General features: G+C 42.6%; 53 protein-coding genes, 1 tRNA gene and 1 pseudogene (1 of these 55 running past the window's edge). 27 read left to right on the forward strand and 28 right to left on the reverse strand.

Features of this window, described 5'->3' with window-relative positions; translation table 11 throughout:
• A pseudogene (locus tag AACZ11_RS04250) lies at window positions 1-258 on the forward strand (DUF1697 domain-containing protein); the annotation flags it as partial.
• Here AACZ11_RS04250 and AACZ11_RS04255 read toward each other — a convergent pair.
• Window positions 255-1,844: a T9SS type A sorting domain-containing protein gene (locus tag AACZ11_RS04255; RefSeq protein ID WP_290628257.1), complete on the reverse strand. Its 1,590-nt coding sequence runs from the start codon at window positions 1,842-1,844 to the stop codon at window positions 255-257. The pseudogene AACZ11_RS04250 and the gene AACZ11_RS04255 sit on opposite strands and share 4 nt — an antisense overlap.
• 298 nt (window positions 1,845-2,142) lie before the next feature.
• Between AACZ11_RS04255 and AACZ11_RS04260 the strand changes: the two genes are divergently transcribed.
• A complete protein-coding gene (locus AACZ11_RS04260; RefSeq protein ID WP_290628255.1) occupies window positions 2,143-3,219 on the forward strand; it encodes a diphosphomevalonate decarboxylase in 1,077 nt (358 codons plus the stop codon).
• Window position 3,220: 1 nt separating this feature from the next.
• On the opposite strand, the gene AACZ11_RS04265 is transcribed toward AACZ11_RS04260, so the two are convergent.
• Window positions 3,221-4,600, reverse strand: coding sequence for a T9SS type A sorting domain-containing protein (locus tag AACZ11_RS04265; RefSeq protein WP_290628253.1), 1,380 nt, complete (start codon window positions 4,598-4,600; stop codon window positions 3,221-3,223).
• Window positions 4,601-4,761: 161 nt separating this feature from the next.
• Between AACZ11_RS04265 and AACZ11_RS04270 the strand changes: the two genes are divergently transcribed.
• The 10 genes from AACZ11_RS04270 to AACZ11_RS04315 all read left to right on the forward strand — a co-directional run bounded on the left by AACZ11_RS04270 (window position 4,762) and on the right by AACZ11_RS04315 (window position 14,530).
• The gene (locus AACZ11_RS04270; RefSeq protein WP_290628251.1) at window positions 4,762-5,700 is read left to right on the forward strand and encodes a mevalonate kinase; all 939 of its coding nucleotides are present in this window, start codon (window positions 4,762-4,764) and stop codon (window positions 5,698-5,700) included.
• 32 nt (window positions 5,701-5,732) lie between these two features.
• Entirely contained in the window at window positions 5,733-6,638 is a 906-nt protein-coding gene (locus AACZ11_RS04275; RefSeq protein WP_290628249.1) for a geranylgeranylglycerol-phosphate geranylgeranyltransferase, read from the forward strand.
• Between the two features lies 1 nt (window position 6,639).
• Window positions 6,640-7,611 carry a carbon-nitrogen hydrolase family protein gene (locus tag AACZ11_RS04280; protein WP_290628247.1) on the forward strand — a complete coding sequence of 324 codons (972 nt, stop codon included), beginning with the start codon at window positions 6,640-6,642 and terminating at the stop codon, window positions 7,609-7,611.
• A 105-nt stretch (window positions 7,612-7,716) separates the two neighbouring features.
• Entirely contained in the window at window positions 7,717-8,580 is an 864-nt protein-coding gene (locus AACZ11_RS04285; protein WP_290628245.1) for a S4 domain-containing protein, read from the forward strand.
• Between the two features lie 340 nt (window positions 8,581-8,920).
• Window positions 8,921-10,318: an arginine decarboxylase gene (locus tag AACZ11_RS04290; protein ID WP_290628243.1), complete on the forward strand. Its 1,398-nt coding sequence runs from the start codon at window positions 8,921-8,923 to the stop codon at window positions 10,316-10,318.
• Window positions 10,308-11,243 carry an agmatinase gene (gene speB, locus AACZ11_RS04295; protein WP_290628241.1) on the forward strand — a complete coding sequence of 312 codons (936 nt, stop codon included), beginning with the start codon at window positions 10,308-10,310 and terminating at the stop codon, window positions 11,241-11,243. The genes AACZ11_RS04290 and speB overlap by 11 nt, the downstream gene beginning before the upstream one ends.
• A complete protein-coding gene (locus AACZ11_RS04300; RefSeq protein WP_290628239.1) occupies window positions 11,233-12,210 on the forward strand; it encodes a deoxyhypusine synthase family protein in 978 nt (325 codons plus the stop codon). The genes speB and AACZ11_RS04300 overlap by 11 nt, the downstream gene beginning before the upstream one ends.
• Window positions 12,211-12,212: 2 nt before the next feature.
• Window positions 12,213-13,751 carry a bifunctional GNAT family N-acetyltransferase/carbon-nitrogen hydrolase family protein gene (locus AACZ11_RS04305; RefSeq protein WP_290628237.1) on the forward strand — a complete coding sequence of 513 codons (1,539 nt, stop codon included), beginning with the start codon at window positions 12,213-12,215 and terminating at the stop codon, window positions 13,749-13,751.
• A 27-nt stretch (window positions 13,752-13,778) separates the two neighbouring features.
• Complete coding sequence (locus AACZ11_RS04310; RefSeq protein ID WP_290628235.1) at window positions 13,779-14,078, forward strand: hypothetical protein; 300 nt, start codon at window positions 13,779-13,781, stop codon at window positions 14,076-14,078.
• 38 nt (window positions 14,079-14,116) lie between these two features.
• The gene (locus tag AACZ11_RS04315; protein ID WP_290628233.1) at window positions 14,117-14,530 is read left to right on the forward strand and encodes a VOC family protein; all 414 of its coding nucleotides are present in this window, start codon (window positions 14,117-14,119) and stop codon (window positions 14,528-14,530) included.
• Here AACZ11_RS04315 and AACZ11_RS04320 read toward each other — a convergent pair.
• Both AACZ11_RS04320 and AACZ11_RS04325 read right to left on the reverse strand, forming a co-directional pair.
• On the reverse strand, window positions 14,527-15,906 hold the full coding sequence (locus AACZ11_RS04320; RefSeq protein WP_290628231.1) for a mannosyltransferase: 1,380 nt from the start codon (window positions 15,904-15,906) through the stop codon (window positions 14,527-14,529). The genes AACZ11_RS04315 and AACZ11_RS04320 overlap by 4 nt on opposite strands.
• A 3-nt stretch (window positions 15,907-15,909) precedes the next feature.
• Window positions 15,910-17,025 (reverse strand): hypothetical protein, encoded by a 1,116-nt coding sequence (locus AACZ11_RS04325; RefSeq protein ID WP_290628229.1) that lies wholly within the window; start codon window positions 17,023-17,025, stop codon window positions 15,910-15,912.
• A 32-nt stretch (window positions 17,026-17,057) separates the two neighbouring features.
• Between AACZ11_RS04325 and AACZ11_RS04330 the strand changes: the two genes are divergently transcribed.
• Window positions 17,058-18,287 (forward strand): M20/M25/M40 family metallo-hydrolase, encoded by a 1,230-nt coding sequence (locus AACZ11_RS04330; RefSeq protein ID WP_290628227.1) that lies wholly within the window; start codon window positions 17,058-17,060, stop codon window positions 18,285-18,287.
• Here AACZ11_RS04330 and AACZ11_RS04335 read toward each other — a convergent pair.
• Window positions 18,284-19,777 carry a cellulose synthase family protein gene (locus AACZ11_RS04335; RefSeq protein WP_290628226.1) on the reverse strand — a complete coding sequence of 498 codons (1,494 nt, stop codon included), beginning with the start codon at window positions 19,775-19,777 and terminating at the stop codon, window positions 18,284-18,286. The two genes, AACZ11_RS04330 and AACZ11_RS04335, sit on opposite strands and share 4 nt — an antisense overlap.
• On the reverse strand, window positions 19,774-20,469 hold the full coding sequence (locus AACZ11_RS04340) for a glycosyltransferase family 2 protein (protein WP_290628224.1): 696 nt from the start codon (window positions 20,467-20,469) through the stop codon (window positions 19,774-19,776). Before AACZ11_RS04340 ends, AACZ11_RS04335 begins: the two co-directional genes overlap by 4 nt.
• Window positions 20,470-20,569: 100 nt before the next feature.
• Between AACZ11_RS04340 and AACZ11_RS04345 the strand changes: the two genes are divergently transcribed.
• Window positions 20,570-21,538, forward strand: a complete 969-nt coding sequence (locus AACZ11_RS04345; protein ID WP_290628223.1) for a hypothetical protein — start codon at window positions 20,570-20,572, stop codon at window positions 21,536-21,538.
• On the opposite strand, the gene AACZ11_RS04350 is transcribed toward AACZ11_RS04345, so the two are convergent.
• Both AACZ11_RS04350 and AACZ11_RS04355 read right to left on the reverse strand, forming a co-directional pair.
• A complete protein-coding gene (locus AACZ11_RS04350) occupies window positions 21,535-23,124 on the reverse strand; it encodes a 4Fe-4S dicluster domain-containing protein (protein WP_290628221.1) in 1,590 nt (529 codons plus the stop codon). The genes AACZ11_RS04345 and AACZ11_RS04350 overlap by 4 nt on opposite strands.
• Before the next feature lie 3 nt (window positions 23,125-23,127).
• Window positions 23,128-24,432 carry an FAD-dependent oxidoreductase gene (locus AACZ11_RS04355; protein ID WP_290628219.1) on the reverse strand — a complete coding sequence of 435 codons (1,305 nt, stop codon included), beginning with the start codon at window positions 24,430-24,432 and terminating at the stop codon, window positions 23,128-23,130.
• A gap of 159 nt (window positions 24,433-24,591) precedes the next feature.
• Here AACZ11_RS04355 and AACZ11_RS04360 point away from each other — a divergent pair, with 159 nt between their 5' ends.
• Window positions 24,592-25,305, forward strand: a complete 714-nt coding sequence (locus AACZ11_RS04360; RefSeq protein WP_290628217.1) for a DUF547 domain-containing protein — start codon at window positions 24,592-24,594, stop codon at window positions 25,303-25,305.
• Between the two features lie 96 nt (window positions 25,306-25,401).
• Complete coding sequence (locus AACZ11_RS04365) at window positions 25,402-26,421, forward strand: glycoside hydrolase (RefSeq protein ID WP_290628215.1); 1,020 nt, start codon at window positions 25,402-25,404, stop codon at window positions 26,419-26,421.
• Here the strand turns inward: AACZ11_RS04365 and AACZ11_RS04370 are convergent.
• From AACZ11_RS04370 to AACZ11_RS04430, 13 genes are all read right to left on the reverse strand, one after another.
• Window positions 26,418-26,858 (reverse strand): hemerythrin domain-containing protein, encoded by a 441-nt coding sequence (locus AACZ11_RS04370; protein WP_290628213.1) that lies wholly within the window; start codon window positions 26,856-26,858, stop codon window positions 26,418-26,420. The two genes, AACZ11_RS04365 and AACZ11_RS04370, sit on opposite strands and share 4 nt — an antisense overlap.
• Before the next feature lie 70 nt (window positions 26,859-26,928).
• Window positions 26,929-27,690 carry a TIGR04283 family arsenosugar biosynthesis glycosyltransferase gene (locus tag AACZ11_RS04375; RefSeq protein WP_290628211.1) on the reverse strand — a complete coding sequence of 254 codons (762 nt, stop codon included), beginning with the start codon at window positions 27,688-27,690 and terminating at the stop codon, window positions 26,929-26,931.
• 60 nt (window positions 27,691-27,750) lie between these two features.
• The gene (locus AACZ11_RS04380; protein WP_290628209.1) at window positions 27,751-28,551 is read right to left on the reverse strand and encodes a DUF547 domain-containing protein; all 801 of its coding nucleotides are present in this window, start codon (window positions 28,549-28,551) and stop codon (window positions 27,751-27,753) included.
• Between the two features lie 36 nt (window positions 28,552-28,587).
• Window positions 28,588-29,472, reverse strand: coding sequence for a sterol desaturase family protein (locus AACZ11_RS04385; RefSeq protein ID WP_290628207.1), 885 nt, complete (start codon window positions 29,470-29,472; stop codon window positions 28,588-28,590).
• 39 nt (window positions 29,473-29,511) lie between these two features.
• Complete coding sequence (locus AACZ11_RS04390; protein WP_290628205.1) at window positions 29,512-30,624, reverse strand: inorganic phosphate transporter; 1,113 nt, start codon at window positions 30,622-30,624, stop codon at window positions 29,512-29,514.
• A 76-nt stretch (window positions 30,625-30,700) separates the two neighbouring features.
• A complete protein-coding gene (gene arsM, locus AACZ11_RS04395; RefSeq protein ID WP_290628203.1) occupies window positions 30,701-31,669 on the reverse strand; it encodes an arsenosugar biosynthesis arsenite methyltransferase ArsM in 969 nt (322 codons plus the stop codon).
• 13 nt (window positions 31,670-31,682) lie between these two features.
• Window positions 31,683-32,495 (reverse strand): purine-nucleoside phosphorylase, encoded by an 813-nt coding sequence (locus tag AACZ11_RS04400; protein ID WP_290628201.1) that lies wholly within the window; start codon window positions 32,493-32,495, stop codon window positions 31,683-31,685.
• A 1-nt stretch (window position 32,496) separates the two neighbouring features.
• Window positions 32,497-33,180, reverse strand: coding sequence for a TIGR04282 family arsenosugar biosynthesis glycosyltransferase (locus AACZ11_RS04405; RefSeq protein WP_290628199.1), 684 nt, complete (start codon window positions 33,178-33,180; stop codon window positions 32,497-32,499).
• Between the two features lies 1 nt (window position 33,181).
• The gene (locus AACZ11_RS04410) at window positions 33,182-33,679 is read right to left on the reverse strand and encodes a rhodanese-like domain-containing protein (protein WP_290628197.1); all 498 of its coding nucleotides are present in this window, start codon (window positions 33,677-33,679) and stop codon (window positions 33,182-33,184) included.
• A gap of 25 nt (window positions 33,680-33,704) precedes the next feature.
• Window positions 33,705-34,772 carry an arsenosugar biosynthesis radical SAM (seleno)protein ArsS gene (gene arsS, locus AACZ11_RS04415; protein ID WP_290628195.1) on the reverse strand — a complete coding sequence of 356 codons (1,068 nt, stop codon included), beginning with the start codon at window positions 34,770-34,772 and terminating at the stop codon, window positions 33,705-33,707.
• Between the two features lie 8 nt (window positions 34,773-34,780).
• Window positions 34,781-35,119, reverse strand: coding sequence for an arsenosugar biosynthesis-associated peroxidase-like protein (locus tag AACZ11_RS04420; protein ID WP_034260818.1), 339 nt, complete (start codon window positions 35,117-35,119; stop codon window positions 34,781-34,783).
• 109 nt (window positions 35,120-35,228) lie between these two features.
• Window positions 35,229-35,987 carry a DUF481 domain-containing protein gene (locus tag AACZ11_RS04425; RefSeq protein WP_290628192.1) on the reverse strand — a complete coding sequence of 253 codons (759 nt, stop codon included), beginning with the start codon at window positions 35,985-35,987 and terminating at the stop codon, window positions 35,229-35,231.
• Window positions 35,988-36,206: 219 nt separating this feature from the next.
• Window positions 36,207-36,279: transfer RNA gene (locus tag AACZ11_RS04430), tRNA-Phe, on the reverse strand.
• A 142-nt stretch (window positions 36,280-36,421) separates the two neighbouring features.
• On the opposite strand from AACZ11_RS04430, the gene AACZ11_RS04435 reads away from it, so the two are divergent.
• The 7 genes from AACZ11_RS04435 (at window position 36,422) to AACZ11_RS04465 (ending at window position 44,100) form a co-directional block, all read left to right on the forward strand.
• Window positions 36,422-37,150, forward strand: a complete 729-nt coding sequence (locus AACZ11_RS04435; RefSeq protein WP_290628190.1) for a type III pantothenate kinase — start codon at window positions 36,422-36,424, stop codon at window positions 37,148-37,150.
• Complete coding sequence (locus AACZ11_RS04440; RefSeq protein WP_339831596.1) at window positions 37,150-38,391, forward strand: hypothetical protein; 1,242 nt, start codon at window positions 37,150-37,152, stop codon at window positions 38,389-38,391. The genes AACZ11_RS04435 and AACZ11_RS04440 overlap by 1 nt, the downstream gene beginning before the upstream one ends.
• A gap of 19 nt (window positions 38,392-38,410) precedes the next feature.
• The gene (locus AACZ11_RS04445) at window positions 38,411-39,772 is read left to right on the forward strand and encodes a hypothetical protein (RefSeq protein ID WP_290626312.1); all 1,362 of its coding nucleotides are present in this window, start codon (window positions 38,411-38,413) and stop codon (window positions 39,770-39,772) included.
• 2 nt (window positions 39,773-39,774) lie between these two features.
• Entirely contained in the window at window positions 39,775-40,347 is a 573-nt protein-coding gene (gene lptC / locus AACZ11_RS04450) for an LPS export ABC transporter periplasmic protein LptC (RefSeq protein ID WP_290626317.1), read from the forward strand.
• Window positions 40,337-40,537, forward strand: a complete 201-nt coding sequence (locus AACZ11_RS04455) for a hypothetical protein (RefSeq protein ID WP_290626318.1) — start codon at window positions 40,337-40,339, stop codon at window positions 40,535-40,537. Before lptC ends, AACZ11_RS04455 begins: the two co-directional genes overlap by 11 nt.
• Entirely contained in the window at window positions 40,537-41,787 is a 1,251-nt protein-coding gene (locus tag AACZ11_RS04460) for a hemolysin family protein (RefSeq protein ID WP_290626320.1), read from the forward strand. The genes AACZ11_RS04455 and AACZ11_RS04460 overlap by 1 nt, the downstream gene beginning before the upstream one ends.
• Window positions 41,788-41,982: 195 nt before the next feature.
• The gene (locus AACZ11_RS04465; protein ID WP_290626322.1) at window positions 41,983-44,100 is read left to right on the forward strand and encodes a peptidylprolyl isomerase; all 2,118 of its coding nucleotides are present in this window, start codon (window positions 41,983-41,985) and stop codon (window positions 44,098-44,100) included.
• Between the two features lie 51 nt (window positions 44,101-44,151).
• On the opposite strand, the gene AACZ11_RS04470 is transcribed toward AACZ11_RS04465, so the two are convergent.
• Complete coding sequence (locus AACZ11_RS04470) at window positions 44,152-45,057, reverse strand: GYDIA family GHMP kinase (protein WP_290626324.1); 906 nt, start codon at window positions 45,055-45,057, stop codon at window positions 44,152-44,154.
• Between the two features lie 3 nt (window positions 45,058-45,060).
• Window positions 45,061-46,374: a hydroxymethylglutaryl-CoA reductase, degradative gene (locus AACZ11_RS04475; protein WP_290626326.1), complete on the reverse strand. Its 1,314-nt coding sequence runs from the start codon at window positions 46,372-46,374 to the stop codon at window positions 45,061-45,063.
• 174 nt (window positions 46,375-46,548) lie between these two features.
• Here AACZ11_RS04475 and AACZ11_RS04480 point away from each other — a divergent pair, with 174 nt between their 5' ends.
• The 3 genes from AACZ11_RS04480 (at window position 46,549) to AACZ11_RS04490 (ending at window position 50,973) form a co-directional block, all read left to right on the forward strand.
• Entirely contained in the window at window positions 46,549-48,732 is a 2,184-nt protein-coding gene (locus AACZ11_RS04480) for a S9 family peptidase (protein WP_290626364.1), read from the forward strand.
• Between the two features lie 33 nt (window positions 48,733-48,765).
• Window positions 48,766-50,355 (forward strand): peptide MFS transporter, encoded by a 1,590-nt coding sequence (locus AACZ11_RS04485; RefSeq protein ID WP_290626328.1) that lies wholly within the window; start codon window positions 48,766-48,768, stop codon window positions 50,353-50,355.
• An 84-nt stretch (window positions 50,356-50,439) separates the two neighbouring features.
• A complete protein-coding gene (locus AACZ11_RS04490) occupies window positions 50,440-50,973 on the forward strand; it encodes a thioredoxin fold domain-containing protein (protein WP_290626330.1) in 534 nt (177 codons plus the stop codon).
• A gap of 25 nt (window positions 50,974-50,998) precedes the next feature.
• On the opposite strand, the gene AACZ11_RS04495 is transcribed toward AACZ11_RS04490, so the two are convergent.
• Genes AACZ11_RS04495 through surE form a run of 5 tightly spaced genes read right to left on the reverse strand, consistent with a single transcriptional unit; the run spans window position 50,999 to window position 55,910 of the window.
• Window positions 50,999-53,026: a ComEC/Rec2 family competence protein gene (locus AACZ11_RS04495; RefSeq protein ID WP_290626332.1), complete on the reverse strand. Its 2,028-nt coding sequence runs from the start codon at window positions 53,024-53,026 to the stop codon at window positions 50,999-51,001.
• A gap of 59 nt (window positions 53,027-53,085) precedes the next feature.
• Entirely contained in the window at window positions 53,086-53,670 is a 585-nt protein-coding gene (locus tag AACZ11_RS04500) for a C40 family peptidase (protein WP_290626338.1), read from the reverse strand.
• Window positions 53,671-53,715: 45 nt separating this feature from the next.
• A complete protein-coding gene (lpxB, locus tag AACZ11_RS04505; RefSeq protein ID WP_290626341.1) occupies window positions 53,716-54,834 on the reverse strand; it encodes a lipid-A-disaccharide synthase in 1,119 nt (372 codons plus the stop codon).
• A complete protein-coding gene (locus AACZ11_RS04510; RefSeq protein ID WP_290626343.1) occupies window positions 54,835-55,134 on the reverse strand; it encodes a hypothetical protein in 300 nt (99 codons plus the stop codon).
• The gene (gene surE / locus AACZ11_RS04515) at window positions 55,131-55,910 is read right to left on the reverse strand and encodes a 5'/3'-nucleotidase SurE (RefSeq protein ID WP_290626345.1); all 780 of its coding nucleotides are present in this window, start codon (window positions 55,908-55,910) and stop codon (window positions 55,131-55,133) included. Before surE ends, AACZ11_RS04510 begins: the two co-directional genes overlap by 4 nt.
• A 149-nt stretch (window positions 55,911-56,059) precedes the next feature.
• On the opposite strand from surE, the gene AACZ11_RS04520 reads away from it, so the two are divergent.
• On the forward strand, window positions 56,060-57,671 hold the 5' portion of the coding sequence (locus AACZ11_RS04520; RefSeq protein ID WP_290626347.1) for a carboxy terminal-processing peptidase. It continues 557 nt past the right edge of the window; only the first 1,612 of its 2,169 coding nucleotides appear in the window; its start codon is at window positions 56,060-56,062; the stop codon falls past the right edge of the window.

Consider the following 57,671-nt stretch of genomic DNA (forward strand, 5'->3'; position numbering starts at 1 on the left):
TTTTCCGAAGCTGAAAAGGATAATAGCTACTTTATTTTGTTGGATCGCAAACCGCTACTAGAAAATATTGAAAACACACAAGCAATTCAATTTCCCGATGAAACATTTGTCATTACGAGTGCTTGCGTATACTATGTTGCCGAAAACGGTTACAGGAATGCCGCATGCGATTCTAATTTTTTTGAACGTAAATTAAAAGTTATTGCCACTGCCCGAAACTATCGGACAATGGCAAAACTCTTATCCTTGGTTAGTTAGTATTTCAGGATTTTTAAGGTTTCAGATTGACCTTTAGAGGTGCTCACAGACACGAAATAAAGGCCGCTACTTTCGGGTAGCGTAACAGCTACTTGTTGTACATTCTTTAAATGTAAGGTGTCAATTAGTTGTCCCAAGCTGTTTGAGATGGTAACATTCACTTCAGAATAAAAGGAGTCCAGTGCTAAAGTGGTCACACCCGATGTTGGATTTGGAAATACGGCAACGGTAAAACTGTTTCCGGTTTCAGAAATGCCAAGAATGTTTGGGGAAGTCTTAAATACCCAATAATCATCCAAGCCTTCACTATTATCTGCTTTATCCCCCGAAGTGTTGGAGTCTGATGAGCAGGCCATAACAAAGTCACCGCTTGCCAGTTCCACTAAGTAGGGGCCGGACTCATCATTGCTTCCCCCTATGGAATTTTGTGAGGTCAAAGCACCGAGGCCGGTCATCTTCACCAACCAGAAATCATAGCCTCCATTGGAGGCTTCGGTCTTGTCGCCGGAAATATTGCTGTTGCTCCAACCCGCTACCATAATGTTTCCGTCTTGAAGTTCTTTAACATCCCGCGGATAGTCGATTCCGCTCCCTCCAATGGTATTTTGCCATAAGATCGTACCTGTGCTGTTGATCTTCAGGATCCAATAGTCGAAATCACCCTGTGAATCTTCCGTTTTATCACCGGAGATATTCGATTTTGAATAGCCCGCTAAAATATATCCGCCATCTGCGGTGGCAGTAATGTCCCGAAACACATCACTGTCGTTTCCGCCAATAGTGTTTTGCCATTGTATATTTCCGCTGGCATCCAACTTAACGATCCAATAATCATTTCCTCCTTGGCTTGGTTCTGTTTTATCTCCTGAGACCGGTGAATTGGAAAAACCACCCAGTAGGTATCCTCCATCTGCTGTTTGCAACACTGCCTGAGGACGTTCCACCATGCTTCCGCCAATGCTGTTTTGCCAAACGATCGCACCGGTACTGTTCAGTTTCAGCGCCCAATAATCTCTTTGACCGTTGGAGGGATCTGTTTTATCGCCGTTCACACCGCTATCCGAATAGCCACCCACAAAGTAGCCACCGTCGGAAGTCTCTATCACGTAAGTATCGAAATCGGGCATATCGCCGCCATAGGTCTTTTGCCAAGAAATAGCCCCTGTGTTGTCCAGTTTCAAGATCCAATAATCCAATCCGCCGCGTGAATTCTCCGTCTTGTCTCCCGAAATGTTCGAGTCGGAGCCGGCACCAACAATATAGCCTCCATCTGTAGTTTGTTGAATGGAAAGCAGATAGTCGTCTCCACTTCCTCCAATAGTATTCTGCCAAGTGATGTCGCCTGAAGCATCGATCTTAACGATCCAAAGGTCGAAGGCCCCGTTGGAATTTTCGGTCTTGTCGCCGGAAATGTTAGAATCGGAGTAGCCGCCCATAATATATCCGCCATCTGCCGTGGCTTCAAAAGCGGTCATAAAGTCCCCGTTACTACCTCCTATGGTATTCTGCCATTGGATGGCTGGGTCTTGGGACAATAAGATTGTTACGTTTAAAAGGAGTGCGTACAGGGTAAGTGTTGTTTTCATGATCTTATGGTTTAGTGTTTATTTATGTATAGCGTGAGATGAACGTTACCTTCATTTTTATTTGTAGTATTAATAGAGGCTTGGGAAAATAATGTCCACGATGTTGAGAAAATTAAAAGAAGTAGTGATGTTTTTTTCATTTAAAGCGGCTTTTTTTGGTCATTCTACCATTCGTTTTAATTGCGTATGGTGGGGATCGACGTCAAATGGATAGTCTACTCCCTCATCGAATGTTTTTTAAAATGTCATCACAGAACTAAAAAAGAAGTTTATTTTTGTTTTTGAATCGACATACATCATGACCGAAGAGGATTTTATTGCACGGGCCTATCCAAAAACCATCGAAAGTGATGCTGTTTCCTGCATTGCTCCCAGCAACATTGCACTTGTAAAATACTGGGGAAAGTATGGAGAACAATTGCCGGAAAACGCTTCGGTGAGTTTTACCCTTTCCAATTGTCATACAAAAACAACGCTTTCCTTTCAAAAAAAGGAATCGGAAGGATTTGAATTTTCGGTTTTTTTGGATGATCTGCCGGCGCCTGCATTTGAACCTAAGATCTTAAAGTTCTTTGAGCGTATTGAGCAATATGTTCCTTTTTTGAATAAATTCTCTTTTACCATTCATACTTCCAACAGTTTTCCTCACAGTAGCGGCATTGCCTCTTCGGCCAGTGGTATGGGCGCTCTTGCGCTGTGTCTGGTACGTATGGAGCAGCAAATGGATCCACAAATGGATCACGCCTATGCTACCCGGAAAGCCTCTTTCTTAGCACGATTAGGTTCCGGAAGCGCAAGCAGAAGTATTGAAGGGCCCTTGGTAGTATGGGGAAAGCATGCAAAGATAGAAGGTAGTTCGAATTTGTTTGGGGTTCCTTATCCATACACGATACATCCGGTCTTTCAGAATTTTCAGGATACGATCTTGTTAGTAGATAAAGGGGAAAAGCAGGTAAGCAGCACGTTGGGTCACGATCTCATGCACGGTCATCCCTTTGCCAGACAACGTTTCGAAAAGGCAAATGCTAATCTTTCTGCCTTGATCCCGGTTTTGGAGACAGGGGATCTTTCGGAATTCATTCAAATTGTGGAAAGTGAAGCCCTGTCGCTTCATGCCATGATGATGACCTCGCGACCTTATTTCATTCTAATGAAGCCGAATACCCTTGAAATCATCAATCGTATCTGGGCTTTCAGAAAGAGAAGCGGCACCTCGGTATGTTTTACCCTCGATGCCGGCGCCAATGTTCATGTACTTTATCCCATTGCCGAAAAGGAGAAGATCCAAACCTTCATTGAAGATGAGCTTACCGTGTATTGCAAGGATGGTGCGTTTATCATCGATCAAACCGGAAGTGGTGCGCTCCCATTATAATTTATTCGACCAAGAATTTTTGTATCCCTAAAATGCGTTTTCCGTCATGATACTGCACGAAATAAAGTCCGCTGCTATAAGCAGAGGTGTCTATGGTTATCGTTTCTGAAGGAACGGGCAATCGATCGTGAATTTTTCCGAGACTGTTTAAAATGGTGACGGATGCTTCGGAAGAGGAATTTGCATATATTTCAGGGATAGCCACGGTAAGGTAATGAGTACTAGGATTAGGATACACGGTGAACGCAACCCCTTCCGAAGCTATTTCAGAAGCGCTCAATGTGCTCTCTATCATACGCAAGGTCACGTTGTTTGAGTTGCAAAAGACTACAAAACGATATAGGACTCCATTGTAGGTAGTCGATATAAAATCAGGTAGGTCGCAGGTCATGGTATTCGTTGAGGTAAGTACCGTATACTCATCACCAATTTCGGGCACATAGTGTAAATTAACGGTTAGCGCACCTTCAATATGGGGTGCGCCGGTGATCGAAACTCGATCGTACATTTCAGGGGGAGGACCAAAAAGATCGAATTCGATGGTAGCGTTAGGCGGACAATCGAAATTGTTGATCACCTCTAAGATGCCTGCATTTGTTGTATTTCCCGGGACGATCGTCCCGTTATTTATGAAATTGGTCGTGATGTCAAACACGCCGAAACCCCGGAGGATCCCGGTGTCGGTATTTGTAAAATTAGAGGAGCCGTCGAGCAACAACAGCGTTTGATTTGCTTCGACCTCCATAATACCGTTATTGGTAATGGCTGTGATGAGATAGAAGTTTTCGGGAGTGTTTCCACTCGCTCTCTTTCTAATAAGTCCGTCGTTATTGATGGTCACTGTCCCTCCCAAGGGTAAGAATCCGCCAGATCCAAAGATGTTAATAAGGCCATTGGCGCTATTATTGATGATCGTTCCATTGGTAACTTCAGTTTGATTGGTGTTATCGACACGAAGTTCTTTATAATTGTTGACGGTGATGCCGTTGAAAGTTCTGGCATTCGTACTTTCAAGTAACAGCAGGCCGTAATTCTCGATGCTACTTCCTGTACCCGAAAGTACACCCGATTGGAAGATAAAAACAGACAGCAAAGAAATTTCAATCCGGTCCATGATCAAAAGATCATTGGCGAGGAGCAGATTGGCGGTACCTTCTAAGGCGATGGTATTTGCCGAAGCAGCATTGGTGACGATCTCTGCAATAAAGCCATCGGGTATAAACACATCACTTCCGGCATCGGGGATGCTTCCCACGTCCCAATTCGCTGAATTGAACCAATCTTCGCTGCCGCCGTTACCGGTCCAAGTATGTGTTTGTGCTAAGAGTAAAGAAGTAGTGCTGAAAAGCACCATAAGAAGGATATAGTAGGTTTTATTCATTACACTGCAATTTTGTCTTTGTAAGATACTAAATAGCTGTTTATTAAGATATATTTAGCGAATGTTTCCTCAAATGTATGGTTGGAAGGTATATCTTTGCGCCAAATTTCGTTTTATAATGTTAAAAAGTGTATTTTTAACAAACCATTGTATTTAAACTTATGCGCGGTCCCCTTTTTTACTCTAAGATTCTACTGTTTGGCGAATACGGAATTATTAAAGATTCCAAAGGATTGTCTATACCCTATAACTTTTACAAGGGAGCATTAAAGATCGACGAGAGCAAAACGGTTGCGACTCATGGGTCCAATCAGAGTTTAAAACGATTTACAGACTATTTGGCAAAGTTGCAAGAGGAAAAACCAAATTTGGTCACTTTTGATATCGAAGCATTACAAGAAGATGTGGCCAAGGGATTGTATTTTGATTCTAGCATCCCTCAAGGCTATGGTGTAGGTAGTAGTGGCGCTTTGGTAGCTGCGATTTACGATAAATATGCCTTTGAAAAAATAACGGTATTGGAAAATTTAACCCGTGAAAAATTGTTGCAATTAAAAGGTATATTTTCTGAAATGGAATCCTTTTTTCATGGAAAATCTTCGGGTCTAGACCCCTTAAACAGTTACCTAAGTTTACCTATTCTCATTAATTCTCAAGATAGTATTGAACCGGCAGGGATCCCATCGCAGACCGAAAACGGTAAAGGAGCAGTATTCTTGTTGGACAGCGGCTCAACAGGAGAGACAGCTCCAATGGTACAGATCTTCATGGAAAATATGAAGCAAGAAGGTTTCAGGAACATGCTGAAGGATCAGTTCGTAAAACATACCGATGCGTGCGTTGAAGATTTTTTACAAGGCGATGTAAAGTCGTTGTTTGGAAATATCAAGCAACTTTCTAAGGTGGTCTTGGATAATTTTAAGCCTATGATACCAAAGCAATTCCATGCTTTGTGGAAAAAAGGGATCGAGACCAATGCGTATTATTTAAAACTCTGCGGTAGCGGTGGCGGGGGTTATATGTTGGGTTTTACCGAAGATATCGATAAAGCAAGAAAAGCGTTAAAAGACTACAATCTAGAGGTCGTCTATAACTTCTAAGGTCTATGCTGCTTTATAAAAGACCCTAAGGGATGCTTACTAGAAAACAAAAACACGTTCTGCTCAAGTTCTTCAGTTTGTTTTCAATAATCCGCGGGTATAACATTCTTGTTATTGTCATTGCCCAATACCTTACCTCAATTTACATACTTGCCCCACATCTACCCCTAAAACAAGTATTGTTCGATCTTAATTTATTGATGTTGGTTTTAGCATCGGCGTCGGCTATTGCGGGGGGATACATTATCAATAGTTTCTACGACAGTGAAAAGGATCTTATCAACAGGCCCAGAAAGACACTTTTGGATAAACTTGTAGGGCAGCGCACGAAGTTGTCGGCGTACTTCATTTTCAATTTTTTGTCGGTAATATTTGCAAGCTATGTTTCCTTTAGGGCGGTTGTCTTTTTTTCTATTTATATCTTCGGAATCTGGTTTTACTCACATAAAGTAAAGAAATATCCGTTTATAGGAAACATTACGGCGGCGATCCTGGCAGTCGTTCCTTTCTTTGCTGTATTCATCTATTACCGAAATTTCGATCTGGTGATCTTCGTTCATGCCACGTTTTTATTCTTGGTGATCTCCATGCGAGAATTGGTGAAGGACCTGGAAAATCTAAAAGGAGATCTGGCGCAAAACTATCGCACGATCCCTGTGGTATACGGAGAAAAAGTGTCAAAGCGTATGCTTACCTTTCTTAGTTTTTTAACCCTGATACCCATTGTATTATTGATCACTACCTTTGAGATAGGATATATGTATTTTTATTTCTATGGAAGTCTACTTGCGTTAGGTGTGTTTCTGGTGGTGCTTTGGCTCTCTGTAAAAAAGGTGCATTATTTGGTGCTCCATACCTTGCTGAAAGCTATCATTGTGGCAGGAGTCTTTAGTATCGTATTGATCGATATTGACGTATTGTTGAACCGAATCTTATAAAATGAAAAAGAAGCATGCATTGAATGTTGCCATGGCACAGATCGCTCCGGTCTGGCTGAATAAGACCGAAACCCTTCAGAAGATCAAATCCCAGATCGAAAAAGCGGCCAAAAAAGAGACCGATCTCATTGTTTTCGGCGAAGGAATAGTACCGGGATATCCGTTTTGGCTGGCCCTCACCGATGGTGCCGAATGGGACACGAAAATCAACAAAGAACTGCACGCACATTACGTTCGAAATGCGGTTTCAATAGAAAAAGGAGATCTGGAAGACGTGTGTGCTTTGGCCAGAAAATGCAGCATGGCCATCTATTTGGGAATTATAGAACGGCCGCAGGACCGCGGCGGACACAGCATCTACGCTTCATTGGTCTACATAGATACGCTTGGAACGATTCAATCGGTACATCGAAAGTTACAACCTACCTACGACGAACGCCTTACATGGTCTCCGGGTGACGGCAACGGACTTAGAACGCATACGTTGGGGGAGTTTACCGTGGGCGGGCTCAATTGTTGGGAGAATTGGATGCCGCTGCCAAGAGCTGCGCTCTACGCGCAGGGCGAAGACCTGCACGTGGCCGTATGGCCCGGCAGCGAGCGTAATACGAAGGATATTTCACGTTTCATAGCCTTGGAGTCCAGAAGTTTTGTGGTATCGGTTTCGGGACTTATGAAGATTGAAGACTTTCCTTCCAGCACTCCTCATTTGGAGAAGATATTTGAAAAAGCACCTAAAACTCTTGCCAATGGAGGTAGTTGTATCGTTGGTCCCGATGGAGAATGGATCGTAAAGCCTGTTTTGAACAAAGAAGGAAACATTTATGCGACCCTCGATTTTAATCGTGTTTTGGAAGAACGGCAAAATTTTGATCCGGTGGGACATTATTCACGTCCCGATATTACCACCCTGATCTTAAATAGAGAACGACAGTCAACCTTGAAGTTTAAGGATTCACTGGACGGTCAATAACCAAACCCTTCCAACTTCTAATTTCCAACTATTTGCAAACTGTTTGCACGATCATCTCTTATCTTTCAGCTACTTCCTGTATCTTTGCAAAAAATTATAGCTATAATGAGCAGACAAGATTCTAGTGGGAAAGGAAAAGCTTCAGGTCGCGGAGGTGATAATACTCGAAAAAGAAGCAGTGCCAGAGGGAATGCTCCTTTCAAAAAAGAGAATACCAACAAGGTCTCAGGGAGACAGAATACCGGCGGCAGTAAGTCGGCAAAGAAGTCGGATGGGATCCGACTCAATAAATATATTTCCAATAGCGGTATTTGTTCGCGTCGAGAGGCGGATACGTATATCGCAACGGGTCTGGTCACGGTCAACGGAAAGATCGTGAACGAAATGGGGTATAAGGTGCAGCTTAGTGATGATGTACGTTTCGATGGTCGACGCATCAACCCCGAGCCAAATACCTACGTATTATTGAACAAACCTAAAGGATTCGCTACTACCACCAGCGATAGCAAAGGGAATACCGTCATGGATTTGGTCGCCAATGCTACTTCGGCACGTATAACCCCTATTGGTCGTTTGGGACGAAATGCTACAGGATTACTTTTGTTCACCAATGACGACAAGCTGAAGGAAAAGTTAAGTAAGAAAGGGATGAGTCGTTTATTCCACATTGAATTGGATAAAAATTTGAAAGCTTCAGATCTTCAGAAGATTTCCGAAGGATTAACGATCGAAGGCAAAGAGGTGATGGTGGAAGAGGTGAGCTATGTCACGAATGCGCCAAAACGCGAAGTGGGTCTAAAGATCAAACACATGGGGAACAGTGTGATTCGAAATATCTTCGATCATTTAGGGTATGATGTGGTGCGGGTCGATTGTGTGACAATTGCCCACCTTACTAAAAAAGATCTTCCGCGCGGTAATTGGAAACATCTCACCAAAGCAGAGATCGAGCTTTTTGAGATGCTTTAATACCACTCGATAAAAATTTTTCAAAAAGAAACCCGAATTCAAAAAAAAGTAGTTCTTTTGCCCCGCATTTAGCTGAACAAATTGAACCCTGTTTCTATGTTCGGGTTTTTGAAGATTAGGAAGTCATATTCAAAAACAGTCCGCCAGGCGGATAACCGAATTCTAAAGCTAGCTTCCGTCTCCCTGCATCTATACGGGGTAGAAATTCTCCAGCAACGGTCTGCCTATTGGTTGAATCCCCTTCGCATGTGATAAATGAGGTTAAATTTTTGTTATACTTCCTATATATTGAGGTATTTCCATAATTATTCCTAATTTTCATTTTCAATAACCAACAAGCATGAATACGAAGTATTTTGATTTAATCGATCAAACCTATTATTTTCCTCAGGAAGAGTTCACTCTCAATAACACAACACTCAATTTTCACGGCATTGACCTCATGGGATTGGTTGAAGAGTATGGGGCACCGCTGAAATTTACCTACCTTCCAAAGATCTCAGATAATATACATCGTGCAAAGAAATGGTTTTCAGAAGCCATCCAAAAACATGAGTATAAAGGAAATTATAATTACTGCTATTGTACAAAGAGCTCGCATTTTAAGCACGTATTGCACGAAGCTTTAAAGAATGATATTCACATTGAAACTTCTTCAGCATTCGATATTGACATTGTCGAGAATCTAAAGGCTGAAGGCAAAGTAACCGATAAGACCTTTGTAATCTGTAACGGATTTAAGCGAGATCAGTATATTGAGAACATAGGCCGACTTATTAATAGCGGCCATAAGAACTGTATCCCTATCATCGATAATTACGAAGAAATCGGACTCTTAAATGAAAAAATAAAAGGGAAATTTAAAGTTGGGATCCGAATCGCTTCCGAAGAAGAGCCTAAATTCGAGTTCTATACATCACGCTTAGGCATTGGGTATAAGAACATTGTCCCTTTTTACGAAAAACAGATAAAGAGTAATAAGAAGGTGGAACTGAAAATGCTTCACTTCTTTATTAATACCGGAATTCGTGATACCGCGTACTACTGGAACGAATTGCTGAAATGTCTTGAGGTCTACACACGACTGAAAAAGATCTGTCCAAGCCTTGACAGCCTCAATATTGGGGGAGGATTTCCTATTAAGAATTCGCTCGCTTTCGATTACGATTACCAATATATGGTAGATGAGATCGTGAATCAAATAAAGCTCACCTGCGAGAGTGCAGAGGTTCCTGTACCGAACATTTTTACAGAATTTGGAAGCTTTACAGTGGGAGAAAGCGGTGGAGCGATCTACGAAGTGCTCTACCAAAAACAACAGAACGATCGCGAGAAGTGGAATATGATTAATTCTTCCTTTATAACGACCCTGCCCGATACGTGGGCAATTAGTAAACGGTTTATCATGCTGGCCGTTAACCGTTGGAACGATGAGTACGAAAGGGTACTCTTAGGAGGGCTTACCTGCGATAGTGACGACTATTACAACAGTGAGCAGCACATGAACGCAATCTATCTCCCCAAGTTCAAAAAGGAGAAACCTTTGTATATTGGGTTTTTTAACACAGGAGCTTATCAAGAAACTATTGGAGGTTTTGGAGGGCTGCAACACTGCCTCATTCCTTCACCAAAACATATATTGATCGATAAAGACAGCGATGGAAACATCACCACTCAATTATTTTCTAATCAACAAACAAGCGAGCAATTGCTAAATATTTTAGGTTATGAGCACTAAGACGTATGCAGGTATCCCGCAACAATATGCGGCCCTGGAGACTTCAAAAATTGTATTAATTCCGGTTCCATACGATGGAACCAGTACCTGGCAGAAAGGAGCCGATAAAGGCCCTGAGGCTTTTCTTCACGCTTCAGAAAATATGGAGCTGTACGATATTGAGACCGAAACCGAAGTTTACAAACAAGGGATCTACCTTTCCGATCCCGTGAGCGAAAAATCATCGCCCGAGGCCATGGTCGATGCCGTTCATAAAAAAACCAAGGAATACATCCTTAGAAACAAGTTTGTTACTATTTTTGGAGGAGAACACAGTATCTCTATCGGAACCATTCGGGCATTCAACGAGTGTTTCGATGACCTCACGGTCTTGCATATTGATGCACATACCGATCTTCGGAAAGAATACGAAGGATCCTCATGCAACCACGCTTGCGCCGTTTATGAGGCAAGTCAGACCACCAACCTCATACAAGTAGGTATCCGAAGCATGGACGTAGCCGAAACACGTGTGATGGACGAGGAGAAGGTATTCTTCGCCCACGAGATGGCCAAAGATGATTATTGGGTGGATAAAGTGATCGAATCCCTGGGAGAGAACGTATTTATTACCTTCGACTTGGATGCGCTGGACCCTTCCATCATGCCGTCTACGGGAACTCCGGAACCGGGAGGATTGTTTTGGTACGAAACCCTCGATTTTCTGAAGCAGGTCTTTGCTGAAAGGAACGTGGTAGGATTCGACATTGTAGAACTATGTCCAAATGACGTGGATAAAGCTTCAGATTTTGTAGCGGCGAAGCTGTACTACAAAATGCTAACCTATAAGTTTGAAGGGACCGAAGAAGGAGACGATTACGAAAGCAACTTCCACGAACCGAAAAAAGGAATTTCAAAATTTAATACCGAAGAAGATGAGTACTAGCAAAGGAGCCATTTCAGAATTTATTCAAAAATATTACCTACACTTTAACGCTGCCGCTTTGGTAGACGCTGCCAAAGGATACGAAGCCCAATTGGAACAGGGTTCCAAGATGCTTGTTTCATTGGCGGGGGCAATGAGTACTGCCGAATTAGGAAAGATTTTTGCTGAAATGATCCGACAGGACAAAGTGCACATCATCTCTTGTACAGGAGCCAATCTTGAAGAGGATATCATGAACTTGGTTGCGCATTCACACTATAAGCGTGTTCCCAACTATCGTGATCTCACACCTCAAGAAGAATGGGACCTTTTAGAAAAGGGGCTCAACAGGGTAACCGATACCTGTATCCCCGAAGAAGAGGCTTTCCGAAGAATACAACAGCATATAGTAAAGATCTGGAAAGATGCCGAAGCTAAAGGCGAACGTTACCTTCCGCACGAATTTATGTATAAACTCTTGTTAAGCGGTGTATTGGAAGAGTACTACGAGATCGATGTCAAAGATTCTTGGATGTATGCCGCAGCCGAAAAGAACCTGCCAATCATTTGCCCGGGTTGGGAAGACAGTACCATGGGGAATATTTTTGCGAGCTATGTCCTTAAAGGCGAATTGAAAGCATCTACCATGAAGAGCGGGATCGAGTATATGACCTTTTTAGCCGATTGGTATACGGATAATTCTGAAAAAGGAATTGGTTTCTTCCAGATAGGAGGAGGGATCGCAGGCGATTTCCCTATTTGTGTGGTGCCTATGTTGTATCAAGACATGGAACGTACCGATACGCCCTTCTGGAGTTATTTTTGTCAGATAAGTGATTCTACCACCAGCTACGGAAGCTATTCCGGGGCGGTACCCAACGAGAAGATCACTTGGGGTAAATTGGACATTGATACACCAAAGTTCATTATTGAAAGTGATGCGACCATCGTGGCGCCACTTATTTTTGCATACCTCCTAGACATGTAATCATGGAACTTTCCAAAATTGAAAATATTGAACTGAAATTCTTATCCATAGACGATTACGAAGCGTTAAAGGAAGCGACCTTGGAATCGTACGGTGGCGTGCTCAATTCCTATTGGGAAAAGAAACATATCGAGAAGCTTATTTCTCTGTTTCCCGAAGGTCAGGTGGTGATCATGATCGATGGACAGATCGCCGGATGTGCTCTTTCAATAATTGTGGATTATGACGCCGTGGATGATGAACATACCTACGCCGATATTATCACCGGAAGTACCTTTGCCAATCATGACCCGGATGGCGATGTGCTCTATGGGATCGACGTGTTTATAAAACCTACCTATCGCGGATTGCGACTGGGGCGACGCTTGTACGATTACAGAAAGGAACTGTGCGAGAACTTAAATTTAAAAGGAATTGTCTTTGGTGGGCGCATGCCGAATTATCATAAATATCAAAACGAATATTCGCCTAAGGTCTATATTGAAAAAGTAAAGAATAAGGAGATCAAAGATCCGGTATTGAACTTCCAAATATCGAACGATTTCCATCCGGTGCGGGTGCTCAAAGGTTACCTGCAAGGGGATACAGCTTCGGCAGAGTATGCAGTATTGATGGAGTGGGATAATATTTATTATACCAAACCCATTAAAAAACCAAGTGCGGTAAAGACTATTGTGCGCTTAGGCTTGATCCAATGGCAAATGCGGCCCTACAACAGCTTTCAGGACCTCATGCAGCAAGTGGAATACTTTATTGACAGTGTTTCTGCTTACCGATGTGATTTTGCGGTTTTCCCCGAATTTTTTAATGCACCCCTTATGGCCGAATACAACCACCTGTCTGAAGCGGAAGCCATCAGGGAATTAGCAAAGTATACCGAAGAGGTAAAAAAACGTTTGTCGGAATTCTCGATCTCATATAACATCAATATCATCTCCGGCAGCATGCCCGAACTCGTAGACGATAAGTTGTATAATGTAGGTTATTTATGTCGTCGTGACGGAAGCACAGATCGGTACGAAAAGATACATGTTACCCCGGATGAAGCGAAGGTATGGGGAATGCAACGCGGGAACCATATTCAAACGTATGAGACCGATGCCGGAAAGATAGGGATCCTTATCTGTTACGATTCTGAATTTCCTGAACTCTCCAGACTGTTGTCCGATGAAGGGATGGACATCCTCTTTGTTCCCTTCCTTACCGACACCCAAAACGGCTATTCTCGAGTTCGACTGTGTGCGCAAGCAAGAGCTATTGAGAACGAGTGCTATGTGGCAATCGCCGGAAGCGTAGGGAATTTGCCCAATGTAGAGAACATGGACATACAATATGCCCAATCTGCTGTATTCACCCCTTGCGACTTCTCCTTCCCCAGTAATGGGATCAAGGCCGAAGCCACCACCAATACCGAAATGATCCTCGTGGCCGATGTCGACATCAGTCTGCTTCGAGAACTGCATTCCTTTGGAGCTGTGAAGAATCTTAAAGATCGCCGCAAGGATGTATATGATGTTATTCGTGTTAACCCTTCAAAATAAAAAAGCTATAAAGAAATGAACCCTACTATGAAACGAGTCATTGTGGATTATAAAAAACTGAATAATGATATCCTGAATCTCTTGGTTGAAAAATATCCTAATGGATATAAGGGCAAGGATATTGTTGTGTTTCGAAATGCACAAAACGAGATCATCGAAGCTGTCGAAGTTCGCACCGAGGACACCATTTATTTAGTAAAAGTGAGTCAGCGTCTAGCCGATACCATGGAAAACTACGATGAAGACGATGATTATGACAATGACGACTCTGTAGATACCGACATGGATATTGCTGAAGAATCTTCGGATGAAGATGATTTCGAATAAGTTTTTTTTGTACTTTCCATAGTGCTAATCAACTTATTATGGAAAATCGGTTTCATATCTCGTTGCCCTGTATGCACATAGAGGCTACAGAGAAATTCTACACACAGATCTTAGGAGCGACCACCGGTAGAAAGGCGAAGAACTGGGTAGATATCAATTTGTTCGAGCATCAACTTACCTTTACAAAATCGGGGAAATTTAAATTCGATTATCCCAGTTATAGCTTTGAGAATACAGTCTTGCCTTCATTTCATTTCGGGATCCTGTTGGACGACAAACAATGGAATGCCCTGTACAAAAAGATGAAGTTGGAGAACTTTCTCTACATCGACAATACCGCTTTCTTAAACGGGCAAGCAGGGGCACACAAATCGTTCTTTCTACGCGATCCAAACGGTTATATTATAGAATTCAAATGTTTTAAGGATGGTGCTGCTGTCTTTACAGTTTAATGTGACACTGATGGTAGTTTTCTTTTTTTATGCTGAAGGATGATCTCCCAAACAGCATATCCAATCACCACGACATACTCTAATGTAACCCAGCCCAGCTTTTCCCGAAACCCGTCTGCGCCGTAAGCGGTATAGCTTACTATGATGAATGCACTCCATACCACAGGAAATCGATATGGGGTAAAAAGGCACAACAGCAACGGTGTGGCGATATACCATGGATGTACCGTGGTCGCTAACATTAAGTATACGGAAATGGCCCATAACATCCCTGTACACAATTGAGGAATCGATGTATTCTTCCGAAGAAAAACGAGTAATAGCACAGCGATTAGGACGATAAGCGGAAGGATTTTACCTGCAGTTCCTATGATGTTCCAGCCTACTGTTTGAAATCCTATCCATCGAATAATATAGTATACACTGGCATTAAATTCGAAATTTTGAAACCACAGTCCTATGGTTGCTGAGAAATGGGAGATAAATTCTGAAGATAGAAACGGTAAAAAACTTAGGAGTACGACTCCCAGTACAATTCCGTAGAAAAACAGCAACCGCGTCACTCCTTTAAACGCGGACCTTTCTGCCTGGAACCAATGAAAAAGAAGCGGTAAAAAGAGTAAGGGGATCAATTTCACCGAAATGGAGGCTGCCATGGCTGCAGCCGCCCACTGCCACAAGCCCCGGCGCAAAAGGTAAAGGAAGAGGAGAAGGAATAAGAGCATGGCGCCATCGAAATGTAAATTCCCGGTGAGCTCTATTATAATGAACGGGTTAAGAAAGTACCAAAAGATAACATAAGGATCTAACTCGAGGCTTTCCAGCAATTTTTTTCCTATGAAAAGGATTCCCAGGTCTGCAAAGATAAGAAGCAGGCGCAACGTGATTACTGAGCCAAGGATGCTGCTTCCGGAGATTGCCGCAGCTATAGTAAAGAATAGCTGGTTTAGTGGCGGGTAATTGCTGTAATGGCTTGCATTAAGGCTTCCCATGCCTTTATAAAGTTCAGCAGCTTGTGGAATCACCACATCGTAGGAAGATGGTAATTGCATATAACTTTCCGGGGTAAAGAGATACGGGCTAAATCCTTGTGCCAACAAACGGCCATCCCACAAGAAACGATAAAAATCTTGCGACAAATTAGGGAGGCTGCCTATAAAGGCCAACCGAAACGCTACGCCAAAACCTATCAACCACCAATAATTTCCCTTACCTACCTGAATAAGCTTATAGGTTAAGAAAAAAAGTGCCGCATAAAGAAGTCCCAGCTTGACAAAGTCCCAACGCTCAAGATCATAAGCAAAAACGCTATAGAATACAACGCTTAGCCCTGCAAAAAGAAGCGGGATTTGGCGTGATTTTAGAGCGTTACGCATGGTTTAATCCTGCCATTCGGCAATAAAGAGGTTGGTGTCTCTAGTACCGCCATTGTTTCGGTTCGAGGAAAATACAAGGTATTTTCCGTCATTTGAGAATACCGGAAAGGCATCAAAGGTTTCTCCGTGCGTCACGCGTTTTAAGTTCTTGCCGTCCAGATCGATCATGTACAAATTAAAGGGGAATCCGCGTTCGGCTTCAAAGTTACTTGAGAACAATACTTTTTCTCCACTGGGGTGAAAGAACGGGCTCCAGTTGGCATTCCCCAAATTAGTAAGCTGCCGTAAACCGGTTCCGTCTGCATTGCATATATATAATTCCATTTCGGTAGGTTGCACCAGTCCTTGCGCTAACATATCCTTGTACTCTTTAATGGCTGCTTCGGTCTTTGGTCTGGAAGAGCGGAAAATGAGTTTGGTTCCGTCGGGAGAAAAGAAAGCGCCCCCGTCATAGCCTAATTCGTTAGTGATCTGTTTTACATCACTTCCGTCTAGGTTCATTGTGTATAATTCAAGATCGCCGCTTCGGGTGGAGGTGAATACGATCTTGTCTCCTTTAGGCGAAACGGTCGCTTCAGCATCGTAGCCGGGCTCATTGGTAAGTTGTTCCGTAATGTTTCCTTCCAGATCGGCCACGAAAATATCGAAAGAATCGTATACCGGCCATACGTATTTTCCATTTTTCCGCAGCGGAACTTCGGGGCAATTCTCATCCGCCAGATGTGTGGAAGCGTATACAATATGTTTATTGTCCGGCATAAAATAGGCACATGTAGTACGACCTTTTCCGGTACTTATCATAGGAGGCTTTTTATCCTTAAACGTAGCTGTGGCGTCCATGAGGAACATTTGGTCACAGGCAACCCCCCATTGTTCATAATTGGATTGAAACACCAGTTGACTATCGTCAAAACTCCAATAAGCCTCAGCGTTGTCACCACCAAAGGTGACCTGACGTATGGACTTAAAATGAACCTCTTCAGGGTAGATCAAGGTATCTTGCGTTGCGACGTTCGTTTCGGTAGTAGTTTCGGCGGAAGGGGTCTCTGTCTCTTTTTCTGAAGTGTTTTTACAAGAAATTAACAGAACCAATCCTGCAATCAATAGACTATTTTTCATTTTATGCATTACTTTTGTGCAAAAGTAATGATATGCGCGCATTTATAATAGTATTTCTTTTTCTAGTCCTTGTTGCTTGTAAAAATAAAGAAGCGGCATCGCCCGTCTCTATGAAAGACGACGTTGCCGTTTTGGCCGATGATACGTTTAACGGTCGAGAAACCGGCACCACAGGCGAGCGAGAAGCAGCCGAGTATATTAAAAAGCGCTTTGAAGATCTCGGCCTTGAGCCAAAAGGGTATACCGGAGATTACTACCAGTCGTTTGTTTTTCGCCCGAGTGCGAATCCACATGAAGAGGTAGAATTCACAGGTTTAAAATCTGATAGTACCACAACGGGGATCAATGTAATTGGATTTTTAGACAACGATGCCCCTACTACGGTAGTGATCGGTGCGCATTACGATCATTTAGGTATGGGGGGTGAAGGATCGTTATATCGTGAAGGAAAGGCCATTCACAATGGAGCCGATGATAATGCAAGCGGCGTAGCAGTATTGCTTGATCTCGCAAAGCGCCTTCAGAATACAAAAGGCCAACAGAATTATTTGTTCATCGCTTTCTCAGGCGAGGAAATGGGATTGCTTGGTTCCAATTATTTTGTTAAGAACCCTACGGTTGATATAAGTACAATAAGTTATATGGTGAATATGGACATGGTCGGGAGGCTTAATGCCGAAAAGACCTTGGCTGTTCATGGTGTTGGGACATCGCCCATTTTTAAACAAACCTTGTTTTCAAACAAAGGAGATCTTACCATCGCAGAGCACGAGAGTGGAATTGGGCCCAGCGATCATACCTCATTCTATTTGGCAGATATTCCTGTGCTCCATTTCTTTACAGGGCAACATGAAGATTACCACAAACCCAGTGATGATGCGGAAAAATTGAATTATGAAGGGATGGAAGCTATTGCGAACGTCATCTTTGGAGTGATCTCCGAGCTCGATTCGAAAGGAAAGCTTGAGTTCCGAAAGACGAAGAACGAAAGTGAGGCTGTCCCCGATTTTAAAGTGACTTTAGGCGTAGTGCCCGATTATCTATTTACCGGAAAAGGAATGCGAATTGATGGTGTGAGTGAGGACAGACCGGCCCAGAAGGCGGGCTTGCAAAAGGGAGATGTCGTGGTTATGATGGGGTCGCATCCGGTGACCGACATGATGAGCTACATGAAAACCCTGTCTATGTTCGAAAAAGGGGAGAAGGCCACAGTTACCGTAGAGCGTGACGGTACTCCCATGACAGTCGAAGTGGAATTTTAAGCTTTGCTCGTAAGACTTTTAAAGAACACAAACCCAAAACCAATAAACAGCATGAGGTGAAAAGGGAAAAGTCCAAAATCACCTCCTTGGTCGCCTACCACAAAGGCAGAATACATTCCGAAGCCAAAATATAGCATAAGCACACCTTCAAAGATCACGTTGGGAGAGATGTTCTTCTTTAAATACTTGTTGCCTTTCCAACTGTCCTTTAATGAACTTATATTGAATTTCGGGGTGCGTATGAACTCACTTTTCTTTCCGAAATGCCCTTCCAACACTGCAATTGAATTGTGTAACGAGAATCCCATTGCGATCGAAAAGAAGGTGAAGAACATACCCGTGTAGGTTAAAAAACGTTTGAATCCGCCGCCATAACTGTTCTTGTAGGTAAACCAATAACATATAAAGAAGATAAGAGTGCTTATCACGAAAAAGCTCATCACAAAGAAATACAATTTGAGGTGTTCATACTCATTTTTGATATACAACATAGGAATACTCAAAATAGCGACAATCAAAATATTAAGGAACATGGTGCTGTTCAAGAGGTGTAATACGCTGTGTAACTTTGTTTTGAAGGAGACATTGTTGCTTTTTACGACCCGGCCTGCCATCTTTCGGAAATTCTCTGCGCCACCCTTGTTCCATCGAAATTGCTGCGAACGGGCTGCACTTATCACCACCGGGAGCTCTGCAGGGGTCTCCACTTCTTCCAAATATTTGAATTTCCAGTCTTTTAACTGTGCGCGATAGCTTAGGTCCAGATCTTCGGTGAGCGTGTCACCTTCCCAGTTGCCGGCATCCACGATACACTCACGTCGCCATACGCCGGCAGTACCGTTGAAATTTATAAAATGTCCTTTGCTGTTACGCCCTACTTGTTCCAATGTAAAATGAGCATCCAAAGCGAAAGCCTGAACACGGGTAAGAATAGAATAATCCCTATTTAAATGACCCCAGCGTGTTTGTACCACACCAATTTCGGCATCTTTAAAGTATGGGATGGTTCGTTTTAACCAGTTAGGCTTCGGAAGGAAATCTGCATCAAAGATCGCTATAAATTCTCCTTTGGCCACTTTCAACCCTTCTTTGAGTGCGCCGGCCTTGAAGTTTTTTCGGTCTGTTCGGGTTACGTGCTGTATATCGAGTCCTGTCTTGCGAAGTTCTGCAATATGCTGTGCCGTGGTATCAAAAGATTCATCGGTAGAATCATCCAATACCTGTATTTCTAGCTTTTCTTTAGGATATTCGAGCCCAGCGATATTCTCTAGCAGGCGATCCATAACGTACAATTCGTTATACACGGGAAGTTGAATGGTGACTAGCGGAATCTCCTCGGGATTGGAAAAATCAAACTTTACAGCACTTTTTTCACACGTCCGCCTTGCACTTAGATAATTGAAGAGCAAATTGAGCTGCGCCAAAGCATATAAGAATATGAGCAGGAGTGCTATAGAATAAATAGCGATAATAATGGTCTCAAGTATCATTTTTTAAGGCTGTATTTGAATATCCAACTCAGTATTTTGATGCCTGCAAATATAGCACCTTTTAACGTTCCTGAAACTTTTGAGACCCCTATTCGGTTTCGGTAGTGTACAGGCACTTCCGTATAACGATAACGCTTCCGAAGGGCTTTCAATTGCATTTCTACCGTCCATCCATAGGTCTTGTCTTCCATGTTGAGTGCCAAAAGCTTGTTGTACCGTATCGCTCGAAACGGCCCCAGATCTGTAAATTTAGAACTGAAAAATACGCGCATCAAGAAGGTAGCTAATGCATTTCCGAAGCGCTGCGGAAAGGTCATCGAGCCTTTCTCACGTAGTTCCGGAACACGAGCGCCAATCACCAGGTCCATGTTGCGTTCTATAATAGGGGCTACGATCGAAGGAAGTTCTTCGGGATAATCGCTAAAATCTCCATCAAGGAACACGACAATGTCCGGCCTTTCTGTCAGCCGATAAATATAGTCCATCCCTTTCAAACAAGCATATCCATAACCTCTTTTGGGTTCCTTCAGTACAGTGGCACCGGCGTTTTTAGCAACGGCTTCCGTACGATCTGTGGAGTTGTTGTTTACGACAATGACTTCGGAAACAATTTCCGGAATAGCCGCTATTACGTTGACGATGGAAGCTTCTTCGTTATACGCCGGAATGATCACGATGATTTTGTTCTCCATAGCTACTGTTGCGTGTTCCGTGTCAAAAACACAATGCCTTAGACGGCGCAAGGTACTATTACTAACGAAAAAATATGTACTTTAGAGAAAAGTATTTGCCATGAGATACCTGCTATTTTTGTTGATACTCTGTGGATTTATCGCCTGTAAGGAGCAAGGTGCTTCAAAAGCGACACACACAGTTAGGGATTCAGAATATAAATTGGCCTACAACGTCCTTCTGGATGAGGAGGCCGATAACTATGAGGTATTTACAATGCGGTTGGACGGTCGAGATAAAAAGAATGTTACCAACCTTCCGGGGGTTGAATGGACGTATAATGCCTTTGGAAAGGACCTCTATGTAATCTCCGATAAAGATACGACGCATCGTTGGTACTATTTGTACCGTACCAACTCGGAAGGAACTAAGTGGGAAAAACTGACAGATTTTCGATTGGCCGACAGCTGGATCAATACACGAAAGAACGGAACAGAACTGATCGTTGAACCACATAAGTCTGTGGATACCGCCTTTTATATAATCAATTATAAGGGAAAGGTGCTTGATACCATCATACCCGAACTCCCTTACTTCAGCGATGCCAATTTCTCGCCGGATGGAACACAGATTGTTTTTAGAGGTGCGCTGCAGCCTTTTAAAAAGGACAGCGGGTATTTAGATGAGTTGTATATCATGAATGCAGACGGTAGCGAGATGCGCCAATTGACGCAGTATCCCAAGGAGGATACAACCGCTTTATGGTATAATTATCACGCCGGCCCACCTATGTGGCATCCCAGCAAAAATTTTATCTCATACCAGTCCAAACAAAACGGAAAATCATCACTTTATGCAGTAACTCCCGACGGTGCAAAGCAATGGAAATTGACCGACAATGATTCCCTTCAGCAAGGCTGGCACCGATGGAGTCCGGATGGAAAATGGTTGGCCATTGAAGTATTCGACTTGGAAAACAAACAATTTCATATTGAATTGATGAACTGGGAGACTAAAGAGTCAAAGATCATTACCGATACGACCTACCGGTTTCAGCAGGCCCCGGTATTTGTTGAAATTGATCACTAGTTTTGGTTCACATACTTCATAAGATCCACATCATTTCCTAAGAGTATTTCGTTCCCTTGGATGCGATTTTCTAAGGGGCCATTCTCCAATTTTAGAACTCCTCGCGGACATACCGCTGAACAAATACCGCAGCCTACACAACTTGCTCGCACGATATTCTCTCCTTTTTGAGCATAGGCTTTAACATCGATACCCATTTCGCAGTATGTAGAGCAATTCCCACAAGATATACACTGTCCACCGTTGGTGGTTATTCTGAAACGCGAAAAGAGACGCTGTTGTAATCCTAAAATAGCCGCCATGGGGCACCCGAAACGACACCAAACTCTGTTGCCGAAGATGGGATAGAAGCCTGTCCCAATCACACCGCTAAAAATAGCGCCGATCAAAAATCCGTACGAACTTCGAAGCGTCTCTGCATCGAAAAGAAAGAGTGTTTTTCCGGCAGTGAAATGCATCCCTATCAAGATCAATATAATGGCAAGGTATCCTATGGCTCCGTAACGGGCATCCTTTTCGAGTTCCTCACGCTTAAAGAACCAGATCCCGAGAAAAAGAAGGGTAAGGAACACACCAACGCCTATTAGAAACACATCTTTGGTCAACCAATATTTTGAAGCATCCTCTCCCAGATACGAATGCACTACCGCAGTGGTCATCACCACAACAAATACTAAGACGCTGTGTACCACCCAACGTTCGATCTTCCAAGCGATCAATCGTTTGTCGCTAAGATGCCGAAAGGGATCACCGGCAGTTTCAGCGAGTCCTCCACAACCACACACCCAACTGCAATACCATCGCTTCCCATACTTATAGGTGAGGATGGGTGTGATGATAAAAATTGAGGCAATTCCGAAGAGCAATAGAACCAAACCAATATCTCCTGCCGAAATGAAAGAATCTACACGGTATTGTTCAAAATTATAATAATTAAGTGGCCAAATATTTTTTAGGTCGTAATAGGGCAATGAAAAACTATCTGAATTGAGCCTCGCCATGAACTCCGGAATGAGAAAGGCAAACGATGCCTGAAAGAACATCACGCTTAGTGTGCGAAGTCTTTCATAGCGGTTGTGGCGGTATTTAAGCATGAACTTCACGCCAAAAGCAAGAATAGCTATCGTGTACAAGGTACCATAGACGAACCATTGACTTGCCGGATTTCCACTTAGGAGATAACTTAAAGGATCGAACAATGCAATTAGGCCGGTATTATCACCTTCTTGGGTGAGTCCCAGATACTGAGGATAAAAATAAAGCACGATGTAAAAGCCTGTAAATGCCAATCCGGTCACCCACGCCAAATAGCCTCTGCTCGAAATGGATTTGAACCAAACGCCGTCATTCTTTATTCCGGCATGCTTTGAGGCATACGCAGCAAAGGAAAACCATATAATTCCCACACTCATGGCCCCTAGTGCGATACTCAACCAAAGAGTCTTTGAGGGAAAATCTATGTTCAAAGAAGCCAACAGTAATATAAAGAGTCCTGTAACCCCTATAAAGGTTGCTATTTTTTGTTGGGTATTGATGGTCTTTGGCGGTTCGCCCGTGAGGGACATATTTCGTTGAATAGTGTTCATGACTTAGGCTGTTACAGGTGTATTATTAAATGCATTACGGATCTCTTCCTCATGATGAATATAAAATTCAGGGTCGAAATTGGCCTCCTTTAAATGTTCTATTACAAAATCAATGGAACGTTCTTCGGTAAGCCAGCGATCGAATACCTCATGTTTCATTCGTATTCCGAAAGTATTGATCCCCAAGAATGTTCTTTGTTCTTTATGGTATGCCAGCGTCATGAATTTAGTATGGTCCTTATGTTTCCAATGAAATTGTGCTTCGTAGTCCTTTCTTCTGGATTTCGGTTGTACCCATCCGTAGGTTTGAAATTCGATATCGAAGAATTTAGCGCTGTTGAACCAATGTCCGGGATTATATGTTGTTTCTCTTCCACAAATGGTTTGAGCAACGACTTCGCCCATCATTCTTCCCGTATACCAAACCGCTTCAACAGCTGCCCGATTACCAATGGGCTCCCGTTGCTGTGCGCAATCACCAATAGCGTAGATGTTTGGAATATTGGTTTCCAATTTCCTGTTTACAAGAATGCCTTTGTCGGTTTCAATACCGGAACCATCTAAAAAGGCGATGTTAGGTTTTACTCCTGTGGTGATCCCCACCAGATTGCAAGCAAGTTCTTCTTGTGTTTCCTTGATCACAACACCTTGAACCTTTCCGTTTGCATCGCCAAGTATGGTATCGAGATTGGTTTCGTGTAATATAGTTACCCCATGCGATTGGATATGTTGCGATAGTAATTCACCTTCAGCAAGGGGCAGGGCACTCGTCCAAAATGCCTTTTCCCGGACCAGCATGGTTACTTCGATCTCACGTGTTCGGAGCATTTCGGCTAATTCCACTCCAATAAGACCGCCCCCCACGATAACCGCATGCGGACATATTTTTTTGTTTGGGGCATTTTTTTCCAACATTTCGAGATCACCCTTGGTTACCAAACCTTGTACCCCTTCCAGTTCCAAACCTTTCCAGCCAAAGGTGTTGGTGGTAGAACCCGATGCGATAATAAGTTGGTCGTAGGACATGTGACCACCATCGGCAAAGTGTAAGGTCGATTTCTTTGGATCGATACTTTTTACATAGCCTGTTAGTAACTCCAATCGGTTCTTTTCCCAAAACCAGTCTTCGTAGGGTTTTATATTTTCCCACCGCATGTGTCCCATATAGACATACATAAGCGCCGTTCTGGAGAAAAAATAATCGGTTTCGGCAGAGATGATCGTAATTTTCTTATCGGAAAGTTTACGAATGTGGCGGGCTGCGGTGACCCCGGCGATGCCGTTGCCAATAATGACGATGTGTTCCATATAGGTTACTTAGTTGACGTATGAGTCGAAAGGTAAGGTACTAAGATTACAGCGATATGCCGATTTCCTGAATGATAAAATTTTCTTAATGGACACTATTCCAAAATTTTGTAAGTTAGTAGAGTGTGTCTTTGGTAGTGAACACGTATAATTACATTGATGAAATCGCTCTTTTTTTCAATTTTCTTGTTATCTTTTGTTTACAACGGTTGTCTAACAGCCCAAGTTTCATCTTCGTTTTTTGATGAGGCCGATGCTTTTTTTGGAACCTATGTAACTAACGGAAAAGTAGATTATGCTTCGTTGTCCAAGAATTCGGAACCGCTCGATCGATTGTTGGCTTTAGCCAAAACAAGTACTGTAACTACTGAGGACCCAAAGAATTATCAGGCGTTTTGGATCAATACATACAACTTGGCGGTCATTAAAGGAGTCCTAGAAGCCTATCCCATTGCCTCTCCTTTGGACGTGTCGGGATTCTTCGAGACCAAAAAGTATGAACTGGCGGGGAGTTCGATTACGCTGAATGATATAGAGAACAAGAAACTTCGTGCCAAGTTCCATGAACCTCGGTTTCATTTTGTATTGGTTTGCGGAGCAGAGGGATGCCCACCTATCATTCCCGAAGCGTATCGCCCTGCAACTTTGGAAACGCTATTGCAGCAACAAACTGTGAAAGCGCTGAACAACGACTCTTTTATAAAAGTAAAGCAGAGCACCGTTGCACTTTCTGAAATATTTAAATGGTATAAGGAGGATTTTGTAAAAGGGCAGACCGAGATAGAATTTATCAACAAATTCCGAAGAGAAAAAATACCAACCAATTTAAAAGTTTCGTATTACAGCTATAATTGGAATTTGAACGGCAAATAGTAAAGTCTTCCCGCCTGTAGTGCGCTCCTCAAATACTGCAGGCTGCGGAAGCACAAGTCGTCAAACTTTATTGTCCTTTTCCATAAAACCACATCAATGAAAACAGTTGTCGGTCTGCTATACATTGTATTTGCATTATTATCCTCGAGTTGTGGACAAACCGTCCTTGAGGACACCAAGATCCACGGGGTAAGTTTTGTAGCGTCACGAGATACCGTTCAGCAGCGACATATTGTCCCTGTAATGAACATTCATGCCAATTATGCTGCCGTAATGCCTTTTGGATTCCTACGTGACCTCAAGCATCCGGAAATTGTATACAATACTAACCGACAGTGGTATGGAGAGCGAAAGGAAGGAGTGAAGCAATACGTTGAGAAACTTCATGAAAATAACATAGAGGTGATGCTGAAGCCGCAGATATGGATATGGCATGGAGAATTTACAGGATATTTAAAAATGAATTCTGAAGCCGACTGGAGGTTGCTTGAGGCATCCTACAGGCAATTCATTCTCGATTTCGCAGCACAAGCACAGGAACTAAATGTTGCCCTTTTCTGTATAGGCACAGAACTGGAACAATTTATTGCCAATCGTCCTGTGTTTTGGAAAACCCTTATTACGGAAATAAAACAAATCTACCGAGGTAAGCTCACCTATGCTGCCAACTGGGATGAATACCATCGAGTACCGTTCTGGGAAGCATTGGATTATATAGGCGTAGACGCGTATTTTCCTGTATCTGAAGCAAAAACACCTTCGGTTCTTGAAGCAGAAATGGGATGGCGTCCATGGAAAGAGGAACTTAAAGCAGTGGCTCTACGCCACGATAAGAAAATAATTTTTACAGAATACGGCTACCGAAGTACGCACTTCGCGGGAAAAGAACCTTGGAATAGTGATCATGAGATCAAGGACGTGAATCATGAAGCGCAAACCAATCTCATGCGAGGTCTCTACAACGAAATCTGGGTAGAACCTTGGTTCGCAGGAGGTTTTCTATGGAAATGGTTTATAGAACACGATGCCGTAGGGGGTATGCAGGATGCACAGTTCACGCCTCAAAATAAACCTGTGGAGCGGGTGATTAAAGAAAGGTACAAGGCTTTAGATTAAGCACTTCGCTCCTTATCCATCGCCGATCGGTATTCCTTGGCCAAACCCGTTTTTTGTGATTCTGAAAATACTTTACCCGCTAACTGGAAGAAAGTATGTTCTTCGTCTTCCAAATGATGTTCCACTTTTTCACAAAGTTTTTTTGCAGTGACCAACCAACCCGGTGAGGTCATATCGGTCTTTTCAAGCTCTTCTACCAATTCATCCATTTCGTGATGCTCTGCGATCCCGTGTCGGGCGTGTTCTTGCATCATATCGTTATGGATTAGCGGCGAATAGAAATGCCGTTCTTCGGCCATAGCGTGAATGTCCAGTTCGTGCTTTAAGGCTTCGAAAAGTTGTTTGCGTAATTCGGTCTTGCCTTCTGTTTTCTTTAATTTGTCACACAGTGCGCGTTGGATGTCGTGGTCTGCTCTAATAGCTTCAAAAATGGTCATGATGTTGGTTTTTTTGTTTTCTGAAAAATACAACCAACCCAATTGATAAAGTGTTTATAAAATCATAAAGTTACCGATCCACAAAGATTTCTTTCGGCTTATTTGAAGAAGAAACAGCCACTTTTGGTACTCCTTTAAGATGCTTGCAGTAATATTGGTACAATGCTTCGGCATCGGCGCCCAACCATTTTTTACAATAGATCATCAAGAAATGATATTGCACGAACCACACTCCTTTTTCCCTGTACAATCGCGCCGATGAAGTGAGGGCATGTGGAATGACCGAGAAGGTCTTTCGAGCATACAGTTCATTGATAAGGATATTGTCCTCATAAATAATGTAACGTTCATCAAATCCACCTATTTCGAAGAAAAGTTGTTTCGTAATAAAAAGACTTTGATCGCCACCTCTGCAGGCACGCCATGAAAATCGTGTAAACCAACCCACAAATTGTAACCACCAGTGATTGCTATCGAATCGCATCTTAAAACAACCGGCAGGATGTCCCTTTGCGACTTCTTCCAGTATGAATGTGTCAAATTGTTTCGGCGGCAAGGAATCCGCATGCAAAAAGTAGAGTACGCTTCCATTCGCCTTCTTGGCACCGTTGTTCATTTGTTTGGCACGGCCTTTTTCCGAAGGAATCACAGAAACAGACAAAGAGGAAGTCTCGGAAAAACGTTGCGTAATAGCTACCGTGTCATCGGTGCTGCCGCCGTCGACCACCAAAATCTCTGTTACATGCGCTGGAGATGCGTGTGAGGTGAGATGCGAAAGTACAGCGCGTATGTGCTGTGCCTCGTTCAAGACAGGGATGATGATGCTAATCATTGGGTAAACTTACAAAAATATTAAACCCTTGCAGTCTCGGGACTCTTCAAATTTCGTTTATTATTGATCGTTCAGGTCCCAATTATAGTTCTTGTACTGCAAGGTAGCAGAAGGATTGATCTTGGTGTCGCTGTACTGATTGATATAGGCGATGACATCCTGTTTGCCGTTTACGGTATAATCCTTCTTATACCAATCGAAAATAGAGGACACCTTAGGATCGTTTGCACGTATATCATTCTTATCACTGTTAATGAACTCTCTGGCGGCTCTGTCCAGTTGTTCATTGATCTTAGCAGCCGTGTAGGCTTCGTCCAACAGTTTTGGGCAGGAAATGGAAGCACAATTGATGGCAAAGTGAATACGCGGCTCATCCATTTTTCGAAGGATGCCATTCTCAATACCGCCCAAAGACAGTTCACGATCTCCTACGGGAACGATCCCTTTGGTCCAAGCACCATCAATATCTTTTATGCTCTTTACGGGATAGTTGTCCAAGATAAGGTCTACGGTATACGCATTGTAAAGATTAATGTAATAGGCGAGAAGCTCTTGAACGCTCCAATCGTCGGTAGGGTTCTTTGAGGATAAATTCTGAAGGTAGGCATTTAAAGCTTCCCGATCTTTCTGAAATCCCTTGTAATCGACCATACCCTGTGGGCCCACATGTTTTTTTAAAAGTTTATCCCACTGCGAATGATCTACGTTCACGGCAGAGTTAGCTGTGGTTGAGGTGAGTTCTCCTTTCACTTCTTTGGTGGGTTGCCCCTGTGAGGAGAGTCCTGCCGCAGAGAACAGATTACAACTGCTTAATGAAAAGATTAAAAGTAGGGTGGGTATTAAAAGTACAAGTCTATACATAGTAATTTTTTTTTGCTGCCTTATATACGCAGCAGATTATTTTTTGGATTTCAATGGATACATCTCTTGGGTAAAGAAATCTTTAGGGAAGGTTTCATCCCCTGTAAATCCCAACTCGATGTCGCGACCGTCATGAGGTACGTGATCCGTTTGGAAAATATAGTCCCAAATACTTAAAGTAAGGCCATAATTAACACCGTATTTGGTATGTTTTGGCAAAACTTTAGCGTGATGCCAGATGTGCATCTTGGGATTATTAAAAATGTATTTAAAAGGCCCATAGTCCCAACCCAGGTTGGCGTGGTTGAGATGTCCCACAGTGAGGGCGAAGAAATGTACAATGGCCACATCTTGAGCGTCGAATCCGCCTATAATGGCGATGGGAATATAGAGCAACGATTTATATACTACAGGTTCCATCCAGTGGTAACGTAAATGCGCTGCAAAACCCATTTCCTTGACCGAATGGTGTACTTTATGAAAATTCCAAAGGAAGGGGACCCTATGCAGCAGGCGATGTGTATTCCATTGCACGAAATCTGATACAAGGAAGAAAACCACTAACCCCAATCCATACGGAAGCGCATCCACGTCCATCAGTTGGAAGTTGGATACCTGTAATCCTGCGAATGCCAAAAGATCATTGAAAATAGCTTCAGCTGTGTTAGACAAGAAAATGAGGACGATCAAATTCAGAAGAAAAAAATTGAAGAACATGTAAAAGGTGTCCAGCCAAAAGTCTTTTCTGAAAATTTTTTGCTGCTTGCGCCACGGGAAAAGTAATTCTAACCCCCAAACCACCACAGAAACGATAAGAAGACCATAGAAATAATTATCCCAATGAAAGCTGGTGATCTCGTTGACGAGATAGTTCCAGTAACCGGAATAGGATGCTTTGAAGATGTCGAGGTAACGTTCCATACGAACAATTCGCTATAAGTCGGAAACAAGACCTCTAAATTACAAAATAGATGTTAAGAGTTTAAATGTAAGTGCACTTAACACGGCAGCAGTAGGAAGTGTAAGAACCCATGAAAGTAGGATCTTAGAGATCATTTTAACATCGGCTTTTTTTGTTACTGTGCCTATGCCAAAGATAGATCCCACCGAAACGTGGGTAGTAGATACCGGGAGTCCGTGAATACTGGCAGTGGTTACAAGGATCCCGGTAATCATGTTGGCGGTAAATCCTTGTCCGTGATTCATGGGAGTTATCTTTTTGCTCATGGTGATCCCTACTTTTTTAGCATTTAGAAGTCCCCCAATGGCCATAGCAACTGCTACAGCGATCATTCCCCATTGGATATCGATAGTGTTTATAATAATCAACAACCCAACGATCTTGGGCGTGTCATTAAGACCACGGGCAAAACTTACGATACCGGCGCTTAAAAAATGGAGCGTATCTAAAACTTTTTGTGAAGTGACACCTAGAATCTTTCCTTTATAGGTTTCCACACAGCCCTTTTCACAAGAAGCAAGCTGAATTTGCGAAGGAATAGTGAGGTGCATATTAGCCTGGGCGGTTGGTGCCGCTACATTGGTTTTAGTAACGCAAAGGCAACTCTTTTTTGTGACACCCAATCGCTTACGTATCTTCCTGAAAAAGATATACGCCATAAAACTTAGGATGGCTGCCATGAGCGGACTCAAGATCAAAGGTATTAGGAATGCCTTTCCCAGTTTTTCAAAGTTGAAATCGGGTCCAATGGCCATGACACCTGCGCCAAAGAGGGCACCAACCAAACCATGTGTGGTCGATATGGGCATACCTATTTTCGTCGCCAATAGTACGGTGAAGGCAGCTCCTAACGCAATAGAAATAGCAAAAACGGGATTTTGTATGAGGTCATCGGGCACCAATCCTTTGCCCGAGAAATTCTTCACCAGCGTACCTGCCAAGAATATGGCTGCAATCGAACCCGCAAAGGTCGTGACCGTTGCCCAGCGGATGGCTCGTTTATAATTGGTCGTTCCGCTTCCAAACAGGGTGGCAACTCCTTTGAAATTATCATTTGCGCCATTGCTATAGGCTAAGAAACAAGCGGCAATAAAAAGAATGACGAAGATCATAGGAGTTCGTATACGTTGAAGTTATAAGTACGAAGAAATACTTTCTTCGGTTTCAATGTTTTATTGATGCTGTTGTTTAACAACAACCGCCTCCATCATAATGAAAGGTAGATTCACTAATAAAGATATCGTCTCGGCCTAGGGCTTGAAGAGCCGCAGCGGTCTTATCACAGATGGCAATGGGCTGGTTCTTTAGCAGGATGTGTCCTTTCGAATCGTCAAAATACGCCTCTTCACCATAGAATATAGCCGCCTTTCCGGTAAAGATACAGGGTCCGTCTTCCGGCATTGGATCTTTGATGGCTGCTACTTCAATAGATTCAATATAAATGAGTTCTTCGGTAGGATAGTGCTTCGGATCAAGGATGCGGTATGGTTTTCTGGCGCGGATTTCTATCGTTCCAAAACCGGCGTCGGTGAGTGCTTTTACATATTCGGAAATAGGGAGGCTTCCGCTTAGGCACAGCGCACGTAGACGGTCGTCATTCCGAAGGGTGTCGTTCATGGGCTGTTCGCAGGTAGGATCGCTCATTACAAGTCGGCCGTGTGGTTTAAGAACGCGATACATTTCATCAATCGCCTTTTTTAGATCTTCTGCCTTAAAAATATTGAACAAACAGTTTTGTGCCGCCACGTCTATGGAATTATCGTCCACCGGCAAATGAAGTGCATCCCCTTTTTTTAGGTCAACGAACTCACTTTTAAACCACGGATTGAGCGCTTCTGCTTCCATAAAATTCTTACGGGAGGCTTCCAACATTTCATCGACCACATCGACACCTACCACGCCGCCTTTTTGCCGATTGAAATAGGCAAATTGCAACAGTTCCATACCACCGCCTACACCTACATACAGCATTCGCGGATTGTTAGTGAGATCACGCGCATGTACGGTGCTTCCGCAGCCGTAGTTCATTTCCTGCATGATCTTGGGAATCTTCAAGCCGGGCAATTCCCATATCGGATTGGTCGTACAGCAAAGGCCAACATCCGGAGTGAGGGCTGCTTCTTTATAAACATCGTGTGTAGTATCTAAATAGCTCATAGTGTTGCGTGGATTATAATTGTTTTATTAATTCGGTAAAAAGGGTGATCATGTTCGGTTCTGCCTTACCTGCCATGGCGATGATCTCTTCAATGTCTACAGGTTTCAAATTGTCGGGGTCGCATTCGTCTGTTAATACAGATACTGCTGAAACTGGCAGTCCCAGGTGATTGGCTACGATTACTTCAGGTACGGTACTCATACCTACGGCGTCTGCGCCAATGATTTTGAGGTAGCGATATTCGGCACGGGTTTCTAATTGCGGTCCGACCACACTGGCATATACCCCTTTGCGCAGTGTGATGTTGTGTTTCTTGGCGATCGATTCCAATTGATTGTTCATGTCTGGATCATAAGGAGCACTCATGTCCACGAAACGTTCTCCTAATTTTTCAACGCCATTAAAGGCAAGAGGGGAACTGCCCTGTAAGTTAATATGATCATCAATGAGCATGATCTCACCCTTCTTAAAATTAAGATTGATTGCGCCACTGGCATTACTCACCAGCAGTTTCTTCACGCCCAAACGATACATCACGCGCACGGGAAATGTAACGTCGAGCAGCGAATACCCTTCATATAGATGGAACCGTCCTTGCATGACCATCACTTTTTTTCCTCCCAGCGTTCCGTAGATAAGTTTTCCTTTGTGGAATTCTACCGTTGCCGTTGGAAAATTGGGAATATGATTGTAACTCACCTCGCTCTCAATGACTAGGTGATCGACCAATTTTCCCAAACCGGTTCCTAAAATAATCCCGATCTCTGGTTTTTCGAAACCACGTTGTTGTAAATACTCAACCGATTGTTGAATGTAAGTTGTCATGTTATATCGATTTCTGATTGGATGTTAAGAACTGTTTAAAAACGGATAGGTGCGCGATATCTTCCCATCGGTCTACGTCGTTCTTTTCCGGAAGTAAGAAGATATCGTTGTTTGCAAGATCGGTCAAGGTATCCTGCAGTACGGTATCGGTTCCCCATGCTTTATTGCGGAAAAGTTGGGGTATGATCTTTTTGATACCTAATAGGTAGTATCCTCCGTCTTCCGCCGGTCCTAAGACCACTTCCTTCGTGTCCAGGACTTTAAAGGCAGCTGTTATTCCTTCAAGGTCAAGGTCGTACAAGTCGCTGCCAATAATAATCGCTTGCTCGTAACCAGACTCAAATATTTGCTGAAAAGCGTTTTCCATTCTGCTACCGAGATCCTTTCCATGTTGCATTCTTTTATGGTAGACCCTGTTGTCCCATAGGTCATCCTTCCCTATTTCATCGGAATAAAACACGAATTTATCCACCGCTAACGCTTTGGTGATGGTAACAGTATGTTTCAGCAAGAACGTATAGATACGGAGAGCAGCTTCGTCTCCAATAGTGGCAGCTAAACGTGTTTTGCATTTGCCCAATTCCGGATTACGGGTAAAAATAAGCAAGGCTTTTTTGGATGTGGGGAACCAAAAATCGGTTTCGCTATCCAAACTGTTGTCGTTGTTTGTAGTGAAAACTCCCATATTAATAGACCTTATTGCCGTTGGTCAGCCATTTACTCCAAGCTTTTGAAAACGCATGGATATTTTCGGTTTCGGTACGGGTAGAATCCACCACGGTATACCCTTTGTTCTTCCACTCAAAGATACCTCCATAGAGATTTCTAACATTGGTGTATCCGGCATCTTTCAGTTTTTCGGCGATCACTTCGGAACGTATTCCGAGGGAACAATAGACCACGATCGCGCTATTTTTATTGGTGATTATTTCTGAAAGTGCTTCCGAAGAAAACGCAGAAAAGCCAACATATCGTGCATTGTCTATGTGGCTCACGCCAAATTCGGTGATTTCACGCGCGTCCAAGATCACTACGGTATCGTTTACCTGAAGCCTTCGCAGTTCCTCCACCGAAATATAGGGTACACTGTGCGTGTTGTATTGTTTCAGTAGTGCGTCCAACGATTCCTGAGCCGTAGCAGAAAAGGTCATTAAAAGCAGAAGGATGTAGCTAATTTTTTTCATGGGATCTTCTATCAAAAAAAACCGCTTAGGTTGTAACAGCACCTTGACAACTGCTTCCGGCACCGGCTGTACAGCCGTAACAGTGTTGTGAAATTATAATGTTTCGATCGTTAAGAACCTCTTCATTGTAATCTTTAATATGTTTGATCTTACTCGCAACTTTGAGTCCGAGCATCTGATTGAAATCGCAGTCGTACAACCACCCGTCCCAGCTAATAGAAATTGTATTAGTACACATCACATTCTGTACGGCAGCGGGATTATACGCATTAACCAATTGATACATATAGTCCTCATAATTTTCGGAAGCAATTAAGTAATCCAAAAATCGGGCGATGGGTAAATTGGTGATGGCAAATAAATTGTGAAACTGAATATTAAAATCTTCCAACAACGCTTTTTTGAAATCCTTTTCCATGCTGGCTTGATCCCCGGGAAGGAAGGCCCCGCTTGGGTTGTACACCAGATCCAGACGAAGGTCGCTGTTTGGCATCCCATACCCAATGGCATTTAGTTCTTGGAGTGCTTTTATGGATTTGTCGAAAACACCGTCGCCACGCTGTTTGTCGGTCTTTCCGCGCGTCCAGTGCGGCATGGAGCTCACGACATGAACGTTGTGCTCTTTGAAGAACTGTGGAAGATCGTAGTATTTTTTGTTTGCTCTAAGGATGGTAAGGTTGCTTCGCACAATAAAATCCTTGATTCCTGCCTTACTAGCCTCGTCGACGAACCATCTAAAATCCGGATTCATTTCCGGAGCACCTCCTGTAAGATCTAAGGTGTGGGCTCCTGTATTTTGAATGACTTCCAAGCATTGTTTCATGGTCTCCCGAGTCATGATTTCCTTACGGTCGGGACCGGCATCTACATGGCAGTGTTCGCACACCTGATTGCACATATACCCCAAATTGATCTGAAGGATTTCCAGTTTTTTGGGGCGCAAGGGGAACTGATTGCTTTCCTTGATTTTTTTCGCAAAGGTGGGCAATTCGCCATCTTGAAAAATACCATTCGATAGGATCTCAAGTTGCCTGTTGCTTTCGGCAAGTTCACTGTGGCGCTTATGTAGGGATTGGGTCTTTAATTTCGACATAGAATTGCTTATCCGTCCAGTTTATTCACTTTATTCATCATCATGACACCGTGGACTAGGGTGGCACCACTTTTTATGGCAGCGCCTACGTGGATCGCTTCCATCATTTCTTGTTTGGTCACACCGCGTTGCAAACCGTCTTTCGTGTAGGCATCAATACAATATGGGCATTGTTCGGTATGGGCCACAGCCAATGCGATCAGGGATTTTTCGCGAGCAGTGAGGGCACCTTCCTCGAAGACCTTTCCGTAGTAATCGAAAAATTTGGCTCCCAATTCTTCGCTCCATTCGGTAATATTTCCGAATTTTCTCAGATCGGCCGGATCGTAATAATTGTTCGCTGCCATATATGTTTTATAAATAGGTACGAAATTAAAATGCACCTGGTTTTAGAATTGCGTAAATATAAACAAGTAGTCTTACTATATAAAAAAACTTACAACTATTATCCAATTATTAATCGAAGGTATAGGCAATCCCCGTGGTGAAGTCGTATTGCGAATTGGGAATGCCTACAGCCGGAAATGCGTCGTAGGTGAAGGTATAGGACGTTTTAAATGCGAAGTTTTTAAAGAGATCGATCAATAAAGAAGACTGACTCGAAATGCGGTAGTCGTTAAATGCCGAGAAGCGCGGCTGATAATAGGTGGTACTCACCAAACTGATACGCTCGGTAGGGTAGAGGCTAAAGGACAGATAGATGCTACCACGCAGTGTACGCTGAATAGGCGTTACACCGTCTGAAATTTCTTCGTACTCATACATAGCCAGTGTACCCAGATAGAATTTATAGTTTTCAAGATTGGAAAGTTTAAAGCGAGGTCCCGTTCCTACCAAGCCTCGAAAATCGATCAAGGAAACCTTATTGTATTGCCCTTGGATGAAGACCTCCCAAGCGATACGCGGGTGGAAACGGTAATTGTACCGAATGTGCGAAATACCTGAATTCTCTAAACGCGCTCCTTCGATTTTTTGAAACTCGATATCGTTCTTGAACAGGACTAGGTGTTTGTTCATTTTATACTGAACGTGAATATTATTGGAAAGGGTAAGGAAGTCGTTTACATTTCGTTTCAAGGCAAAATTGACACTGGCGGCCCCGGACCACCCGGAAGTGTCGGTCACTTTCCGAAGCGATTCCACGTTTACGATCTGCGCGGAAACCGAATATGAAATGAGGAAAATGAATATGAAGCGATAGAATAAAGGTCTCATAATACTGGTTAGCGCTTACAAATGTAAAAATTTGTAGAAACATTAGCTTGGAGGTGTAGATTCATTGATGGTAAGTGCGCAGAGTTTACTCGGATAGCTTATGGTACCTCCAGGAATCCCCTCACTACGTTCGGGACAGGCTTCGATTCGTTCTGCCTACGGCATAAAAAAAGCACCCTAAAAAGAGTGCTTTTCTGTCGATACCCCTCGCGGGGCTCGTGGTACCTCCAGGAATCGAACCAGGGACACACGGATTTTCAGTCCGTTGCTCTACCAACTGAGCTAAGGTACCTTAATTGAGAGCGCAAATATAACCCTATTTTACCGTTTGCAAAACATTAATTGAAAAAAAATAAAAGGGGATTTTCAATTTAATATGCTATTAACAATACACTATGCATACAAATTGTATTTTTACCCCCTTAAACCTTCCAATGAACTTAGTAATTGACGTAGGAAACACCTTGGTGAAGCTCGCAGTCTTTCATGGGATCCAATTGCAATTCAAAAAGACCTGCTTAAAAAAGGATTTTTTGGAAACACTGCAGGATGCTTTTGAAGCGTATTCTAATTTAGAACACTGTATCATCGCTTCGGCAGGACAGTTAAGCGATCACCAACAAACAAAATTAAAACAACGCATTCGTGTGTTCGAGTTATCACATAACGCGAAAGTTCCCTATATCAATAAGTACACTACACCTGCTACCTTGGGGGTAGACCGTATAGCCTTGGTTAGTGCCGCTGCCAGGCAATTTCCGAAAAAAAATGTGCTGGTGGTCGATGCCGGGAGTTGTATCACCTACGATTTCTTGAATGCTGAGAATGAGTATCTGGGAGGGGCGATCTCGCCGGGAATTGAGATGCGTTACAAGGCCATGCATACGTTTACGGCAAAATTACCGTTGTTGGATACACGTACGCCCAAGAAATTAACGGGTGATTCCACCGCAACGTCTATGCATGCAGGCGTGGTCCACGGTGTTTTGTACGAAATAGAAGGGTTTATAGAGGCGTATTCTATAAAATACAGCGATTTAACAATTATTTTAACAGGTGGAGACGCGCAATTTTTGCGAGATAGCTTAAAAAATGACATCTTTGCCAACTCAAATTTTCTATTAGAGGGCTTAAACTACATTTTAGAACTTAATAAAGATTAATGACGAAGCAGATCATCATTGCAGTATTTTTACTCATTACAGGTGTTGCAATAGCCCAAGAAGGGACCACATCTCCGTATTCTTTCTACGGAATAGGGACCTTAAAATTTAAAGGAACGGCAGAGAATAGAGCAATGGGAGGCATTAGTGTATATTCAGACAGTATTCATTTAAATATTCAAAACCCGGCGGGTGTAGCCGATCTGCGATTGGTTAATTATTCTTTAGGAGCCAGTCACAAATACACGTCCCTTAATACAGATACCGAAAACCGAAAAGTCTCTACTACTTCTTTGGACTATCTGGCTATAGGAATTCCAATGGGGAAATTTGGGGCCAGTTTTGGATTGATACCCTATACTTCGGTGGGGTATGAACTTTCGTCTACCAGCGGTGCGACCACTACGGAATATTCGGGAGCCGGCGGACTCAACAAAGCTTTTTTTACGTTAGCCTATAAGATCACACCCGAATTGAATGTTGGGGCTGAAGTGAACTATAACTTCGGAAATATTGAGAACACAGCCTTTAGTTCACAAGATAGTGTGCAGTATGCCACCCGGGAATTCAACAAATCAGATCTGCTTGGCTTCAGTTTTAATTTTGGGGCTTCCTATAAGACCATGGTCTCTGAGAATTTGGAACTTATGAGTTTTGTAACCTACACCCCCGAAACCAATTTCACTTCAGAGAACCGACGCGCCGTCTCCACCATTCTGGTGGGAGATAATGGTGGCTTGGCAGTGATCGATGCCGAAGAGATCGATGTGGCCGATACCAATTTCACCTTTCCGTCGCAAATTACAGTAGGAGCCGGAATTGGAAAGCCTAAGCAATGGTTCTTAGGATTGGAATATACAGATCAAAAAACCAGTAACTTTACCAATCGTACTTTCGATATCGATATCGTGGAATTCAATGATGCGGCCAAATATAGAATTGGCGGGTTCTATATTCCAAATTACAACTCACTTGGGAATTTTTGGGAACGGGTAGTATACCGTGCAGGATTCAGGTTCGAAGAGACCGGGATTAACATTAGCGGACAAGACATTAATGAGTTTGGCATATCTTTTGGAGTAGGATTACCTGTTGGAAGACTATTCTCGAATGTGAACCTTGGTTTTGAGATCGGAAGACGTGGAACCAAGGATTTTGGATTGATACAAGAAAACTTCTTCAACACATTTTTAAGCTTGTCTTTGAACGACAAGTGGTTTGAGAAACGATTATATGATTAAAAAAGTAAACACTAGCATTATGAAAACGAAAGCACTTTTAATTTTAGCCACGTTGTCCATAACTTTTGGGGGCTCGGTTTTGGCACAGGCGCCAAACGATTGTAACATAACACTATCCCTATTTGCTGAACCGGCCAAAGCAAAGAATTACGAGGCAGCTTTGCCTCATTATGAAAAAGTGATCAAGGAATGTCCAACATTTAGTTTAGCGACATACCAGTATGCCGAGCGTATGTTCAAATACTTCATTGAAAAAGGGGACAAAAGTAAAGTTGACGACCTTATTAAGGCGTACGAATTACGTTTAAAGTATTTTCCTGATAAGACCAAGGAAGGAGATGTATTGTCCGATATCGCCCAAGTGAAGTACGACAACAACATTGGTACGAAGATGGAGGAGTACAAGGCTTTTGAGGAGGCGTATACCAAGGATGAAGAAAACTTTACGAGTCCGAAGAGTTTATACACTTACTTTTCATTGGCTGTGGACCTTTATAACGATGGGGAACTTGACCTTCAGGAGGTTTTCGACCTGTACGATATCGAATATGCCAAGATCGAAAAGGAAGAGAGTCAACTTGCTGAAAAGCTTACCCAGCTTATCGAGAAGCAGGAAGCGGGTACGCAATTGACCAATAGAGAAGAAAAGTTAATGAAGGCGTATGAAACCAATTTGGAAGCGTACGGAAAAGTGAAAGCAAGTGTAGACGGAAAATTAGGTCAGTTGGCAGATTGTCCAAACCTTATTCCGTTGTACAACAAAGATTTTGAAGCTAAAAAAGATGATATTACTTGGGTAAAGCGAGCCGCGGGTCGTTTGAGCGCAAAAGATTGTGATGATCCATTGTTCTTTAAACTCGTACAGCAATTGCACACCTTGGAACCTTCAGCAAAATCTGCTTATTACTTAGGTAAATTAGCCGAGAAGGATAATAATTCAAGCAAAGCGCTTGAGTACTTCAATCAGGCAGCAGATCTTGAGACCAATCCAAGTGACAAGGCAAAAGTATATTACAGTATTGCAGAGAACTTCCGTCAAAAAGGAAGTATGGGAAGCGCCAGATCGTACTACCTAAAGATGGTAGAAGCGAAGCCTTCAGCAGGTATTGCCTATTTAAAGATCGCTAATATGTATGCCGCCAGTGCAAATAACTGTGGTACTACTACCTTCGAGAAAAGAGCGATCTATTGGAAAGCTGCAGAGATGGCAGACAAAGCGGCACGTGTAGATGCCTCTATCGCCGGAACTGCAAGAGCAACTGCAAGCAGCTATCGTGAGCGTGCACCACAAAAAACCGATATCTTTAGTGAAGGGATGGCCGGAAAAACGATTACGTTCAACTGTTGGGTTGGTGGTAGCGTTCGAGTGCCAAACTTGTAAGAATGAAACGGATCCCACATAGCATTAAAAGCGTGATGGCAACTTTGGTTGTCATCACGCTTTTTGCATGTGAGGGAAACTACCAGAACATTAGGCAACTGAGTTTAACCGATGGGGCACCTATTGCCGAAGGAAGGAACATTGATCTTAAGTATACTGACTCCGGAAAGGTGGTGACCAATCTTTTGGCGCCCTTGTTGCATGACTATTCCAATTACGAATTTCCCTATCAGGAATTTCCCGAAGGTGTTGAGGTTCGGTTTTGGAATGAAAAAAATGAAAAAAGCACGGTAACATCAGACTATGCCATTCGGTTTGAAGGAACAAATATTGTAGATTTGCGAAAAAATGTAGTGCTCGTAACAAGTGATAGCACCATCTTAAAGGCCGATCAATTGTATTGGGACCAAAAGAATAAATGGGTTTTCACAGATCAGCCATATCAAATGAAACTCAAAGACGGCTCCTATAACGATGGAGCGCGCTTTGATTCTAATGAAGATTTCACTAACTTCTTGTCCAGAAAAAACCAGGGAGTACAAATAATTGACCAAAAAACAACCAATGGGAACTAAGATTTACCGTCTTTTTGAATACGCTTATATTGTCATGGCGCTCTTCGCTGCGTATGTGGCCTATGAAAACTGGAACGACAATAGGAACAGAGCGTATTTATTTGCATTCTTCGTGGTAGTCGCTATTTTTATGTTCTTCTTTAAACGTAGGTTTAGGAAGAAAATGGAAGAACGCAACCAAAATCGTTAATGGAATCTGTCCTTATTATTGTATTGATGTTGATTCTTTCTGCATTCTTTTCGGGAATGGAGATCGCGTATGTTTCCTCCAATAAGATCCATATTGAGATCGAAAAGAAGCAGAACAACTTTCTTGCAGGTGTTCTAAAAAAGATCACCAAACGACCCTCTAAGTTCATCGCCACTATGTTGGTGGGCAATAATATCGCTCTGGTGGTCTATGGGTTCTACATGGGAGACCTCTTGATGGAGTATATCCCATTGGCCGGTTTTACAGGTCTCTTGGTTCAAACCATCATCTCTACGTTAATTATATTACTCACGGCCGAATTCCTTCCAAAGGTGTTCTTTCAGATCTATGCCAACAGTTTGGTGAAGATCTTTGCCGTGCCGGCCTATCTGTTCTATGTCTTATTTTCTGTAATTTCTGAATTTGTTATCTGGATCTCAGATTTGGTGCTGAAGCTCTTTTTTAAAACTGAAGGCGATACCATTCAGCTTACCTTCAGTAAGATCGAACTGGGGAATTACATCAGCGAACAGATGGAAACCACCGAAACTTCCGAAGAGATCGATACCGAGATCCAGATCTTTCAAAATGCACTGGATTTTTCCGAAGTAAAATCAAGAGAAGTAATGATCCCGCGTACCGAAGTGGTCGCAGTAGATATTGACACGACCCCGAAAGAACTTAGTAAGATTTTTACCGAAACCGGACTCTCTAAAATTTTAGTCTATAAAGATAATATCGATGATATTTTAGGATATGTCCATTCCTTCGAGTTGTTCAAGAAGCCGGCCAACCTCAAAAAAGTATTAATGCCCGTAGTATTCGTGCCGGAAACTATGCATGCTAAAGATGTGCTCAATATTTTAAGTAAAAAACGAAAGAGTATTGCTGTGGTGATCGATGAATACGGAGGTACTTCGGGGATCATGACGGTGGAAGATATTATAGAGGAACTTTTTGGCGAGATTCAGGATGAGCATGACTCTGTGGCGCTTACTGAAGAGGTATTGGGAGAAGAACACTTTAAATTCTCTGCCCGCCTTGAAGTGGATTACCTTAATGAAACGTATAAACTCGATCTACCCGAAAGTGAGAACTACGAGACCTTGGGTGGAATGATCGTTAACCATACCGAAGAGATCCCTGATAAGGATGAAATGGTAGAAATGGGAGACTATATCTTCCGCATTCTGGAAGTCTCCAATACCAAGATCGAACTGGTAGAGCTTAAAGTGAAGCTCGAAGATTAGTTTCTTCTTTTTTCTTAATTTTTTTCAAAAGGAATCTTTCATAAATGAAGGGAAAATGGTATTTTCGCCCCCTAAATTAAATGAAGTGCTTTCCTAAACTTCATCCTTACAATTGGTTGTAAGGTATCATACAGGACTAACATATTTTTATAAACCGATGGATTCGGTGCGCAGAAAAATAAATTTGAACGACAGATGGCAGTTTTAAATAGTATTAGAAAAAGAGGAGTATTCCTTATTGTAATTATAGCGCTTGCGCTTTTCTCCTTCGTTTTAGCAGATGTGATCCGTAATGGCGGACTTGGCACCGAGAAAGGACAGACGACCGTAGCAACGGTGAACGGAGAAGATATATCGCGTCAGGAGTTCATGGAGCAAGTAGAGAATACACAGCGAGGACTAGGACCCAATGCCGGTGCTAACCAAGCGATGAACATAGTTTGGGATCGTGAATTGCGTCGTTTGCTCCTAAAACAACAATACGAAGAGATAGGTCTAACCGCCGAAACCGAACTTACCAATGCTGCATTGGCTAAATTCTTAGCCGGAAACCCAACATTTCAAAATGAGGCCGGACAATTCAGTCAGGCAAAACTACAAGAGTACATTGCCGATGTGCGCGCCAATAATCCCGTTGCCTACGAGCAGTGGTTGGAATACGTGGAAAATACAAAAGTAGCAGTACTTGAGACCACGTACTTGAATATGGTGAAAAGTGGATTGATAGCAACACTGGCCGAAGGTGAAAAACAATATCGTTTCGAGAATGATAAGGTCAATATTCAGTTTGTACAAGTGCCTTATTCAAGTATCGCCGATGAGGATGTTCCCGTAAGTGAGTCTGAAATAGCAGCCTACGTTAAAAAACACCCTAAAGAGTATGAAGTAGAGGCGATGGCAGATATTCAATATGTTACCTATACCGAAGAACCTTCCAAAGAGGATCTGGATGCTGCAAAAGCAGAAATTACAGCATTGTTTGAAGACCGCATTGAGTATAATTCGGTGACAAAGACCAATGATACCATTCCGGGATTTAGAAAAACTGCCAATAACGAAGAATTCGTAAATGCAAACTCCGATGTAAATTTCGAAGATACCTATTGGTTCAAGAACGAACTACCCGAAGTAATCCGTGATACGGTTTTTGCTATGAATGTAGGTGATATCTTTGGGCCTTATGAAATAGGGAACAGCTTGAACCTTACCAAAGTGATTGGAATGCGTCAATTACCGGATACTGTTTCTGCTCGACACATCCTTATTCCTACGGGGATGAATCCAACGGACAGTATTTCCAGAACCGATGAGCAGGCAAAAGCCACAGCCGACAGCCTGTTACGTGTTGTAAAGGCGGATCGATCAAAATTTGCCGATCTGGTTACCCAATATTCTTCAGACAGCGGTAGTATTGCTAAAGGCGGGAAATACGAGAATTTTACCTATGGAGCCATGGTTCCTGAGTTCCGGGATTTTACCTTCGAGAACACTACGGGTGATATGGGTGTGGTTAAAACACAGTTCGGATATCACGTGATCGAGATCGAGAATCAGAAGAACACTCAAAAAGCAGTAAAATTGGCAACAATTTCTAAAGAGATCGAGCCTTCAGAAAAGACCATAAACGATATCTTCTCGAAAGCGACCACTTTTGAACTCGACGCGCAAAAGGGCGATTTTGCTGAGGTTGCTGCGGCCGACAATAAGACTGTGAAGCCTGTAAACAAGATCGGAGAACTGGATGCGAACATTCCGGGATTGGGAAGCAATCGCAGTATCGTTACTTGGGCTTTCGATGAAGAGACAAGTGTGGGCGATGTGAAGCGATTCAATGTTCCGGAAGGATATGTCATCGCACAACTTACACGTAAGAACGAAAAGGGATTAATGAGCGTAGCAGAAGCTTCGGCAAAAGTGACTCCTATCCTTAGAAAGCAGAAAAAAGCCGAAAAGATACGTGCTTCGATCACAGGAACAACGCTTCAAGAGATTGCAAGTAGTCAAAATGTAACCGTGAAGAATGCAACAGCTGTAACGATGGCAAACCCAACTATTGCCGATGCGGGAACAGAACCTAAGGTAGTGGGGGCGGCCTTTGGAACAAAAGCTGGTGAAACCACAAAACTTATCGACGGTGAGACGGGGGTTTTCAAAGTAAAAGTTTTGGCCTTGAACAAAGCGCCTGAGCTTGATAATTATGCCTCTTTCGCCAATCAGTTGAACGCTAAAGAGGTTCCGTCCTTTAACTCTAAAGTTTATAACGCTTTAAAGAGCGCTGCAGAGATCGAAGATTACAGAGCAACTTTCTATTAATCTATAGCTTGCATACATTAAAAAAGCCTCGCACATGCGAGGCTTTTATTTTTATAAGATCATTTCAGAAAAGGGAAGGAGCGTTGTATATCCTTTTTTTCTGAAATAGGTTTGGTCATCTTTGTTTCCGGTAGCCAGCATGAAATCACCGCCCCAGGCACCCAAGCTTTTCAAGGTATTTGGATAGTCCGGAAACAGCCTTTCTTTTACTGTAGGAAGTTGAATGATTTCTGAAATGATTGCCTCGTGAGCTTCGAGCAATGCCTCAAAATCTGAAAGGGAATAGCAAAGCAATAGCTTGTTGCTTATATCGGTGATCTTCCGAAGCGTTTGTGGAGCCACCGAAGCTTTCTTATAGCGTCGAATCCCTGCTTTGCTGTCTTGCTTCTGCTTGAGATGCACAAAGAACAATTGCTCTTTGAATTCCCAAGGAAGATGGACGGGCCTGTATGTGGGTTTGGCAGCATCGCGTTCATAAAGGAGCGGGGCATTGCTTAGCGCTGCCGCAATATCATATCCACTGCCCCCAAAACTGTTTTCCAGCAATATAAATGGATCGATCTGTGCCCATTTAGCAATATTTGCGATAAGGGTAGAAGAGCTTCCCAATCCCCAGTCCCGCCGAAAATCCAAAGAAGTTGTTACACGAATGCCGGTATGCGGTCCTATAAAGTGTGGTTGCAATTCGAGGGCTGCACGTAGTATGGACAACAGTGTTTGCGCTATGGGATCATTATTTTCTGATTGGAGTTTACCTTCCTTGAAATACAAGAAATCTTTGAACCATGGGTGCCCCTCGGAATCCAGACTAAGCCACTCGACCCCTTTTTTATTTCCGGCTTCAACAGTGAGGGATTGTCCGTAACGCGTTGGAAAAGCCAGTGCGGTTGCGCCGTCCAATACAACGTATTCTGCGGTCAATAATAATTTTCCGTTACTGTAGAAGGTCCTTTCCAATGGTTATGAACGAATTGTGTCTATAAATGCAACTACTGCACTATGTGAAACGGTGTGTTCTTTAAAATGGATAATCGCTTTTTGTTTTTCGGAATCAGAAGCTTGAAACTGATTTAAGATATTCATCAAGTGCATTTTCATGTGTCCTTTCTGAATGCCTGTTGTAACAAGCGATCGTATAGCTGCGAAATTCTGTGCAAGTCCTGCCACAGCGACGATCTCCATCAATTGTTGTGCATTGGGTTTCTGCAAGATATCGAAGGCTAATTGTACCATGGGGTGTAGGGATGTAAGTCCTCCAACGGTTCCGAGCGCTAAAGGAAGTTCGATCCAAAAAGTGAACGTTCCGTCTTTAACCGTAGCATGTGTAAGACTTCGGTAGGATCCGTCCTTGGCAGCGTAGGCATGTACGCCTGCTTCTACCGCCCGGAAATCGTTCCCGGTGGCTAGGATCAAGGCATCGACACCGTTCATAATGCCTTTATTATGTGTCACAGCCCGTCTTTTTTCGGCATTGGCTATGGCGATGGCACGTACAAACTTTTTCGCAAATTCATGACCCTCCATATGCTTGTCGGATAAATCTTCGACAGGGCAACGCACTTGAGCACGTACCAAACACTCAGGGACATAGTTGGATAGTATGCTTAGTACCACTTCCGGGTACAAATCTGTTTGCTGAAAAGAAGGATAGTCCTTTGCTTCGGTCTCAAAGGTATGCGCAATGGCTTCCAAACAGCTGTTTATAAAATTGGCGCCCATGGCGTCCAAGGTTTCAAAAGTGGCGTGTATTTGGTAATATCCGTCTAAGGTCTCTGTGTGATCCTGCAATTCGAGATCGATAAGTCCGCCACCTCGCTTCTTCATATTTTTCTGGAGGGATTCAATAGTGGCAATCAGTTTCGGATAGATCTCCTTAAAGAAACCAACGATATGATCATTTTTTCCGTAGAAATTAATGTGAACCTGACCGTTCTTTTGTGTTCCAAGCACTTCAGTAGTGAAACCACCCCGTGAAAGCCAGAATTTTGCAGCATTGCTCGCCGCAGCCACCACCGAACTTTCTTCAATGACCATTGGCAAGGCATACAAAGTATTGTTGATCAAGAAATTTGGTGCGATCCCGAAAGGGAGATAGTAATTGCTGAGGGTATTTTCAATAAAATCGTCATGAAGCCTTTGTACTGTAGGATCATCATTCCAATAGCTTTTTAAAAGCGCAATAGCGTCGGGCCGATCGGCTAAGTAATTTGCTGCCAGCCATTCAATTTTTTCTGTCTTCGATTTTTTTGAAAATCCGGAAACGGGATTCGCCATAGAATTACCATTGAAAACACAAAGATACTATTTATGATGAACCTTTTAGCGGCTTACTTACGAACAAATACACTGTATTTAACAAAAAAACTGCCCATTTTTCGTTAAAATTTAGTAAACTTGGCCTAACAAAATTTTAACACTTTGAAGCGACTATTTTCAGTGAAGGTGCTCATGCTGTTCCTTGCAGCGATTTCTACAAGTATAGCACAGCAAAAAGAAATTACATTAGAAGACATTTGGGGAGGTACATTTCGGGCAGAACGTCTGGATGTGTTACGCTCATTAAACAACGGGAAGGAATACTCTGTTTTAAATTATGACCGTACGGCAAAGGCTTCTACCATCGATGTCTACGACTATAAAAGCGGCCAAAAGGTGCGAACTTTGGTCAATACCAACGAACTACCGGGGCTTGAATATATTATCTCGTATGAGTTCAGTAAGGATGAATCTAAAGTGCTTTTGGCAGCTCAACTGGAGCAGATCTACCGTCGTTCTTCTTTAGGAACGTATTTTATTTACGATTTAAATAAGAAGACACTCACGCTGGCATCCCCCAATAAGATCCAAGAACCTACTTTTAGTCCCGATGGATCTAAATTAGCCTACGGCTATGCGAACAATTTGTATTATAAAGATCTAGAGACAGGAGAAGAAGTACAGGTCACCACCGATGGTAAAAAGAATTCTATTATCAATGGTATCACCGATTGGGTGTATGAAGAGGAATTTGCATTTGTACGGGCATTCGACTGGAACGCTACAGGTACGATGTTAGCCTTTATTCGTTTTGATGAGACCGATGTGCCCGAATTTTCAATGGATATGTACGGTGAAGACCTATACCAAACACAACAGGTGTTTAAATACCCGAAGGCAGGTGAGGCCAATGCGAAGGTTTCATTAAAATTATACGACCTTTCCACCAAAGCCACTGCCAATGTGGATCTCTCAGCCTATAACAATTATTATATCCCAAGATTACTTTGGACACAAGACCCTGTTGTTTTAAGTGTACAAACTACCAACAGGCACCAGAATGAGCTGGATTTAATCTTTGTAAATGCGAAAGACATGTCTGCAAAACGTATCTATCAAGAGACAGATGCGGCTTATGTGGATGTTACCGACAACCTTACTTTTTTAAACGATAACAGTTTTATTTGGACCAGCGAGAAGAATGGATGGAACCATATATATCATTACGACAAGAACGGAACGCTTATCAATCAAATCACCGATGGTACATGGGAGGTAACCAATTACTACGGGTTCGATCAGAACACAGGACGTGTTTATTACCAAAGTACCGAGAATGGGAGCATTAATCGAGATGTATATTCTATTCTGCGCTCCGGGAAGAATAAGGTGCGTCTAAGCGACCGCACCGGCACTAACAGTGCAGACTTTAGTGCGGACTACACCTATTATATCAATTCGTTCTCCAATACAGAAACACCGTATGTTTTCACCCTTAATAATGCTAAGAACGGAAAGGTAATTCGTGAGATAAAGAACAATTCGGCATTAAAAAGTGTGGTAGCCGATTATAAGACTTCTCCTAAGGAATTCTCTACGATCAATGTAAACGGTTACGAACTCAATATGTACACCATCAAGCCATTGGATTTTGATGCATCCAAAGAGTATCCGTTGTTTATGTATCAATATTCCGGTCCGGGATCTCAAAATGTATCGAACAGTTGGGGAGGCGCAAACGACTATTGGCACCAAATGCTGGCACAACAAGGGTATATAATTGTTTGTGTAGACGGTCGCGGGACCGGCTTAAAAGGTCGGGATTTTAAAAAGATTACACAGAAGGAATTAGGGAAGTATGAAGTTGAGGATCAGATCGCGGCAGCACAAAAATTAGGTGCCTTACCCTACATAGATGCTAACCGTATAGGAATATGGGGCTGGAGCTATGGAGGTTTTATGGCAGCCAATTGTTTGTTTCAGGCAGCCGACACCTTTTCCATGGCTATATCGGTAGCACCCGTGTCGAGTTGGCGCTTCTATGATACCATCTATACCGAACGCTACATGCAGACACCACAGGAGAACCCTACAGGCTACGACGAGAACTCACCTATTTCGCATGTGGATAAGTTGGAAGGGGACTTTTTATTGGTCCATGGCAGTGCCGACGACAATGTACACGTGCAAAACACCATGCGTTTGGTAGAAGCACTGGTACAGGCCGACAAAGCGTTTGACTGGGCGATCTATCCCGATAAGAACCACGGTATCTACGGAGGCAACACCCGCTTGCATCTCTATAAGAAAATGACACGATTTATCCATGAGACTTTGGGGGAACTAGAAGATGAGAGTGGTCAGATAAAGAATTAAAAGAACAACTAATACTAATTAATAACTTAATCGATGGAATTTAAATTTGGAGGTTCAGAAACAAACCAACGTACAGTGTTAGGTCACCCGTCTGGTTTATTTGTTTTGTTTTTTACAGAAATGTGGGAACGTTTTTCTTATTATGGAATGCGAGCATTATTAGTTCTATTTTTAGTTTCATCACTTCTGGAAGAGGGATGGGGATGGGAAAGAGCTGATGCATTGATGCTTTATGCTTGGTATACTGGTTTAGTATATATAACCCCAATTTTTGGAGGACTCATTGCAGATAAAGTTATGGGTTATAGAAATGCTGTAGTTGTTGGTGCTTTATTGATGACTTTGGGGCATGCTTCTATGGCGCTTGAAGTTTTTGCTGATCCATTCTTTTATTTAGGATTGGGTTTACTTATTATAGGAAATGGTTTGTTCAAGCCAAATATATCTTCAATGGTGGGTCAGCTATATAAAGGTCAGGATAAAGAGAAAGATGCTGGATATACAATATTTTATATGGGGATTAATGCCGGAGCATTTTTAGGTATTCTCTTATGCGGATATATAGGAGAAAAAGTGGGTTGGCATTATGGGTTTGGCTTGGCAGGGATCTTTATGTTATTTGGGATGTTACAGTTTTATTTCGCACAGACAATTTTTGGTAGAATAGGACTAAAACCAAAAGGTGCAGAAGATCTTGATGATGCTATTGAAGAATCTTTCGAGGAAGCAAAAGAAGCTATTGAAGACACTGCCGATGAAGCGAAGAAAAACAAAGTAAAACGAGATCGACTAATTGTAATAGGTGTTTTGGCCTTTTTTACAATATTCTTTTGGTGGGCTTTTGAACAAGCAGGTGGTTCTATGACCGTGTTTGCTAAAGACTATACAGATCGAGTACTAACAGGCACAGGAGCTTCTACTTTTAAGATTTTTAATACGCTTTTAACTGTGGTTCCTATGATAATAATTACCTGGGTTCTTACGCTCTTATTTAAACAAACGTTCTCAAAATACTCTCTTTCCAATTTATTTTTGGGTACAAGTTTCGTCATCATTTGGGGTATTGTAATTTGGATGTTACAAAGAGAATGGGTTGCAGATTCAGCGGAAGTACCAGCTTCTTGGTTCGGTATTTTAAATTCATTTTTCATTATTGCGTTTGCACCGTTATTTTCTAAGCTGTGGGAAAGCAGATTGAATCCTACCGGACCCGTAAAATTTGCTATTGGATTAATTTTACTTGGCCTTGGATTTGGGATTCTAGCTTACGGATCTATGAGTATTCCGTTAGGAGCTAAAACAGCCTCTGTTAGTATGATATTCTTAATATTTGCGTACTTATTCCATACTCTTGGTGAACTATGTGTATCGCCGGTTGGATTGTCTTATGTGAGCAAATTAGCACCTCTTAAACTAGTAGGATTAATGTTTGGGGTGTGGTTTGTGGCAAACTTTATTGCAAATACTGCAGCTGGAATAACAGGGAGCTTTATAGACCCTATTGTAGAAGAACATGGAATGACGACATTTTTCTTAATATTTACATTGGTGCCAATTGGAGCAGGTATTGTAATGCTGTTATTAAATAGAACCCTGTTGAAAATGATGCACGGAATTCGATAATGTGAACAATTAATTTAACTATAAAACGTTCCTCTTTTGTGGAACGTTTTTTGTTACAATTATTTCAGAAATAAAAATTATAGAATGAAACATTTATTACTTGTAGCCCTGCTATTCGTTTTTGGCTCTGTGAGCGCACAGTCCATCAACTGGATGACCATGAACGAGGCATTGGCTGCGCAGAAGAAAGAACCCAAGAAGATCTTTATGGATGTGTACACAACCTGGTGTGGGCCCTGTAAATTGTTGGATAAGAATACGTTTACCGATAAGAACGTGATCAAGTTCATCAATGATAATTATTATGCCGTGAAGTTTAATGGAGAAGGCACGGAGAAAATTACCTATCAGGATTTTACCTATACCAATCCTAATTATCAGGAAGACCGAAAGGGGAGAAACGCAACTCATTTCTTTGCAGATGCACTGAAATTAAGAGGATACCCAAGTCTGGTTTTTTTTAAAGAAGATGGTTCTTTGATACAAGCCATACCGGGCTATAAAACCCCCCAGCAATTGGAGATCTATCTTAAAATGATCGCCAATAATGATTATGCAAAACTCACCACTGCCGAAGCGTGGGAAACATATCAAAAGAATTTTAAAGGTACATTCTAGAGTAGTGTTTTAGTTAAGTGTTTTACTACTCCAAGATGAAAGCTCCGCTTGCACCTGTATGGTAAAAGGGGAGCTTTCTTTTTTTACAAGTCATTTTCCAGCGATTCACGTATGAAGTGTAATTACTGCCATCGGCAATAATCAAGGAAGGCCGTAGTGTATCAATGAGACGGTCCAGATGGAGTTTCGGACTCTGAGTGAGTAGTACAATGTCGATGTTGTCTTTTATTCCATACACGCCTAAACTATCTATCACCAGTATCTTTTTGCTTCTGAAAGCGAATAGCTTTGGTAGTATTGCTTCGGAAGTAGTCCGAATCCTGCTTCCAGTGCGATAGCTGCTAACGGGAAAGGTTTTCGACACTATCTGTGAAGTATCATCTGTAAATAAAAGCATTTCCGAAGCATTCTTATGAGCAATCAGACTATGCCTGTTCTTATGAAAAATGATGAGTTGTTGCTTTGTAGCACGTTCCTTCTCCCAAAACAGTATACATACAAAAAACAAGATGCCCGTTAGGCCTCCAAGCAGGCGTTTGCCGTTCCATTTTTTCAGCAATAGGGCCATTACAACTATAAGTACGTAGGTGGCAACGACTTGAGCTTCAGAAAAAGGAATGTCACGAAACAACAGTGTTTCTTTTCCGGCGATCCAATCTACAAAGTCATTTAATAGTTTGATGGCTAAAGCGTACCCTTCCGCCACAGGAATTGGAACTTCATCAAGTAAGGTCCAAATAACTACTATAATTCCTCCGGCCAACAGGAGCGCTAAAAACGGCAAGATCACAATATTGGTGAGCAGAAATAACCCGGGGAATTGATGGAAATAATAGAGACTGAGCGGAAGAATCCCCAGTTGTGCACTTAAAGTAACCGTGATAATCCCCCATAGTTTCTTAAAAATCAATTTTTTAAATGGTACTAGCTTAAAGAGGAAGGGTTGTACCCACAGGATAAAGAAAACTGCCAAATAACTAAGCTGAAACCCTACGTGAAACAGCCATACCGGCTCAATAAGCAGTAGTACCAAATAGGATAAAAATAGGGTGTTGATTGAATTGGTAGGTCGGCGACTGGCCTGTGCGAAGGTAAAGAAACTGAACATACTAACTGCGCGAACCACAGAGGGTGATGCGCCTGCAATCATGGCAAAACCCCAAAGCAGCATGACGATAAGCAGGGAACGCACCAATGCACCGTGGGGTAGCCGACACAAAGGAAATAACAATTGGGAGAGAAGTAAAAAGAGAATCCCTACATGCAATCCCGAGACGGCCAAAATATGGATCGCCCCAGCTGCAGCATACGCTTTATATCGTACCGGGTCTATTTCATTCCGCTCTCCAAGGACTAGTGCTTGGAGAATGCTTCGTTCTTCTGCGCCAATGGAGGTTTTTTTCAACTTTGCAATGATATGACTGCGAATCGACTCGGCTCGTCCGCGGATGGTCCACGCTCCATGGGATCTCTTTACGATGGCTTCGGAAGGAACTCGAAATTGATGATGCACCATTAAAGTTCTAAGATATGCAGCATAGTCGAATTGAAACGGATTGAGAGATTTGGGTGGATCTGAAAGAGCAGCGCGTAACAAGAACAGTTCATCAATGGTGAGTTTTGAAGCGGTGCTGTCTTTTTTAATAGAAACGAGTACTTTGCCCGAGGTCTGCAGGGTATCGTAACCAAGAATTTCAGCGATATATTTATCGTTGTAGCGATCCGGTTTCAGGAGCCCCGTTACCTTTAATGTGTATAGTGCTATCGTGTCTACAGGTGCCACATGAGCATAATGTCGTGGCTGAGCGTTGGGTTGCCGCAGCTGATAGTTCACATATCCAATGAGCAGGAAGCAGCCATAGGTCGTAATTCCGAATAAAACGGATGGAATAAGTTGTCTTCTGCCGCGCCACCATAGAATCGCAAGCATTCCGAAGAAAAAAAGAGACAAGCCAATAAGATAGAGAGAGAAATGGGGAAGGAAATGCGCAAGCAGAATCCCAAGCGTGAGAAACACCGAAAATTTTACAATCGCAACATTGACGAACTTCATCCCAGTATCTTAAAACAGAGTTTAAAATAAACTGGGAAGGCGATCTAAGATACAAAATTTTAAATCACCCGCCGAACCTCTACAAAGGCTTTTTTCCAATAGTCCTCTTCCAGTGACGAAATGATCACTCCCTTTGAAGTGGTGGAATGAATGAACAGGATCTCACCCCGTTTGTTCTCAACGACCAAGCCTACGTGGTTTATGGAATTTCGGCGGCTGGTCTTAAAGAACACAAGATCGCCTTCGGTTACTTCCTTTAATGTAACCGAAACCCCTTTGCCGGCCATGTCTCTGGAAATGCGGGGCATGATCACATTTTCCTTTTTAAAGGCTGTGTAGACCAACCCGGAACAGTCCATTCCCTCTTCGGTGGTACCGCCAAACTTATACCGGGTTCCTTCGAAGGATTTAGCAAAATCGATAATATTTTCGAGCTTATTCTTATTCGAATCGGCCGTTACCACCTCGTCTGCTTCGGTGGTTGTAATAATGATATTTTTTTTCTCCTCCTTTGTTTCGACTGTCCGCGTACGATTGGGTTTGCCTTTGGAGTTTACAATGATCGTTTTAGTAGCCGTGTGTTTAGAGCTACCGCAGGAAGCTAGAAACATAGGGAGAAGGGCAAGTAGGAACAGTTTTTTCATTGCAGACAAATACCAAGAGTCGCCTATAAAACTAAGAATTTTTTCTTAAGTATTAGACAGGGTCTTATAAATTAATCGGGCCGTAGTATCGCTGGCCCCTTTACCTCCCAGTTTTTTTTCAAGGTCGTAATAATCCAAGAATAAAGTCGCTCTGCGATACGGATCTAGGATGGCCGTTAGTTCTTTTTTTAATGTTTCTGAAGTGAATTCCGTTTGTATGAGCTCTGTCACTGCGTCCTTGTCCAGGATAAGATTGACCAGTGAAATATATTTTAAATGGATCACACGTTTCGCAATTTCATAAGAGATCCTGCTGCCTTTATAACAAACCACTTGCGGCACCTTGAATAAGGCAGTCTCTAGCGTAGCGGTTCCGGAGGTCACTAAGGCAGCTTCTGAAATACTAAGCAGGTCATAGGTTTGGTTGAGTAACAGATGTACATTTTGTTTTTGAATAAAAGGAGCGTAAAACGAGGCCTCCTGACTAGGGGCTCCGGCAATGACGAATTGGTGTGATTTAAAATCTTCAACGATGGAAAGCATGATATCCAGCATTTTGGAGATTTCCTGCTTCCTGCTACCGGGAAGTAAGGCGATGATGGGACGGTCGTCCCAACCTTGTTGCTTCTTAAATATTTCGGGGTGTACTTGCTCTCTGTTTGAAATAGCATCAACGAGCGGATGCCCGACAAAGTGTACGGGAAAGTCATGTTTCTTTTCATAAAAATCCTTTTCAAAAGGGAGGATCACATACATAGCATCAATATCTCGTTTAATGCTCTTGATACGGCCTTCTTTCCACGCCCAAATTTGAGGAGAGATGTAGTAATGGGTTCGGAAGCCTTTTTGTCTTGCCCATTTGGCAATACGAAGGTTGAAGCCGGGGTAATCGATGAATATAATCACATCCGGTTGAAAGTCTTCTATGTCTTTTTTACAGAAGCGAATGTTTTGTAAGATCGTTCTAAGATTAAAAATGACCTCTATAAAACCCATGAATGCCAAGTCCCGGTAATGTTTCACCAAGGTTCCTTGAGCCTGCTGCATAAGATCACCACCCCAACATCTAAAAGAAGCGTTGGTATCTAATTTAGATAACGCTTTCATAAGATTTGCGCCATGCAAATCTCCAGATGCCTCTCCGGCGATAAGGTAATATTTCATTTAATAGAACTTTGAGATCAACACCACAATTGCAGCAATTAAGGTGGCTAACACCACACCCCTTGCCCTGTAGTACTGATTCTTTTTCAGAAACACAAAAAAAGCGGCCAAATTGAGTAAGGCACCTAAGGCTACTATCGTGCCCAAAAGATCTTGCTCAACAGCCACCTGCAAGGTATCCTCTAGTGATAACCCTTTAATTTGGGATAATGTGAATACATAGAGATAGCTTCCTATAAGATTGGCGATCAACCCAATTAAAACGCCTACACCTATACCCTTTGCGATGGTCTTATTCATGACAGGTCCCAGGTGTTAATGTCTTTGATGGCATGATGCGCTGTAAGATCGAACTGTACCGGTACTACTGAAATATACCCATTATGCAAGGCCCATTCATCTGTATCTTCACCTTTGTCTTCATTGACAAATTCTCCGGTCAACCAATAATACTCGCGTCCCAAGGGATTTACCCGCTTATCGAATTGTTCTTCCCAATGTGCATTGGCCTGTCGGCACACTTTAATGCCTTTAATTTCGTTTTTGGGTAATTTCGGGATGTTTACGTTAAGAACAACACCCGTAGGAAGTCCCTTTTTTAAACATTGGGTAGCTATGGATTTCACAAAGGATCGCGCCGGTTCAAAATCGGCATCCATAGAGTAATCCAATAGCGAGAATCCAATGGAGGGAATGCCTAGGGTGCCGGCTTCTACGGCCGCACTCATGGTTCCACTGTAGATCACGTTTATAGATGAATTGCTTCCGTGATTGATCCCGCTTACACAAAGGTCCGGTTTTCGTTTTAGAATTTCATTGACCGCCAGTTTCACACAGTCTACCGGTGTTCCACTGCAACTGTACTCTTGGTGGGTTTGATCCTCAAGCACCCTTACCTTGTCACAGTAGAGGGTATCGTTTATGGTAATGGCATGGCCCATGGCACTTTGTGGAGAGTCCGGAGCGACCACACATACATCTCCAAGGGTATTCATCACCTCAATTAACATTCGAATTCCGGGGGCAGTGATCCCATCGTCGTTGGTCACTAAAATTAATGGTTTTTTCTTAGCCATGTACCAGTTTTTTCTCCTGCTAAAATACACATTTTATTAGGCTTTACGTTATTAGTTTGTTTAACAAAAAATTAGTATCATTATGGCCTGTTGGCACGGTTTTTTCTATAATTTAGGAGATTCAAATTAAGAAGATTGATATGCGTATTATGAAAAAGAATTTAAAGGTGTTGTTTTTAGCTGTATTCGTTGCAGCTGCTTCCTGTAGTTTTACGACGAAGGAATTCAATGACCCCGACAAAGATAAATTACTCATTGACCTCATTACCTATGTGCTTCAGAAGGGGCACTACGATCCGGCCGAAATGGATGATACCTTCTCTCAAGGGGTATATGATGACTTCATTAATGGGTTAGATCCTATTAAGCGTTACTTTCTGGCTTCAGATATTGAAGAATTCAGTAAGTACAAGAACGAGATCGATGATCAGATAAAGAATAAAGACCTTACATTTTTCAATTTGGTCCATGAGCGTTTTACCCAACGAATGGAAGAAGCTAAATCCATGTACGAGTCGGTTTTAGACACCCCCTTTGATTATAGTCAGAATGAGGTGATCAATGTAGACTACGACAAGCTGGATTATGCAAAGACCAAGGATGAATTAAAAGAACGCTGGCGTTGGCAGTTGAAATTCTCGACGATCTCTTCGTATTACGATCTGGTTCAAGAGAAAAATTCGGTTGCCGAACGTAAGCAGGAAGCCGCCGAAAAAGGAGAGGAATATAAGCCAACGCCCAACGAAGGACTTTCGTTGGCCGAGTTGGAAGCGAAATCCCGTAATACCACCAAAACATCATTGAAGGAGTACTTCGACTTCACGAAGGACTTAGAGCGAAAGGATTACTTTGCGGTGTTCTTAACTACCATTGTAGAAGAATTCGATCCACACACAAACTATTTTGCACCACCGGATCGCGATCGTTTCGACTTACGGATGTCCGGAAAATTAGAAGGCATCGGAGCGCGACTTCAGAAAAAGAATGACTACATCACTGTGATTGAGATTATAAGTGGCGGACCGGCATGGCGAGGAGAGCATATTGCCGTAGGCGATATGATCCTTAAAGTGAAGCAGGCCGATGAAGACGAACCGGTAAGTGTTGTTGGAATGCGTATAGATGACGCTGTGAAATTGATCAAAGGACCTAAGGGTACCAAGGTAACACTCACCATCAAGCGAGTTGACGGGACCATAGAAGAAGAAGTAATTACACGGGATGTTGTAGAGTTAGAAGAAACCTATGCTAAGTCGACCGTGATCGAGAAAGACGATAGAAAATTCGGGTTGATTAATTTGCCACAGTTCTATTTTGATATGGAAAACTACAAAGAGCGCAATGCAGCAAGTGATGTGAAGCAAGAGATCGAACGGCTGAAGGGCGAAGGCATGGAAGGATTAATCCTGGACCTTAGGGACAATGGAGGAGGATCCTTAAAGACGGCAGTAGATATTGGCGGATTATTCATTAAGGAAGGGCCTATGGTTCAAGTAGCTTCCGGAGGAGGCCGCAAGGAGATCTTAGAAGATAAGAATGATGATATCGCATGGGATGGCCCACTAGTAATTCTGGTGAATGAATTGTCTGCTTCAGCATCCGAAATTTTAGCAGCAGCAATGCAGGACTACAAGCGCGCCATTATTATAGGAAGCGAGCAGACCTATGGCAAAGGAACGGTTCAAAACTTGATCGATCTCAATCAGTGGTTACGACAAAACGATATGGGCGATATGGGAGCTTTAAAACTTACTACTCAAA

This window comes from uncultured Altibacter sp. (assembly GCF_963972995.1).
Lineage (GTDB): Bacteria > Bacteroidota > Bacteroidia > Flavobacteriales > Flavobacteriaceae > Altibacter.

Coding starts and splice junctions, on each gene's coding strand:
- AACZ11_RS04255 (WP_290628257.1), bottom strand. CDS start 1,844: ATGAAAACAACACTTACCCTGTACGCACTCCTTTTAAACGTAACAATC.
- AACZ11_RS04260 (WP_290628255.1), top strand. CDS start 2,143: ATGACCGAAGAGGATTTTATTGCACGGGCCTATCCAAAAACCATCGAA.
- AACZ11_RS04265 (WP_290628253.1), bottom strand. CDS start 4,600: ATGAATAAAACCTACTATATCCTTCTTATGGTGCTTTTCAGCACTACT.
- AACZ11_RS04270 (WP_290628251.1), top strand. CDS start 4,762: ATGCGCGGTCCCCTTTTTTACTCTAAGATTCTACTGTTTGGCGAATAC.
- AACZ11_RS04275 (WP_290628249.1), top strand. CDS start 5,733: ATGCTTACTAGAAAACAAAAACACGTTCTGCTCAAGTTCTTCAGTTTG.
- AACZ11_RS04280 (WP_290628247.1), top strand. CDS start 6,640: ATGAAAAAGAAGCATGCATTGAATGTTGCCATGGCACAGATCGCTCCG.
- AACZ11_RS04285 (WP_290628245.1), top strand. CDS start 7,717: ATGAGCAGACAAGATTCTAGTGGGAAAGGAAAAGCTTCAGGTCGCGGA.
- AACZ11_RS04290 (WP_290628243.1), top strand. CDS start 8,921: ATGAATACGAAGTATTTTGATTTAATCGATCAAACCTATTATTTTCCT.
- speB (WP_290628241.1), top strand. CDS start 10,308: ATGAGCACTAAGACGTATGCAGGTATCCCGCAACAATATGCGGCCCTG.
- AACZ11_RS04300 (WP_290628239.1), top strand. CDS start 11,233: ATGAGTACTAGCAAAGGAGCCATTTCAGAATTTATTCAAAAATATTAC.
- AACZ11_RS04305 (WP_290628237.1), top strand. CDS start 12,213: ATGGAACTTTCCAAAATTGAAAATATTGAACTGAAATTCTTATCCATA.
- AACZ11_RS04310 (WP_290628235.1), top strand. CDS start 13,779: ATGAAACGAGTCATTGTGGATTATAAAAAACTGAATAATGATATCCTG.
- AACZ11_RS04315 (WP_290628233.1), top strand. CDS start 14,117: ATGGAAAATCGGTTTCATATCTCGTTGCCCTGTATGCACATAGAGGCT.
- AACZ11_RS04320 (WP_290628231.1), bottom strand. CDS start 15,906: ATGCGTAACGCTCTAAAATCACGCCAAATCCCGCTTCTTTTTGCAGGG.
- AACZ11_RS04325 (WP_290628229.1), bottom strand. CDS start 17,025: ATGAAAAATAGTCTATTGATTGCAGGATTGGTTCTGTTAATTTCTTGT.
- AACZ11_RS04330 (WP_290628227.1), top strand. CDS start 17,058: ATGCGCGCATTTATAATAGTATTTCTTTTTCTAGTCCTTGTTGCTTGT.
- AACZ11_RS04335 (WP_290628226.1), bottom strand. CDS start 19,777: ATGATACTTGAGACCATTATTATCGCTATTTATTCTATAGCACTCCTG.
- AACZ11_RS04340 (WP_290628224.1), bottom strand. CDS start 20,469: ATGGAGAACAAAATCATCGTGATCATTCCGGCGTATAACGAAGAAGCT.
- AACZ11_RS04345 (WP_290628223.1), top strand. CDS start 20,570: ATGAGATACCTGCTATTTTTGTTGATACTCTGTGGATTTATCGCCTGT.
- AACZ11_RS04350 (WP_290628221.1), bottom strand. CDS start 23,124: ATGAACACTATTCAACGAAATATGTCCCTCACGGGCGAACCGCCAAAG.
- AACZ11_RS04355 (WP_290628219.1), bottom strand. CDS start 24,432: ATGGAACACATCGTCATTATTGGCAACGGCATCGCCGGGGTCACCGCA.
- AACZ11_RS04360 (WP_290628217.1), top strand. CDS start 24,592: ATGAAATCGCTCTTTTTTTCAATTTTCTTGTTATCTTTTGTTTACAAC.
- AACZ11_RS04365 (WP_290628215.1), top strand. CDS start 25,402: ATGAAAACAGTTGTCGGTCTGCTATACATTGTATTTGCATTATTATCC.
- AACZ11_RS04370 (WP_290628213.1), bottom strand. CDS start 26,858: ATGACCATTTTTGAAGCTATTAGAGCAGACCACGACATCCAACGCGCA.
- AACZ11_RS04375 (WP_290628211.1), bottom strand. CDS start 27,690: ATGATTAGCATCATCATCCCTGTCTTGAACGAGGCACAGCACATACGC.
- AACZ11_RS04380 (WP_290628209.1), bottom strand. CDS start 28,551: ATGTATAGACTTGTACTTTTAATACCCACCCTACTTTTAATCTTTTCA.
- AACZ11_RS04385 (WP_290628207.1), bottom strand. CDS start 29,472: ATGGAACGTTACCTCGACATCTTCAAAGCATCCTATTCCGGTTACTGG.
- AACZ11_RS04390 (WP_290628205.1), bottom strand. CDS start 30,624: ATGATCTTCGTCATTCTTTTTATTGCCGCTTGTTTCTTAGCCTATAGC.
- arsM (WP_290628203.1), bottom strand. CDS start 31,669: ATGAGCTATTTAGATACTACACACGATGTTTATAAAGAAGCAGCCCTC.
- AACZ11_RS04400 (WP_290628201.1), bottom strand. CDS start 32,495: ATGACAACTTACATTCAACAATCGGTTGAGTATTTACAACAACGTGGT.
- AACZ11_RS04405 (WP_290628199.1), bottom strand. CDS start 33,180: ATGGGAGTTTTCACTACAAACAACGACAACAGTTTGGATAGCGAAACC.
- AACZ11_RS04410 (WP_290628197.1), bottom strand. CDS start 33,679: ATGAAAAAAATTAGCTACATCCTTCTGCTTTTAATGACCTTTTCTGCT.
- arsS (WP_290628195.1), bottom strand. CDS start 34,772: ATGTCGAAATTAAAGACCCAATCCCTACATAAGCGCCACAGTGAACTT.
- AACZ11_RS04420 (WP_034260818.1), bottom strand. CDS start 35,119: ATGGCAGCGAACAATTATTACGATCCGGCCGATCTGAGAAAATTCGGA.
- AACZ11_RS04425 (WP_290628192.1), bottom strand. CDS start 35,987: ATGAGACCTTTATTCTATCGCTTCATATTCATTTTCCTCATTTCATAT.
- AACZ11_RS04435 (WP_290628190.1), top strand. CDS start 36,422: ATGAACTTAGTAATTGACGTAGGAAACACCTTGGTGAAGCTCGCAGTC.
- AACZ11_RS04440 (WP_339831596.1), top strand. CDS start 37,150: ATGACGAAGCAGATCATCATTGCAGTATTTTTACTCATTACAGGTGTT.
- AACZ11_RS04445 (WP_290626312.1), top strand. CDS start 38,411: ATGAAAACGAAAGCACTTTTAATTTTAGCCACGTTGTCCATAACTTTT.
- lptC (WP_290626317.1), top strand. CDS start 39,775: ATGAAACGGATCCCACATAGCATTAAAAGCGTGATGGCAACTTTGGTT.
- AACZ11_RS04455 (WP_290626318.1), top strand. CDS start 40,337: ATGGGAACTAAGATTTACCGTCTTTTTGAATACGCTTATATTGTCATG.
- AACZ11_RS04460 (WP_290626320.1), top strand. CDS start 40,537: ATGGAATCTGTCCTTATTATTGTATTGATGTTGATTCTTTCTGCATTC.
- AACZ11_RS04465 (WP_290626322.1), top strand. CDS start 41,983: ATGGCAGTTTTAAATAGTATTAGAAAAAGAGGAGTATTCCTTATTGTA.
- AACZ11_RS04475 (WP_290626326.1), bottom strand. CDS start 46,374: ATGGCGAATCCCGTTTCCGGATTTTCAAAAAAATCGAAGACAGAAAAA.
- AACZ11_RS04480 (WP_290626364.1), top strand. CDS start 46,549: ATGCTGTTCCTTGCAGCGATTTCTACAAGTATAGCACAGCAAAAAGAA.
- AACZ11_RS04485 (WP_290626328.1), top strand. CDS start 48,766: ATGGAATTTAAATTTGGAGGTTCAGAAACAAACCAACGTACAGTGTTA.
- AACZ11_RS04490 (WP_290626330.1), top strand. CDS start 50,440: ATGAAACATTTATTACTTGTAGCCCTGCTATTCGTTTTTGGCTCTGTG.
- AACZ11_RS04495 (WP_290626332.1), bottom strand. CDS start 53,026: ATGAAGTTCGTCAATGTTGCGATTGTAAAATTTTCGGTGTTTCTCACG.
- AACZ11_RS04500 (WP_290626338.1), bottom strand. CDS start 53,670: ATGAAAAAACTGTTCCTACTTGCCCTTCTCCCTATGTTTCTAGCTTCC.
- lpxB (WP_290626341.1), bottom strand. CDS start 54,834: ATGAAATATTACCTTATCGCCGGAGAGGCATCTGGAGATTTGCATGGC.
- AACZ11_RS04510 (WP_290626343.1), bottom strand. CDS start 55,134: ATGAATAAGACCATCGCAAAGGGTATAGGTGTAGGCGTTTTAATTGGG.
- surE (WP_290626345.1), bottom strand. CDS start 55,910: ATGGCTAAGAAAAAACCATTAATTTTAGTGACCAACGACGATGGGATC.